Annotated in this window: 45 protein-coding genes, 1 tRNA gene and 1 riboswitch (2 of these 47 only partly in view); of the genes, 25 read left to right on the top strand and 21 right to left on the bottom strand. The window is 73.3% G+C overall.

The window, feature by feature from the left end; translation table 11 throughout:
- The 4 genes from ABD979_RS06100 to ABD979_RS06085 all read left to right on the top strand — a co-directional run.
- Nucleotides 1-3023, top strand: partial view of an ATP-binding protein gene (locus tag ABD979_RS06100; RefSeq protein ID WP_345506555.1) — the 3' portion only. 430 nt of this gene lie to the left of the window's left edge; 3023 of the gene's 3453 nt are visible here — the last part of the coding sequence; the start codon falls outside the window, past its left edge; its stop codon occupies nucleotides 3021-3023.
- Nucleotides 3024-3082: 59 nt separating this feature from the next.
- On the top strand, nucleotides 3083-4138 hold the full coding sequence (locus ABD979_RS06095; protein ID WP_345506554.1) for a class I SAM-dependent methyltransferase: 1056 nt from the start codon (nucleotides 3083-3085) through the stop codon (nucleotides 4136-4138).
- 19 nt (nucleotides 4139-4157) lie between these two features.
- Nucleotides 4158-6344 carry an alpha/beta hydrolase gene (locus ABD979_RS06090; protein ID WP_345506553.1) on the top strand — a complete coding sequence of 729 codons (2187 nt, stop codon included), beginning with the start codon at nucleotides 4158-4160 and terminating at the stop codon, nucleotides 6342-6344.
- A gap of 64 nt (nucleotides 6345-6408) precedes the next feature.
- Entirely contained in the window at nucleotides 6409-6873 is a 465-nt protein-coding gene (locus ABD979_RS06085; protein WP_345506552.1) for an SRPBCC family protein, read from the top strand.
- Between the two features lie 131 nt (nucleotides 6874-7004).
- Here ABD979_RS06085 and ABD979_RS06080 read toward each other — a convergent pair whose 3' ends face one another.
- The 3 genes from ABD979_RS06080 to ABD979_RS06070 form a co-directional block, all read right to left on the bottom strand.
- Nucleotides 7005-8963: a M13 family metallopeptidase gene (locus ABD979_RS06080; RefSeq protein WP_345506732.1), complete on the bottom strand. Its 1959-nt coding sequence runs from the start codon at nucleotides 8961-8963 to the stop codon at nucleotides 7005-7007.
- Nucleotides 8964-9106: 143 nt separating this feature from the next.
- A complete protein-coding gene (locus ABD979_RS06075) occupies nucleotides 9107-9772 on the bottom strand; it encodes a hypothetical protein (protein WP_345506551.1) in 666 nt (221 codons plus the stop codon).
- A complete protein-coding gene (locus ABD979_RS06070) occupies nucleotides 9769-11145 on the bottom strand; it encodes a PspC domain-containing protein (RefSeq protein WP_345506550.1) in 1377 nt (458 codons plus the stop codon). The genes ABD979_RS06075 and ABD979_RS06070 overlap by 4 nt, the downstream gene beginning before the upstream one ends.
- Nucleotides 11146-11270: 125 nt before the next feature.
- Between ABD979_RS06070 and ABD979_RS06065 the strand changes: the two genes are divergently transcribed.
- Together ABD979_RS06065 and ABD979_RS06060 are read left to right on the top strand one after the other, a co-directional pair.
- Entirely contained in the window at nucleotides 11271-12794 is a 1524-nt protein-coding gene (locus tag ABD979_RS06065) for an ATP-binding protein (protein ID WP_345506549.1), read from the top strand.
- The gene (locus ABD979_RS06060; RefSeq protein ID WP_345506548.1) at nucleotides 12791-13495 is read left to right on the top strand and encodes a LuxR C-terminal-related transcriptional regulator; all 705 of its coding nucleotides are present in this window, start codon (nucleotides 12791-12793) and stop codon (nucleotides 13493-13495) included. Before ABD979_RS06065 ends, ABD979_RS06060 begins: the two co-directional genes overlap by 4 nt.
- 37 nt (nucleotides 13496-13532) lie before the next feature.
- Here the strand turns inward: ABD979_RS06060 and ABD979_RS06055 are convergent, their stop codons facing one another.
- A complete protein-coding gene (locus ABD979_RS06055) occupies nucleotides 13533-14363 on the bottom strand; it encodes an alpha/beta fold hydrolase (protein WP_345506547.1) in 831 nt (276 codons plus the stop codon).
- 249 nt (nucleotides 14364-14612) lie between these two features.
- On the opposite strand from ABD979_RS06055, the gene ABD979_RS06050 reads away from it, so the two are divergent.
- From ABD979_RS06050 to nirD, 5 genes are read left to right on the top strand one after another with little or no spacing between them, the layout of a single operon-like run.
- Nucleotides 14613-16103 carry a nitrate/nitrite transporter gene (locus tag ABD979_RS06050; protein ID WP_345506546.1) on the top strand — a complete coding sequence of 497 codons (1491 nt, stop codon included), beginning with the start codon at nucleotides 14613-14615 and terminating at the stop codon, nucleotides 16101-16103.
- Nucleotides 16100-18247, top strand: a complete 2148-nt coding sequence (locus tag ABD979_RS06045; RefSeq protein WP_425583919.1) for a molybdopterin oxidoreductase family protein — start codon at nucleotides 16100-16102, stop codon at nucleotides 18245-18247. The genes ABD979_RS06050 and ABD979_RS06045 overlap by 4 nt, the downstream gene beginning before the upstream one ends.
- Nucleotides 18244-19815, top strand: a complete 1572-nt coding sequence (locus ABD979_RS06040; protein WP_345506545.1) for an FAD-dependent oxidoreductase — start codon at nucleotides 18244-18246, stop codon at nucleotides 19813-19815. Before ABD979_RS06045 ends, ABD979_RS06040 begins: the two co-directional genes overlap by 4 nt.
- Nucleotides 19815-22373, top strand: a complete 2559-nt coding sequence (gene nirB / locus ABD979_RS06035; RefSeq protein ID WP_345506544.1) for a nitrite reductase large subunit NirB — start codon at nucleotides 19815-19817, stop codon at nucleotides 22371-22373. The genes ABD979_RS06040 and nirB overlap by 1 nt, the downstream gene beginning before the upstream one ends.
- A gap of 17 nt (nucleotides 22374-22390) precedes the next feature.
- On the top strand, nucleotides 22391-22852 hold the full coding sequence (nirD, locus tag ABD979_RS06030; protein WP_345506543.1) for a nitrite reductase small subunit NirD: 462 nt from the start codon (nucleotides 22391-22393) through the stop codon (nucleotides 22850-22852).
- A 137-nt stretch (nucleotides 22853-22989) separates the two neighbouring features.
- On the opposite strand, the gene ABD979_RS06025 is transcribed toward nirD, so the two are convergent.
- Entirely contained in the window at nucleotides 22990-23871 is an 882-nt protein-coding gene (locus ABD979_RS06025) for an SDR family oxidoreductase (RefSeq protein WP_345506542.1), read from the bottom strand.
- Nucleotides 23872-23967: 96 nt separating this feature from the next.
- Between ABD979_RS06025 and ABD979_RS06020 the strand changes: the two genes are divergently transcribed.
- Nucleotides 23968-24357, top strand: coding sequence for a winged helix-turn-helix transcriptional regulator (locus ABD979_RS06020; protein ID WP_345506541.1), 390 nt, complete (start codon nucleotides 23968-23970; stop codon nucleotides 24355-24357).
- On the opposite strand, the gene ABD979_RS06015 is transcribed toward ABD979_RS06020, so the two are convergent.
- Entirely contained in the window at nucleotides 24347-25480 is a 1134-nt protein-coding gene (locus ABD979_RS06015; RefSeq protein WP_425583926.1) for a uroporphyrinogen-III synthase, read from the bottom strand. The genes ABD979_RS06020 and ABD979_RS06015 overlap by 11 nt on opposite strands.
- A gap of 77 nt (nucleotides 25481-25557) precedes the next feature.
- A complete protein-coding gene (gene cobA, locus ABD979_RS06010; protein WP_345506539.1) occupies nucleotides 25558-26583 on the bottom strand; it encodes a uroporphyrinogen-III C-methyltransferase in 1026 nt (341 codons plus the stop codon).
- Between the two features lie 149 nt (nucleotides 26584-26732).
- Between cobA and ABD979_RS06005 the strand changes: the two genes are divergently transcribed.
- Nucleotides 26733-27440, top strand: a complete 708-nt coding sequence (locus ABD979_RS06005; protein WP_345506538.1) for a sirohydrochlorin chelatase — start codon at nucleotides 26733-26735, stop codon at nucleotides 27438-27440.
- On the opposite strand, the gene ABD979_RS06000 is transcribed toward ABD979_RS06005, so the two are convergent.
- Both ABD979_RS06000 and ABD979_RS05995 read right to left on the bottom strand, forming a co-directional pair.
- On the bottom strand, nucleotides 27433-27798 hold the full coding sequence (locus ABD979_RS06000) for a CrcB family protein (protein ID WP_345506537.1): 366 nt from the start codon (nucleotides 27796-27798) through the stop codon (nucleotides 27433-27435). The two genes, ABD979_RS06005 and ABD979_RS06000, sit on opposite strands and share 8 nt — an antisense overlap.
- Nucleotides 27795-28160: a CrcB family protein gene (locus tag ABD979_RS05995; protein ID WP_345506536.1), complete on the bottom strand. Its 366-nt coding sequence runs from the start codon at nucleotides 28158-28160 to the stop codon at nucleotides 27795-27797. The genes ABD979_RS06000 and ABD979_RS05995 overlap by 4 nt, the downstream gene beginning before the upstream one ends.
- 81 nt (nucleotides 28161-28241) lie before the next feature.
- Here ABD979_RS05995 and ABD979_RS05990 point away from each other — a divergent pair, with 81 nt between their 5' ends.
- Together ABD979_RS05990 and ABD979_RS05985 are read left to right on the top strand one after the other, a co-directional pair.
- Nucleotides 28242-28895, top strand: coding sequence for an IMPACT family protein (locus ABD979_RS05990; protein ID WP_345506535.1), 654 nt, complete (start codon nucleotides 28242-28244; stop codon nucleotides 28893-28895).
- A 36-nt stretch (nucleotides 28896-28931) separates the two neighbouring features.
- Entirely contained in the window at nucleotides 28932-29504 is a 573-nt protein-coding gene (locus ABD979_RS05985; RefSeq protein ID WP_345506534.1) for an HhH-GPD-type base excision DNA repair protein, read from the top strand.
- A 92-nt stretch (nucleotides 29505-29596) separates the two neighbouring features.
- Here the strand turns inward: ABD979_RS05985 and ABD979_RS05980 are convergent, their stop codons facing one another.
- Entirely contained in the window at nucleotides 29597-30967 is a 1371-nt protein-coding gene (locus tag ABD979_RS05980; protein WP_345506533.1) for a cystathionine beta-synthase, read from the bottom strand.
- Between the two features lie 210 nt (nucleotides 30968-31177).
- Between ABD979_RS05980 and ABD979_RS05975 the strand changes: the two genes are divergently transcribed.
- On the top strand, nucleotides 31178-32290 hold the full coding sequence (locus tag ABD979_RS05975; protein ID WP_345506532.1) for an SGNH/GDSL hydrolase family protein: 1113 nt from the start codon (nucleotides 31178-31180) through the stop codon (nucleotides 32288-32290).
- A 64-nt stretch (nucleotides 32291-32354) separates the two neighbouring features.
- Here the strand turns inward: ABD979_RS05975 and ABD979_RS05970 are convergent, their stop codons facing one another.
- Nucleotides 32355-33122 (bottom strand): hypothetical protein, encoded by a 768-nt coding sequence (locus ABD979_RS05970; RefSeq protein WP_345506531.1) that lies wholly within the window; start codon nucleotides 33120-33122, stop codon nucleotides 32355-32357.
- Nucleotides 33123-33392: 270 nt separating this feature from the next.
- Here ABD979_RS05970 and ABD979_RS05965 point away from each other — a divergent pair, with 270 nt between their 5' ends.
- Together ABD979_RS05965 and ABD979_RS05960 are read left to right on the top strand one after the other, a co-directional pair.
- Nucleotides 33393-34616, top strand: coding sequence for an acetyl-CoA C-acetyltransferase (locus tag ABD979_RS05965; RefSeq protein ID WP_345506530.1), 1224 nt, complete (start codon nucleotides 33393-33395; stop codon nucleotides 34614-34616).
- Between the two features lie 439 nt (nucleotides 34617-35055).
- Nucleotides 35056-35553 (top strand): hypothetical protein, encoded by a 498-nt coding sequence (locus ABD979_RS05960; protein WP_345506529.1) that lies wholly within the window; start codon nucleotides 35056-35058, stop codon nucleotides 35551-35553.
- A gap of 96 nt (nucleotides 35554-35649) precedes the next feature.
- On the opposite strand, the gene ABD979_RS05955 is transcribed toward ABD979_RS05960, so the two are convergent.
- Entirely contained in the window at nucleotides 35650-35925 is a 276-nt protein-coding gene (locus ABD979_RS05955) for a hypothetical protein (protein ID WP_345506528.1), read from the bottom strand.
- Nucleotides 35926-35969: 44 nt separating this feature from the next.
- Nucleotides 35970-36845: a Bax inhibitor-1/YccA family protein gene (locus ABD979_RS05950; RefSeq protein WP_345506527.1), complete on the bottom strand. Its 876-nt coding sequence runs from the start codon at nucleotides 36843-36845 to the stop codon at nucleotides 35970-35972.
- A gap of 152 nt (nucleotides 36846-36997) precedes the next feature.
- On the opposite strand from ABD979_RS05950, the gene ABD979_RS05945 reads away from it, so the two are divergent.
- Both ABD979_RS05945 and mptB read left to right on the top strand, forming a co-directional pair.
- A tRNA-Leu gene (locus ABD979_RS05945) sits at nucleotides 36998-37072 on the top strand.
- A 190-nt stretch (nucleotides 37073-37262) separates the two neighbouring features.
- A complete protein-coding gene (gene mptB, locus ABD979_RS05940; RefSeq protein ID WP_345506526.1) occupies nucleotides 37263-38876 on the top strand; it encodes a polyprenol phosphomannose-dependent alpha 1,6 mannosyltransferase MptB in 1614 nt (537 codons plus the stop codon).
- A gap of 35 nt (nucleotides 38877-38911) precedes the next feature.
- Here the strand turns inward: mptB and ABD979_RS05935 are convergent, their stop codons facing one another.
- The 4 genes from ABD979_RS05935 to eno form a co-directional block, all read right to left on the bottom strand.
- On the bottom strand, nucleotides 38912-39883 hold the full coding sequence (locus tag ABD979_RS05935) for a Ppx/GppA phosphatase family protein (protein ID WP_345506525.1): 972 nt from the start codon (nucleotides 39881-39883) through the stop codon (nucleotides 38912-38914).
- Entirely contained in the window at nucleotides 39880-40452 is a 573-nt protein-coding gene (locus ABD979_RS05930; protein ID WP_345506524.1) for a DUF501 domain-containing protein, read from the bottom strand. Before ABD979_RS05930 ends, ABD979_RS05935 begins: the two co-directional genes overlap by 4 nt.
- A 105-nt stretch (nucleotides 40453-40557) precedes the next feature.
- Nucleotides 40558-41235 (bottom strand): FtsB family cell division protein, encoded by a 678-nt coding sequence (locus ABD979_RS05925; RefSeq protein ID WP_345506523.1) that lies wholly within the window; start codon nucleotides 41233-41235, stop codon nucleotides 40558-40560.
- Nucleotides 41236-41239: 4 nt separating this feature from the next.
- Complete coding sequence (gene eno / locus ABD979_RS05920; RefSeq protein ID WP_345506522.1) at nucleotides 41240-42541, bottom strand: phosphopyruvate hydratase; 1302 nt, start codon at nucleotides 42539-42541, stop codon at nucleotides 41240-41242.
- Nucleotides 42542-42938: 397 nt separating this feature from the next.
- Between eno and ABD979_RS05915 the strand changes: the two genes are divergently transcribed.
- Nucleotides 42939-44420: a sugar transferase gene (locus tag ABD979_RS05915; RefSeq protein WP_345506521.1), complete on the top strand. Its 1482-nt coding sequence runs from the start codon at nucleotides 42939-42941 to the stop codon at nucleotides 44418-44420.
- Nucleotides 44421-44525: 105 nt separating this feature from the next.
- Here ABD979_RS05915 and ABD979_RS05910 read toward each other — a convergent pair whose 3' ends face one another.
- The 3 genes from ABD979_RS05910 to mfd are packed head-to-tail and all read right to left on the bottom strand — an operon-like array spanning nucleotide 44526 to nucleotide 49726.
- Entirely contained in the window at nucleotides 44526-45485 is a 960-nt protein-coding gene (locus ABD979_RS05910) for a nucleoside triphosphate pyrophosphohydrolase (protein ID WP_345506520.1), read from the bottom strand.
- Between the two features lie 32 nt (nucleotides 45486-45517).
- Nucleotides 45518-46066 carry a SurA N-terminal domain-containing protein gene (locus tag ABD979_RS05905; protein ID WP_345506519.1) on the bottom strand — a complete coding sequence of 183 codons (549 nt, stop codon included), beginning with the start codon at nucleotides 46064-46066 and terminating at the stop codon, nucleotides 45518-45520.
- Between the two features lie 51 nt (nucleotides 46067-46117).
- Entirely contained in the window at nucleotides 46118-49726 is a 3609-nt protein-coding gene (gene mfd / locus ABD979_RS05900; protein ID WP_345506518.1) for a transcription-repair coupling factor, read from the bottom strand.
- An 815-nt stretch (nucleotides 49727-50541) separates the two neighbouring features.
- Here mfd and ABD979_RS05895 point away from each other — a divergent pair.
- The 4 genes from ABD979_RS05895 to ABD979_RS05880 all read left to right on the top strand — a co-directional run bounded on the left by ABD979_RS05895 (nucleotide 50542) and on the right by ABD979_RS05880 (nucleotide 55313).
- Nucleotides 50542-51507, top strand: a complete 966-nt coding sequence (locus ABD979_RS05895; RefSeq protein ID WP_345506517.1) for a hypothetical protein — start codon at nucleotides 50542-50544, stop codon at nucleotides 51505-51507.
- A gap of 147 nt (nucleotides 51508-51654) precedes the next feature.
- On the top strand, nucleotides 51655-52962 hold the full coding sequence (gene cysC, locus ABD979_RS05890; RefSeq protein ID WP_345506516.1) for an adenylyl-sulfate kinase: 1308 nt from the start codon (nucleotides 51655-51657) through the stop codon (nucleotides 52960-52962).
- Entirely contained in the window at nucleotides 52959-53999 is a 1041-nt protein-coding gene (locus ABD979_RS05885) for a sulfite exporter TauE/SafE family protein (protein ID WP_345506515.1), read from the top strand. The genes cysC and ABD979_RS05885 overlap by 4 nt, the downstream gene beginning before the upstream one ends.
- A 215-nt stretch (nucleotides 54000-54214) precedes the next feature.
- Nucleotides 54215-54365: riboswitch (cyclic di-AMP (ydaO/yuaA leader) on the top strand.
- 6 nt (nucleotides 54366-54371) lie between these two features.
- A complete protein-coding gene (locus ABD979_RS05880; RefSeq protein WP_345506514.1) occupies nucleotides 54372-55313 on the top strand; it encodes a glycosyl hydrolase in 942 nt (313 codons plus the stop codon).
- Nucleotides 55314-55376: 63 nt separating this feature from the next.
- Here the strand turns inward: ABD979_RS05880 and ABD979_RS05875 are convergent, their stop codons facing one another.
- On the bottom strand, nucleotides 55377-57671 hold the 3' portion of the coding sequence (locus ABD979_RS05875; protein ID WP_345506513.1) for a PKD domain-containing protein. The gene runs 1629 nt beyond the window's last position; the window shows 2295 of its 3924 coding nt (coding positions 1630-3924); its start codon lies off the right edge, out of view — the gene reads right to left on this strand; its stop codon occupies nucleotides 55377-55379.

The raw sequence follows: 57671 nt of genomic DNA, 5'->3' as shown, positions 1-57671 counted from the left end.
TCGACGAGGCGTCCGCACGCGCGTCCGAGGGCGAGCCGGCGCTCGCGCTCCTCTGCAGTCGTCGCGCGGAGTCCCTCCTGACGCCGTCGTCCCCGGACGACGGCCGCGACCCGACGGCTCGAGCGGAACAGGCTCGGCTGCTGCGCCGGGCACGCCTCGGGGCGGGACGGTCCGAGCTCGACCTCGGGCGGCCGGTGGGAGCGGTCGTGCCGGCGCGACGAGCGCTCGTCGACGACCCGCTCGACGAGGAGGCGGCGCGGCTGCTGATGCACGCCCTCGCGGACTCCGGTGCACCGGCTGCGGCCCTCCGGGTCTTCGCCGACCTGCGCCGCGCCCTGCGCGACGAGCTCGGCACGGACCCGAGCCGTGCGACCGCCGAGCTCCACGCCGCCGTGCTGGCCCCCGACGCCGGCGCCCCACCGGGAGCGCGACCGGGAGGGCGGGCGGAAGCGCGACCCCGCGCCCGATCGGACGCACGACCGGGCGCCCTCCGGCGCACCTGGCATCCGACGGCGGCCGCGCGTCGTCGGTGGCACGCGGGCGAGCTCGTCGGGCGGGACCGCGAGACGGAGCTGCTCCACGGCTTCTGGAGCCGCACCGCCGCGGGCCACGGTGGGATCGTGCTCGTGACGGGCGAGGCCGGTGTCGGCAAGACGAGCCTCGCCGGCTCGCTCGCCGACCTCGCCGCCTCGACGGGTGGGCTCGTGCTGGCCGCCCGGTGCTACGCGGCCGAGCGCTCGCTGCCGCTGCAACCCCTCGCCGAAGCACTCGAGTCGGCGGTCGTCTCGCTCCCTCCGGAGCTCGTCCGAGCTGCCGCCCACGGGGCCGGGCCCGGGCTGCACCGCCTGCTTCCCCTCCTCAGCACCTCGACCGCACCGTGGACACCGTCGACCGCGGCGAACGCCCGCCAGGAGCCGACGAGCCGGCAGGACGTCGAGGCGGGGACCGACGATGCGACCGGCGGGCGCACGCACGCCGGTGTGCCGGGGCGCCGCGCCCCGGACCTCGAGCGCCGCGAGCTGCTCTTCGCCGTGTCGGCGTTCCTGACCGCGTTGGCCCGCGACCGGCCCCTGCTCCTGCTCGTGGACGACCTGCACGAGGCGGGTGACCTCACGCTCGAGGCCCTGCACTACCTGCACCGCGCCGCCACGGGGCCCCTGCTCGTCGTCGCCACCGTGCGGCCCGCCGAGGGGGCCGATGCCGTGCGCCTGCTCGCCGACGTCTCCACCACGCTGCCGCTCGGCCCGCTCGACGGGACGGCCGTGCGCACCCTGGCCGAACGGGCCGGTTTCGGCGATCGGGCCGACGAGATCGTCGTGCGGACGGGCGGCCTCGCGCTCTACGTCGTCGAGGTGATCCGCGACCTCGCAGCAGGCGGACCGGGCCGTCCCCGCAGCCTGGCCGACTCGGTGCTGGGCCGCGTCGATCGGTGTGGCCCCGCGGTGCGCTCCGTCCTGCGGTCGGCCGCCGTGCTCGGCAGCGCCTTCGACCCGCTCGTGGTGGCGCGCCTCTGCGGCGAGTCGCCCGCAGCGACCCTCGCATCGTGCGAGCAGGCCCTGGCTGCAGGCCTGCTCAGCGACCGCGGAAGCCTCTACGAGTTCGCCAACGACCTCGTGCGCGATGCCGTCCACGACGCGATCCCACAGGCGTCACGGGTCGCGCAGCACCGGATCGCCGCCGACCTGCTCGTCGACCAGCCGGAGGCGTCCGCGGCCCACGCGGCCGCCGCAGGGCAGTGGCGGCGCGCGTGCCTGTCCTGGCTGCTCGCGGCCGAGGCCGCCCTGGAGCGGTTCGCGGCACGCGATGCCGAGGGACTCGCAGACCGTGCCCTGGAGGCCGCCTCCCGGATCGACGACGCCGAGCTGCGGGGGCGGGCCCTGCTCGTCCGCGGCCACGGCCGGGAGGCTCGCTCGGACTACGAACGCTCCCACGCCGACTTCGTCGCGGCCGGGGAGGCCGGGCGGTCGTCGGGCGACCTCCGGCTCGAGATGACCGCCCTGCGTGCCGCGAGCGGCGACGTGCTCGTGGCGGTGGCCGGCTCGGTCGACGAGATCCGCGACCCCCTCGACCGCATGCTCGAGATCGCCCGTCGTCTCGGCGACCGGGGCGCCGAGGCGGACGCCCTCGCCCGACTCACCGTGCTCTGCGGCGCCCGACTCGACTTCGTGGCAGCCGAGCGCCACGTGGAGCGGGCCGAGGCGGCGGCGGAGACCTCGCACGACCCCTTCGCCGTGGTCAACGCCCTCGATGCACGCAAGAACCTGCTCGCCTACCAGGGCGTCGTCTCGGCCCTGGGCGCCGTGACGCGTCGTCTCGAGCCGCTGCAGCGCCACAACGGCGACCTCTGGTCGCTGCAGTGGACGGTGTTCGAGTCGTCCTTCGTGCCGCTCGCGGCCGAGGACTACCCGGCGGCCCTCGCGCTCATGACCGAGGCGCTCGAGATCAACCGCCGGAGCGGTTTCGTCGCCATCGAGAGCTGGCACCTGGCGCACGTCGGCTGGCTCCACCGGCTCGCGGGCGACCTGCGGTCCGCGATCACGACCGGGACCCGTGCGGTCGAGCTCGCCGAGGCCCACGGCCGCCACCGCTGGTGGCTCAGTGCCGCCGCGGGCCTGCAGGCGGCGCACCTGCTCGCGGCCGGGCGCCCCGGACAGGCCCGGCGGCTCCTCGAGCCGCTCCGACCCTCCGGCTCCGCGGTCGGTGACGAGGCCTTCCGGCTGCGGCTCCTCGGCCCGCTGGCCCGCGCCACCGGCTCCCCTGCCGACCTCGCGGCCGCGTCCGCCCTCCTCGCCGGCCTGCGGACCGAGCCGGGACGCGCCTGGCTGCTCGGCGCCGACGCCTACCTGTGCCTGGCCCGGGCCCACGTCGAGGCGGGCGACCCGACTCGCGCGACCGACCTGCTCCAGCCCTTCGTCACGGCGGCCGAGCGCGAGGGGTGGCCGGCCCTGGTCCGGCTCGCCCACGAGGCCCTGGCCGGCGGGTGCGCTCCGCAACCGGCTGCAACAGATCTGCAACGCAGGTGAGGAGCGTGGCTCCCACGGGGCGCCACCGGGGCGCCGCACGATCTCGAGGGGGACCTCCCATGGCTCTGGACATGGACAAGCTGAACGCCTTCGTGGGCCGCTTCGCCGGCGACCTGGGCGCGACCGTCGCTGCCGGCGCCGTCGTCGTCGGACACGAGCTCGGCCTCTACACGGCGCTGGCCGAGGGGCCGGCCACGGCCGACGAGCTCGCCGAACGCACCGGCACGCACGCCCGCTACGTCACCGAGTGGGCGCGTGGCCAGGCGGCCGGCGGCTACGTCGAGTACGACGCCGACGCCGACCGCTACCGCCTGAACGAGGAGCAGGCGTTCGCCCTCACCGACCCGGACGGCCCGCTCTACGTGCCCGGAGCCTTCGTCCTCGCCCTGGGGTCGCTGCGATCGGTGCCGCGGATCACCGAGGCGTTCCGCACCGGCGGAGGGATGGGATGGCACGAGCACGACGAGGACGTGTTCATCGGGTGCGAGCTCTTCTTCAAGCCCGGATACGTCGGCAACCTCACGACGTCGTGGATCCCCGCTCTCGACGGCGTGGAGGAGAAGCTGGGCGCCGGGGCGCGCATCGCCGACATCGGCTGCGGCCTGGGCGCCTCCTCGGTGCTCATGGCGCAGGCCTACCCGCGCAGCCTGGTCAGTGCCTCCGACTACCACGAAGGCTCGATCGAGCTCGCGCGCAAGCGGGCCGCGGACGCGGGGGTCACCGACCGGGCGACGTTCGAGGTGGCCCGGGCGGACTCCTTCTCGGGCTCCGGCTACGACCTCGTCACGACCTTCGACTGCCTCCACGACATGGGCGACCCGCTGGCGGCAGCCCGACACATCAGGTCCGCGCTGGCGTCCGACGGCACGTGGCTCATCGTCGAACCCGCCGCCGGAGACACGGTGGCCGCCAACCTCAACCCGGTGGGCCGCGTGTACTACAGCTTCTCGACCTTCCTCTGCGTGCCCAACGCCGTCTCGCAGGCCGGGGGCTTCGCGCTGGGCGCGCAGGCCGGCGAGGCAGCGATCCGACGCGTCGTCACCGATGCAGGCTTCACGCGCTTCCGGCGGGCGGCCGCGACACCGTTCAACCACGTCTACGAGGCGCGGCCCTGACCGAGGAACGAGGAGCGCGATGAGAGCTCGATCCCCACGGCTCGAAGGCACCATCGACCGCGACGGCGTCGGGGTGGCGTACGAGGTGTTCGACGACACCCACGACCCCGGCTCGCCCACCGTCGTCTTCGCACCGATGTCGCCGGTGGTCCACAGCCGGGCGTGGAAGGCGCAGGTGCCCTACCTCTCGCGCTACGCCACCGTCGTCACCATCGACCCCCGCGGCAACGGGCGGTCCGACCGGCCGCGTGACCCGGCCGCCTACGCCGACCGTGCGTACGCGGCCGACACGCTCGCCGTGATGGACCACCTGGGCATACGTTCAGCCGCCCTCGTGGGGGTGTGCTCGAGCGCCTGGTGGAGCATCGTGGCCGCGGCCGAGCACCCCGACCGCGTCGACGCCCTCGTGGCCATCGCACCGCAGGTGCCGCACGTCACCGACCCCCACCCGGCGCGGGCGCTCCATGCCTTCGACGACGTACCACCGACGGACGAGGGCTGGGCCAAGGACACCGCGTGGTACTGGCGCCGCGACTACCGCGGCTACCTCGACTTCTTCGCCGGCCAGGTGCTTCCCGAGCCGCACTCGACCAAGCAGCGCGACGACTTCGTCGAGTGGGGGCTCGGGGCCGACGTCGAGGCCCAGATCGCATGGAAGGCAAGGCCGCCGGCGACCAACACCCTTGAGGAGACGCTCGAGCTCGTCGGACGCGTGCGCTGCCCGGTGCTCGTGATCCACGGCGACGACGACCGGTGCCAGCCCGCGGGCCGGGCCGTCCGCCTCGCCGAGCTGACCCACGGTCGGCGCGTCACGGTGCCCGGGAGCGGCCACCTGCCGATGGCGCGCGAGCCGGTGGTCGTCAACCTGCTGATGCGCGAGTTCCTCACCGACGCCGGCGTCCTCGGCCCCTCGAGGCCGATGGCAGCGCACGCCCCCGTGAGCGACGTGCCGGTGACGGCACCGGCCGTCCGTCGGGGCGGCCGACCACCCCGCGCCCTGTACCTCTCCTCCCCGATCGGCCTCGGGCACGCGCGCCGTGACCTCGCCGTCGTGAGAGCACTGCGCGAGCGCGTGCCCGGGCTCGAGGTGGACTGGCTGTCGCAGTCCCCCGTCACGACGTTCCTCGAGGCTCACGGTGAGCGGGTGCACCCCGCGTCACGCTGGCTGGCCAACGAGACGTCGCACCTCGAGTCGGTCGCGGGCGAGCACGACCTCGACGCGTTCGCGGCGATCCGCGACATGGACGAGATCCTCGTCCACAACTTCATGGTCTTCAGCGACCTCGTCGAGGGCGAGGCCTACGACCTCTGGACCGGTGACGAGGCCTGGGAGGTCGACCACTTCCTCCACGAGAACCCACGCCTCAAGCGGGCCCCCTACGCGTGGCTCACCGACTTCGTGGGCTGGGTGCCGATGCCACGCGAGGACGCGGCGACCTCGGCCCGCGAGGCCGAGCTGACAGCCGACTACAACGCCGAGATGATCGAGCACGTCGAGCGACTGCCCGGGGTGCGCGACCGCTCCCTCTTCGTGGGCAACCCCGACGACGTCGTCGACACGACCTTCGGGCCCGGGCTGCCGAGGGTGCGCAACTGGGTGCGCACCCACTACGAGTTCACCGGGTACATCACGGACGTCTGCCCTCCCTCTGCTGCCGAACGGGACTCGTGGCGGGCGGAGTTCGGTATCGCACCGGACGACACCGCGTGTGTCGTCGCCGTCGGCGGGTCGGGCGTCGGGACGGCGTTGCTGCGTCGTGCGGTGGAGGCGCACACGCTCGCCCGGCACCACGTCGACGGGCTCCGCACCATCCTCGTCACCGGGCCACGGATCCCGCCCGGCTCGCTGCCGCGGGTGCCTGGTCTGACGGTGCGGGGTTTCGTGCGCGACCTCCCACGGCTGCTGGCCGCCGCGGACGTCGCGCTCGTCCAGGGCGGACTGACGACGACGATGGAGCTGGCGGCGGCAGGGCGGCCGTTCGTCTACGTCCCGCTGCGCCATCACTTCGAGCAGAACGTCCACGTCCGCCACCGCCTCGACAACTACGGCGCCGGGCGCTGCCTGACGTGGGAGGAGGCCGATCCCGACCGGTTGGCCGGTGCCCTCGTCGAGGAGCTGGGGCGCGAGGTCCACCACCGGCCGGTCGAGCGCGACGGCGCCGTGAGGGCCGCGGAGGCGCTGGCCGAGCTGGTGCGCGCCGGCTGACGTCGAGCCCGGCCCCGGCGGCGTTTTGGGGCGAGGACGTCGGCCCCCGTGGGAGGATCGCGCCATGGCCGACAAGAGCTTCCACATCAGCCGGACGACGACCATCTCGGCGACACCGGAGCGCATCCACGCGCTGATCGACGACTTCCGCGAGTGGCAGGCGTGGTCGCCCTGGGAGGGCCTCGACCCGGCGATGGAGCGCACCTACACGGGCGCGCCGTCCGGGGTCGGTGCCGTCTACGCCTGGCGCGGCAACAGCAAGGCGGGTCAGGGCCGCATGGAGATCCTCGAGTCCGAGCCGCACCACGTCGCCGTCGACCTGCTCTTCGCGGCCCCGATGAAGGCCCACAACCGCGTCGACCTCACCCTGACGCCCGAGGGCGGGCAGACGCACGTCGAGTGGACGATGACCGGCCCTCAGAACGTCGTCATGCGCCTGATGAGCAAGGTCTGGTCGATGGAGAAGCTCGTCGGACCCGACTTCGAGAAGGGCCTCGCTCAGCTCAAGCGCACGGCCGAGCAGGCCTGAGCGAGTTGGCGATCCGTCGCGCCACGCGTGACCACGTGCCTGCGATCGTCGCGCTGCTCGCCGACGACCCGCTCGACGACTGACCCCGCGGGCGTCGCCCACGGGGTCGGTCGTCGGTGGCGTGCCGCGCGTCAGAAGATGCGGACCCGCTGGTCGGGGTCGAGCCACATGCGGTCACCGGGCTGCACGTCGAAGGCCTCGTGGAACTCGGAGAGGTTGCGCACGGCGTTGCCGCGCACGTCCTGCGGCGAGTGGGGGTCGACGGCGAGCAGGCGGATCGCCTCGGCCTCGCGCGCCTTGCCCCGCCACACCTGGGCCCACCCGATGAAGAAGCGCTGCGGGCCGGTGAAGCCGTCGAGCTCGGGCATGCCGCCCTCCTCGCAGGCGATGCGGTAGGCGGAGTAGCCGATCTGCAGGCCGCCGAGGTCGCCGATGTTCTCGCCGACGGTGAGCCCGCCGTTGACCTTGTGGTCCTCGGAGAGACCGGCGGGCGTGTAGGCGCTGAACTGCTCGATGAGCTGCTGGGCCAGCGCGTCGAAGCGCGACCGGTCCTCCTCCGTCCACCAGTCGCGCAGGGCACCGGTGCCGTCGTAGCGCGAGCCCTGGTCGTCGAAGCCGTGCCCCAGCTCGTGGCCGATGACGGCGCCGATGCCGCCGTAGTTCACCGCGTCGTCGGCCTCCAGGTCGAAGAACGGCGGCTGGAGGATCGCGGCCGGGAACACGATCTCGTTCATCGTCGGCATGTAGTACGCGTTGACCGTCTGGGGCAGCATGAACCACTCGGTGCGGTCGATCGGCCCGCCGATCTTGGCGAGGTTGCGGTCGACCTCGAAAGCCGCACTCCTGCAGACGTTCCCGACGAGGTCGTCTGCGTCGATCTCGATCGAGGAGTAGTCACGCCAGGCGTCGGGGTAGCCGATCTTCGGGGTGAAGGCCGCGAGCTTGTCGATGGCCTGGGCCCGGGTGTCCGGACCCATCCACTCGAGCGACGCGAACGAGCGTCGGAAGGCCTCGACGAGGTTGGCGACGAGCTCCTGCATGCGCTCCTTGGCCGCCGGCGGGAACCAGCGTTCGGCATACAGCTGTCCCACGGCCTCGCCCACGCACGACTCCACGACGGCGACCCCGCGCTTCCACCGCTCCTTGTTCTCCGGCTGCCCGGAGAGGGTGCGGCCGAAGAAGTCGAAGTCCTCGTCGACGAGGGCCTGCGGCAGCAATGCCGCGAACTCCGACAGCACGTGGAAGGTGAGCCAGGCGCGCCAGTCCTCGAGGTGCGCGCCCTCGAGCTCGGCGCCGAGGGCGCTGACGAAGCTCGGCTGGCGCACGACGACCTTCGCGAACGCACCGTCGGGTGCCTGCAGACCGGAGATCCATGCGTCCCAAGGGAACTGGGGCGCAAGCGCCTTCGCCTCCTCGAGGGAGTGCAGGTTGTACGTCTTGATCGCGTCGCGGTTCGTCACCGTGTCCCAGTGCGACGACGCGAGGCGCGTCTCGAGCGACATCGTGCGCGCGGCCTTGTCGGCCGCGTCGGGGATCGCCGCGAGGTCGAGCAGGCGCTCGATGTGCGCGACGTACGCCGTGCGGATCTCGGCGTACTTCTCCTCGCGGTAGTACGACTCGTCGGGCAGGCCCAGCCCGCCCTGCTCGAGGTAGACGACGTAGTCCTCCGGCGACCGCTCGTCGGGCGAGACGAAGTGCCTCAGCGGGCCGCCGACGCCGTCACGCTCGAGACGGCCGAACGTCGCCCCGAGCGACTCGACGTCGGTCACGGCGGCGACCTGCAAGAGCGCCGCCTGGAGCGGCGTCAGGCCGAGCTCCTCGATGCGCTCGGTCCGCATGAAGCTCGCGTAGAGGTCCCCGACCTGGCGCTGCGGACTCCCGCTCGCCCCGTCGTGCGCCGTGGCCGCCTCCTCGATGAGGTCGCGCACGCGCGACGTCGACTCCTCGCGGAGGATGTCGAAGGTGCCGAAGCGGGACCGGTCGCCCGGGATCTGCGTCGTGTCGAGCCACGTGCCGTTGACGAACCGGAACAGGTCGTCCTGCGGACGGGCCGACCGGTCGAAGGCCTCGAGGTTGATGCCGGACTGCATGACCACGCTCTCTCTCCCCACATCGGGCGCCGGACCGGACCGGCGATCGTGCGTTCGAGCCTAGTCACGAGCCCGGTCGCCCGCTCGGCCCCCCGCCGCCCGCCACGTGTCGACGGGCCCGGCCGAGGGCAGCCCCGGGTCGGTCAGCGGCGCAGCCTCCCCGCCACGACACCGGCGAGGCCGACGAGCAGCAGCACCCCGCCGAAGGCGCCGATCATCGAGGGGCCCACCTGGTCCAGGCTGAGGTCGGCGTCCGTCAGGTTGCCGACGACCAGGTAGGCCGCGACGAGCATCGTCAGCAGGCCGAACATGATCGCGCCGGGCCGCGGCCCCCTGCGCACGGTGACGAGCACCGGGCGCGGGGCCGGCGTCGGGGCCGCCGGGGCCGCCGGGGGTGCCCAGGCCGGGTCGGGGCGGGTCGCGCCGGGCGGCGGCAGGTGGGGCAGGTCGCTGCCCGGCACGACCGCGTCGTCGGGCACCGGGGCGTGCGACTCCACCCGGAACGGCGTCGTCGGGGCCGAAGCCCCCGCGGGCATCGTCCGCGTCGAGCCGGCCGGAATCGCGGTCGTGTCGCCCGCGCTCGTCGGCACGGATGGCGTCGGGCCGGTCGGATCGGTCGGATCGGTCGGGCCGGTCGCCGGGCTCGGCGCAGGCACGGGGTCGGCCGTCGGGTCGCTGAACGTGAGGTCCGGCGACTCGTCGGGGGTGTGCTGGTTCATCGCGGTCGCCTCCGGGGCGTTCGGGTGGTCGAGGTCGTGCGGGTCGGCGCCCTGCTGGTCGGTGCCCTGCGGGTCCGTCGTGGGGCTCATGAGCTCGCCTTGGTCGTCGTGACGTTGATCTGGCCGATGCCGACCTCGGCGTCGACGACGATCTGCTCCGGGCCGGTCTGCGGGCCGTAGGTGAGGGTGCGCTCCCACCCCATGCCGCTCTCGCGCATGCCGCCCATGCCGGTGCGACCACCGTCGCCCGAGGAGACGGCGATGTCACCGTCCGTCGTGCCCTTCGCGTCCAGGTCGCCGGCGCGCCCCTTGGCGTGCACCGTGACCCGCACGCCCTCCGGCACCACGAGGTCGAGCTGCCCGACGCCGACGGTGGCCGTCACGGTGTCGGTCTGCGGCGTCGCGGCGTAACCGGCGTTCGTGAGGTCGACCTTCATCTGGCCGAGGCCGAGCTCGAAGTCGGGCGCCGGGGTCAACGACGTCACCGTGAAGCTGCGCTCGCCGGCCTGCCAGGGCTGCGTCAGCCCCGCCGGGGCGGCCGTGGCGACGGCGGCCACGAAGAGGCCCGTCACCACGAAGAAGTGCAGGCCACCCGAGCGACGCCCGGCGATGCCCGCGACGAGGATCACGAGGCCCAGCACGCCGACGCCGGCTGCGACACCGACGGCGAGGGCGTTGCCCCGCCAGTCGGCGGCCTGCGCCACCGACATGAGGGCGACACCGGTGACGATGGCGAGACCCAGCGCGAGCAGTGAGCCGGCGAAGCCGAGCGACGGCGTGCGTTCGCGCACGACCGTCGGCGCGGGCGTCCGCGCGGTGCCGAGGGAGGCCCCGGCGTTGGCCGCCGCGTTCCCCGTCGAGCCGTAGGGCCCGCTGCCGTATGCGCCGGCTCCCCCGGGTGTCGCCGTCCCGTCTCCGGCCGGCGGGGTCCACCCACCGGAGGTCGTGGAGGTGGTGCCGGCCGCGCCCTCGGACGGGCTCGGGCTGCCGCTGCGGTCGCGCCAGGGCGCCTGTGCCATCAGCTCGCGACCTGTGCCGGTGCGGGTGAGGAACCACCAGGCCCCCACGACGAGGAGCGCGAAGCCGAAGAAGCGGAAGCCGCGCGAGTCGCCACCCCACCACGGGCCGCCGCCGCTCACCGCGATGGCCGTGACGACGAGCAGGAAGATCGAGCTGCCCTCGCCGTGCTTCAGCGCGCGCTCGATGTGGATCTCGCCCCCCTCGTCGGGCATGAGCAGCCACAGCACGAGGTAGAGGGCGAGGCCCATGCCGAAGAAGAGGGAGAAGAGGATGAAACCCGCACGCACCACCAGCGGGTCGACCCCGAGCCAGCGGGCCGTGCCCGCGGCGACACCGGCGAACCAGCGACCGTCGGAGCGGCGCATGATCCCCGGCTTGCGCAGGGCGGCGTAGAAACCGTCGAGGCCGTGCCCCTGCGGCGGGGCGCCAGTGCTTTTCGTCATGGCCCCAGCGTGGCCCCCGCACCGGCCGCCGGCCATGAGGGTCGACCCTGAGCGCACCCTGACGCGACCCCCAAAGGTGGCCTCGAGGGTCGCCGCCACGCACCCGCGTGGGCGAGGATGGGGTGGTGCAGACGGCATACGAGAGCGGCGCGGACCCCGTGGACCCCCAGGGGCCCGCCGGCCGCGCGACCCCTGCACCCGCCTCCCTGACGCCGCCCACGGCCCCACCGCCCCCGCCACCCGTCCTGAGCTGGCGCACGACGCCGCGCCCGCCGCTCGCCCGCCGACGCGACGGCAAGGTCGTCGCGGGGGTCGCCACCGGCCTGGCCCTGCACCTCGGTGTGCCGGTGCTCGCCGTGCGGATCGCCTTGGTGCTCACCACGATTCCCTTCGGCGCCGGCCTCGCGGTCTACGTGTTCCTCTGGGCCACGATGCGCCAGGTCGACGCCCTCCCGGGATCCACGGCGCCCACGTCGCCGGCGGCATCCGCAGCAGGGGCGACCCCGACCACGACTCCCGGGACCGGGTCCGCCGCGAAGGCGACTCCCGCCGTGGACCTCGCGAGCCTGCGCACCTGGCTGCGCAGCGGCAACCAGGCCGTCGTGCTGACGCTGCTCGGGGTGGCCGCGCTCGCCGTCGCGGGCGCGCTGTGGCTCGGCGGGGCGGGCCTCGACGTGCACGCCGAGCTCGTGCTGCCGCTCGTCGCGATCGTCATCGGCGCCATCTTCTTCTGGTCGCAGCTCGACGAGACCGACGCCATCGGCGCCCGGCGGCCGGTGCGGTGGGTGTGGCTCGTCGTCGGTCTCGGCCTGACGATCCTCGGTCTCGTCGGCCTGCTCGTGCGGGGCACCGACCTCACCGAGCTGTGGCAGGTGGCCGGTGCGGTGCTCGCCGCGCTCGTCGGTGTCGCCGTGCTCTCGGCGCCCTGGATCCTGCGCCTGTGGAGCAACCTGCGGCTCGAGCAGGCCGCCCGCATCCGGGCCACCGAGCGCGCCGACATCGCGGCGCACCTGCACGACTCGGTGCTCCAGACGCTCGCCCTCATCCAGCGCCAGTCGACCGACTCCGCGACCGTGGCCCGACTGGCCCGCGCCCAGGAGCGCCAGCTGCGCAGCTACCTCTACGACGAGGACGCGCGCGCCGGCACCCTGACGGCCGCGCTCACCGCCGCCATGGGCGAGGTCGAGGACCTCCACGGCGTGCCGGTCCAGCTCGTCGTCACGGGCGACCGGCCCATGGACGAGCACCTCGACGCCCTCGTCAAGGCGGTGCGCGAGGCGACGTGGAACGCCGTGCGCCACGCGGCTCCGCCCGTCAGCGCCTACGTCGAGGTCGGCCCGGACGCCGTCGAGGCGTTCGTGCGCGACCACGGCACCGGCTTCGACCTCGACACCGTGCCCGACGACCGCGCCGGCGTGCGCGAGTCGATCATCGGGCGCATGGAGCGCCACGGTGGCAGCGCCCGGATCCGCCGCCGCGCCGACGGCACCGAGGTCGAGCTGCGCCTGCCCGTCGGGCAGGTGCCCGGACCCGACCCGGCCACCCCCGGCGCCTCGAACACCCCCGGCGACCCGGCCACCCCGCCCACCCGGCCCACCCGGCCCACACCGTCCACACCGCCCACGCACGCGCAGGAGCAGCCTTCATGACCGACCCGCGGACCATCCGCATCGTCCTCGTCGACGACCACCACATGTTCCGCACCGGCGTGCGCGCCGAGCTGTCGTCGCTCGACGGCGGTGCGCGGCCGGCCGCCTTCCGGCTCGAGATCGTCGGCGAGGCCGGGGCCGTGGAGTCGGCGACGTCGGTGATCGCGGCGGAGCAGCCCGACGTCGTGCTGCTCGACGTCCACCTGCCGGGTGGCAACGGCCACGGCGGCGCCGACGTCATCCGGGCCTGCGCCGGCCTGCAGTCACGCGCCGGGGTCCCGGTGCGCTTCCTCGCGCTGTCGGTCTCCGACGCCGCCGAGGACGTCATCGCCGTCATCCGGGCCGGGGCGCGCGGCTACGTCACGAAGACGATCAACGCCGAGGAGCTGCTCACGGCCATCGGGCGGGTCGCCGACGGTGACGCCGTCTTCAGCCCCCGCCTCGCCGGCTTCGTCCTCGACGCGTTCGGGGCGGCCGCCGGCGAGGTGGCCGAGATCGACGAGGAGCTCGACCGGCTCTCGGCGCGCGAGCGCGAGGTGATGCGGCTCATCGCCCGCGGCTACCAGTACAAGGAGGTCGCGAAGGAGCTGTTCATCTCCGTCAAGACCGTCGAGACCCACGTCAGCTCGGTGCTGCGCAAGCTGCAGCTCAGCTCGCGCCACGAGCTGACGGCCTGGGCCATGGGCCGCCGCCTCCTCTGACCACCGGCCTCCCCCGTCCCGCAGGGGGCGTATGCGTTCAGTCGGGGGCCGTGACGAAGCGACGCAGGGCGGTCACGACGATCTCCGGCGCATCGGTGTGCACCCAGTGCCCGGCGCCCTTGATCGTGAAGAGGCGGGTGCGCGGGAAGTGCCGCCGCATGCGCTCGGCGTCGTCGCGCTGGATGTACGGCGAGTCGCCGCCGGCGACCCACAGCACCGGGCCGTCGTAGGCCGGCAGCGCGTCGAGGTCGTCGGGCCAGCCCGCGATGCGTGACCCGGCGCCACGGGCGGCGTCGCCCGCGACGAGGTCGAGGTTGACCTGCCAGCGCCACGACGACCCGTCGCGGCGGAGGTTCTGCAGGAGGAACGCCTTGACGCCGCGGTCGGGCTCGGCGAACCGGGCCTCGGCGTCGCCCCGGCTCGTCAGCTCGCCGAGCGGCAGGGCCTGCATCTCGCGGATGTAGCCCTCGAACCGCTCGAGCGAGCCGTAGCCCTTCGGCGCGATGTCGACGACGACGAGCCGGTCGACGAGCTCGGGGTGGCGCAGCGCGAGCACCATGGCCACCTTGCCGCCCAGCGAGTGGCCGACCACGGCCCAGGGCTCCCCCGCGCCGGCCTCGCGGAGCGTCGCGGCCACGGCATCGGCATACGCCTCGAGCGAGAACTGCTGCGACCACGGGGACCGGCCGTGGTCGGGGAGGTCGACGAGCAGGCAGCGGGCGTCCGTGCCCTCCGGACCGCTGACGGCCCGGGCGATCTGGTTCCAGTTGCGCCCCTGGCCGAAGAGGCCGTGCAGGAAGGCGATCCGCGGCCCGGCCGTGCCGACCGACAGCGTGTTGAGCGAGTCCTGGTCGCCGGCCGTCGTCATGGGCGCGAGCCTACGCCGCAGACCACCTCACGCCGCGCCCGGCCGGCCGTGAGGCCTTCGGCGGCGAGCCGGGTGCGTGACCTCACCGACCGTCGCAGGGCCCGTGAGACAGCTGTAACCACAGCGTCACGGCGCACCCGTCGACCGGCAACACGCGCTTCCTAGCGTGGGCGACACGCCCTCGCAGCGGCCAGACCGCACCTCGCCCGTCACCGTCCCGCTCGGCTCGAGCAGCCCAGGAGGAACCTCGTGAGCACGACCACCGGAAGCACCACCGACCGCACGACCGGCAGCGCCGCCGCGACCACCACCGCCCCACCCGCGCTCGCGCCGACCGCCGACCGTCCGAGTCGCCTCCGTGAGCTCACCACCCCGAGGAAGCGGGTCATCCGCGACTGGGACCCGGAGGACACCGCGGCGTGGGAGGGCGGCAACAGGCTCGTGGCCCGCCGCAACCTCGTATGGTCGGTGGCGACCGAGCACATCGGCTTCTCGATCTGGTCGATCTGGTCGGTCATGGTCCTGTTCATGCCGGAGGCCGTCTACGGCTTCACCTCGGCCGACAAGTTCTTCCTCGTCGCCGTGCCGACGCTCGTCGGCGCCGTGCTCCGGGTGCCCTACACGATGGCGACGGCCTTCTTCGGCGGCCGCAACTGGGCCATCGTCAGCGGGATCGCGCTCCTCGTGCCGACCACCCTGACCTGGTGGCTCATGGTCAACCCCGGGCACTCGCTCACGACCTTCCTGGTCGTCGCCGGCCTGGCCGGTCTCGGCGGCGGCAACTTCGCCTCGTCGATGACGAACATCAACGCCTTCTACCCACAGCGGATGAAGGGCTGGGCCCTGGGGCTCAACGCCGGCGGTGGCAACATCGGGGTGCCCGTCGTCCAGCTCGTCGGCCTGCTGGTCATCGCGACGCTCGGCAACCGCCGGCCGGAGGTCGTCTGCGCCGTCTACCTCGTCCTGCTGGCCGTCGCGAGCATCGGCGCCGCCGTCTTCATGGACAACCTCGACCACCAGAGCGCCAACCCCAGGGCGATGCTCGAGGTGCTGCGGCACGCCGACGCCTGGGTCATCTCGCTGCTCTACATCGGCACCTTCGGCTCGTTCATCGGGTTCGGCTTCGCGTTCGGGCAGGTGCTCAACCAGACCTTCCTCGCCGGCCTCACCGGGGGCAGCGTGCCTACACCGGCCCAGACGGCGGCGGCGAGCCTGCACGCCGCCCAGATCGCCTTCGTCGGCCCGCTCCTGGGCTCGGTCAGCCGCGTGTGGGGTGGCCGGCTCGCCGACCGTCGAGGCGGAGCCGTCGTGACCCTGTGGACCTTCGTCGGGATGGCCGTCGCGGGCGTGCTCGTGACGCTCGCGGCCCGCTCGGACGACGTCACCTCCGGCGCGGCGACCGGCGTGCAGCTGGCCGGGCTCATCGGGGGGTTCGTCCTGCTCTTCGTCCTCTCGGGCATCGGCAACGGCTCGGTCTACAAGATGATCCCCGCGCTCTTCGAGGCGAAGTCCGCCGGTGTGGCCGGCCCTGAGCCCGAGCGGGCGGCGTGGTCGCGCTCGATGGCGGGCTCCCTCATCGGCATCGCCGGCGCCATCGGCGCCCTCGGCGGTGTCCTCATCAACCTCGGGCTGCGCGCGTCCTACCAGGGCGCCGCGCACTCGGCCACCGCCGCTTTCGTCGTCTTCACGCTCTTCTACGTCGGCGCCGCGACCCTGACCAAGGTGCGCTACCACCGATGACCGCCACCTCGCCGAGGATGCCGACCCTCCTGGCCGGCGCGGAGGCCCCCACGGTGCGGGCCGGGGTCGCGACGCACTGCGCCTACTGCGGGCTCCAGTGCGCGATGACGCTGACCGGGTCGTCGGCGGCCGACCTCACGGTCAGCCCCCGTCGCTTCCCGACGAACCGGGGAGGCCTGTGCCAGAAGGGGTGGACGAGCGCCGAGCTGCTGCGCACCCCCGGCCGGCTCACGACGCCGCTGGTGCGGCGCGACGGCGAGCTCACCCCGGCGTCCTGGGAGGAAGCCCTCGACATCGTGGCCGACGCGATCGTCCGGACGCAGACGGCATACGGCCACGACGCGGTCGCGGTCTTCGGCGGCGGGGGTCTGACCAACGAGAAGGCCTACCAGCTGGGCAAGTTCGCACGTGTGGCCCTCCGCACGAGCCAGATCGACTACAACGGGCGCTGGTGCATGGGCTCGGCCGCGGCGGCGGGGATCCGCTGCTTCGGCCTCGACCGCGGGCTGCCCTTCCCCGTCACCGACATCGGCTCGGCGCACGCCGTGCTGCTCCTCGGCGCCAACCCGGCCGAGACGATGCCGCCCTTCCTGACCCACCTCGTGCGCGCAGCCGATGTCGGTGGCCTCATGGTCGCCGACCCGCGCCTCACCCCGACCGCGGCGAAGGCCCTCGACGGCGGCGGGCTGCACCTGCAGCTGCGCCCGGGCACCGACGCCGCACTGGCGCTCGGCATGCTGCACCTCGCCGTCACCGAGGGGTATGCCGACCGCGGGTTCATCGCGGAGCGCACCTCGGGCTTCGAGGACGTGTGGTCGGTCGCGGCCCAGTGGCTGCCGGAGCGCGTCGAGAGCGTCACCGGCGTCGCCGTCACGACGATGCGGGCGGCCGTCGCGACGCTGGCCCGCGCCCGGGACACCGAGCGCGGCGCCTACGTCCTCTCCGCCCGCGGCACCGAGCAGCACGCGAGCGGCACCGACACGGTGACGGCCTTCATCGCCCTCGCCCTCGCGCTCGGCCTGCCCGGCAACCCCGGGACCGGCTTCGGCACGATCACGGGCCAGGGGAACGGCCAGGGCGGGCGCGAGCACGGCCAGAAGGCCGACCAGCTCCCCGGCTACCGCAGGATCGACGACCCGGCCGCCCGTGCCCACGTCGCCGCGGTCTGGGGGGTCGACCCGGCCGACCTGCCGGGTCCCGGCCGGAGCGCCTTCGAGCTGCTGACGGCGCTCGGCACCGACGGTGGCCCGCGGGTGCTCCTCGTGCACGGGTCGAACCCCGTCGTGTCGGCGCCGGACGCGCGCACCGTGGCCCGACGGCTCGCCGCGCTCGACCTCCTCGTCGTGTCGGACTTCGTCCTGTCGGAGACAGCGGCAGTCGCCGATGTCGTGCTGCCCGTGCTGCAGTGGGCCGAGGAGGAGGGCACGCTGACCAACCTCGAAGGACGGGTGCTGCGACGGCGACGAGCCCTCACCGCCCCCGAGGGTTGCCGCAGCGAGCTCGACGTGTGGAGCGAGCTGGCGGCCCGGATCGGTTGCCGCACAGCCTTCCCCACCGACCCGCGCGTCGTCTTCGACGAGCTGCGGCGCGCCTCCGCCGGTGGCCCGGCCGACTACTCGGCCGTGACCTGGGAGCGGATCGACGCCGGTGAGAGCCTGCACTGGCCGTGCAGCACCGAGCGGCCGCAGGGCACGCCGCGGCTCTTCCTCGACCGCTTCGCGACGCCGGACGGGCTCGCGCGCTTCGTCGCCGTCGACCACGTCGGACCTGCGGAGGCCGATGACGCGGCCTACCCCCTCGTCGCCACGACGGGGCGCGTCCTCCAGCACTACCAGTCCGGCGCGCAGACGCGTCTCGTGGAGGAGCTGTCGGCGGCGGCCGGCGGGATGTTCGTGCAGATGCACCCGGACACGGCGCGCACTGCCGGCCTCGAGGACGCCGACCCCGTCGACGTCGTGAGCCGTCGCGGTCGCACCCGGGCCGCCGTGCGCCTCGACGACGACATGCGCACCGACGTGGTCTTCCTCCCCTTCCACTGGGCTGGCGACGCGCGCGCCAACTCGCTGACCCATGCCGCCCTCGACCCGACCAGCCGCATGCCCGAGTTCAAGGCGTGCGCCGTCCGCTTGGAGGCGATCTCGTGAACCGCCCGACCCGCCACGTCCTCGTCGTCGGCAACGGCATGGCCGGGGCGCGCCTCGCCGAGGAGATCCGGCACCGCGATCCCGACGCGACGCGCTTCGCGCTGACCGTGGTCGGCGAGGAGCCGCACGCCGCCTACAACCGCGTGCTGCTCTCCACCGTCGTCGCCGGTGCGATCACCCCCCGAGACACCCGTCTCAAGCCCGACGGCTGGTGGGCCTCCCGCCACATCGACGTCGTCACGGGGGTGCGGGTCGACCGCGTCGACACCGCGGAACGCACGGCCACCCTCGTGGCGGCCGATGGCAGCGAGCGCGTCGTCGCCTGGGGCGAGCTGGTGCTCGCGACGGGGAGCACCTCCTTCGTCCCGCCCACCGAGGGGTTGCAGGCCGGCACGCCGGGCACAGCGGCACCGCTGGCTCGCGGCGTGGTGGCGTTCCGCACCGTCGACGACTGCGACCGCATCACCCGCGCAGCCGAGTCCGCCTCCACCGCTGTCGTCCTCGGCGGCGGGCTGCTCGGACTCGAAGCCGCACGGGGCCTTCTCGCGCACGGCATCGACGTCACGATCGTGCACCCGCAGGACTACCCGATGGATCGGCAGCTCGACGCGGACGGTGGCGCGGTCCTGAGCCGGGTCGTCCAGGGCATCGGCGCGCGGCTCGTGCTCGGCCAGTTCGTCACCGCCCGCCACGCCGCGACGGCGAGCGAGCCGGCCCACGTGGTCCTGAGCGACGGGTCCGCCCTGCCCGCGGACCTCCTCGTCGTCGCGGCGGGGGTACGACCGCGCACCGACCTCGCCATCGCCATGGGGCTCGTCGTCGCCCGGGCCGTCGTCGTCGACGACCGCCTCGCCACCTCGGTGCCCCACGTCCACGCCATCGGCGAGTGCGCCGAGCACCGCGGCGAGGTGCCCGGGCTCGTCCAGCCGGGCTGGGACCAGGCGCGTGTCCTCGCCGACGTGCTGACGGGCGCCGACCCCGAGGCGACCTACGAGGGCACGAGCGTGCTGACCCGGCTCAAGGCCCACGACATCGACCTCGCGAGCATGGGCACCGTCGACGTCGACGTGCACGACCCGGGCCACGAGGTGCTCGCCTTCACCGACCCGAGCCGGGGCCGCTACGCCAAGCTCGTGCTCCGCCAGGACCGCCTGGTCGGCGCCATCCTCCTCGGGGTCGGCGACGCGGCAGGCGCCCTGACCCAGCTCTACGACACCGGTTCCGTCGTCCCGCGGGACCGCCTGTCGCTCATGCTCGGTCGCGCCATCACCCGGCCGGGAGCCGCCGAGGCCGTCAACCTCGCCGAGATGCCCGGCACGGCCGTCATCTGCCGGTGCAACACCGTGACGAAGTCCGCGATCGTCAGCGCCTTCCGATCCGGCGCCGGGACCGTCGGCGCCGTCGCCGAGGCCACCCGCGCCACGACCGGCTGCGGCTCGTGCAAGGGCGCCGTCGACGGTCTCTGCTCGTGGCTGCGCTCGTCCGAGCCCGCCTCCTCCCCCGCGCCCACCTCCTCGACCCCCGAACCGGTGCCGGCAGCCGCCGCCCTGACCGAAGGAGCCGCCTGATGTCCACCACCACCGAGAACCCGACGCGCACCACCACCGGCTCCGTCGTCGTCGTCGGCCACGGCATGGTCGGCCACCGCTTCGTCGAGGCCCTCCGGTCGCGCGACACCGCGAGCACGTGGAGGGTCACCGTCCTCTCGGAGGAGGCGGAGGCGGCATACGACCGCGTCGGTCTCTCCTCCTACGTCGGCGCGTGGGACCGCGCGTCGCTCGCCCTCGCCGGCAACACGTATGCCGGTGACGACCTCGTCGACCTGAGGCTGGGCACCCGCGCCGAGCACGTCGACCGCGCGGCGCGCACCGTCACGACGAGCACCGGCGACGTCATCGCCTACGACGAGCTCGTCATCGCGACCGGCTCGCACCCCTTCGTCCCGCCGGTGCCCGGCCACGACTCCGCCGGCTGCTTCGTCTACCGCACGCTCGACGACCTCGACGGCATCCGGGCGGCTGCCGAGGCGGCGATCGAACGGGCCCACGCCGACGGACGCGAGGCCAACGGCCTCGTCGTCGGAGGCGGACTGCTCGGACTCGAGGCGGCCAACGCCCTGCGCCTGCTGGGCCTGACGCCGCACGTCGTCGAGTTCGCCCCGCGCCTCATGCCGCTCCAGGTCGACGTCGGCGGTGGCGCAGTGCTCGAAGGGCTCGTCAGCCAGCTCGGCGTGCAGGTGCACACCGGCGCCGGCACGAGCTCGATCGCCGCGCAGGGCGACGGGCGTCTCGCGGTCGAGCTCTCCGACGGCACGGCCCTGCTCACCGACCTCGTCGTCTTCTCCGCCGGGGTGCGGCCGTCCGACGGCGTCGCGAGAGCGGCCGGCCTCGACATCGGCGAGCGAGGCGGCGTGCTGACCGACACGTCCTGCCGCACCAGCGACGAGAACGTCTGGGCCGTCGGCGAGGTGGCAGCCGTCGAGGGCCGTTGCTACGGCCTCGTCGCCCCGGGCTACACGATGGCCGAGGTCGTGGCCGACCGGCTGCTCGGCGGTGAGGCGACGTTCCCGAGTGCCGACCTGTCCACCAAGCTCAAGCTGCTCGGCGTCGACGTCGCGTCGTTCGGCGACGCGATGGCCACGACGCCGGGCGCACTCGAGATCGTGCACACCGACGCGACGAAGGGCACCTACGCCAAGGTCGTGGTCAGCGACGACGCCCGCACCCTGCTCGGCGGCGTCCTCGTCGGCGACGCGTCGGCGTACACGACGCTCAAGGCCTACGTCGGGCGCGAGGTGCCCGGGGACCCGGGTGCGCTCGTCTCCCCGGCGGCTGCCGAGCTCGGCGCCGACGCGCTACCCGACGACGCCGTCATCTGCTCGTGCAACAACGTCACGAAGGGCTCGATCTGCGGCGCCATCGCCGAGGGCGCCTGCGACCTGGCGGCCATCAAGGGCTGCACGACCGCCGGAACCACCTGCGGTGGTTGCCTGCCCACCGTCAAGAGGCTGCTCGTTGACTCAGGCGTCGAGCTGTCCAAGGCGCTCTGCGAGCACTTCGAGCAGAGCCGGGCCGAGCTCTTCGAGATCGTGGCCTCCACCGGCATCCGCACCTTCTCGGGGCTGCTCGCGCGCTCCGGCACCGGGACGGGCTGCGAGATCTGCAAGCCCACCGTCGCCTCGATCCTCGCCTCGACGAGCAGCGACCACGTGCTCGACGGCGAACAGGCGGCGCTGCAGGACAGCAACGACCACTTCCTCGCCAACATCCAGAAGAACGGCACCTACTCCGTCGTGCCGCGGATGCCCGGGGGCGAGGTCACGGCCGAGCAGCTCATCACGATCGGCCAGGTCGCCCTGGACTTCGGTCTCTACGTCAAGGTCACCGGCGGCCAGCGGATCGACCTCTTCGGTGCCCGCGTCGAGCAGCTGCCCGCGATCTGGCAGCGACTCGTCGACGTCGGGATGGAGTCGGGGCAGGCCTACGGCAAGTCGCTGCGCACCGTGAAGTCGTGCGTCGGGTCGTCGTGGTGCCGCTACGGCGTGCAGGACTCGGTCGGCATGGCCGTCGACCTCGAGCACCGCTACCGCGGCCTGCGCTCCCCGCACAAGATCAAGTTCGGGGTGTCGGGGTGCGCTCGCGAGTGCGCCGAGGCGCGGGGCAAGGACGTCGGCGTCATCGCGACGGACAAGGGCTGGAACCTCTACGTCTGCGGCAACGGCGGGCAGACGCCGGCCCACGCCAGGCTGCTGGCGAGCGACCTCGACGACGAGACGCTCGTGCGCTGCATCGACCGCTTCCTCATGTTCTACGTCCGCACGGCCGACCGGCTGCAGCGCACGGCGCCGTGGCTCGACGCGCTCGAGGGCGGGCTCGAGCACCTCAGAGCCGTGGTGTGCGACGACTCTCTCGGGATCGCCGCGGACCTCGAGGCCGCGATGGACCGCCACGTCGAGGGCTACCGGGACGAGTGGAAGGCGGTGCTCGACGACCCCGAGAAGCTCTCGCGCTTCGTGTCGTTCGTCAACGCCCCCGAGGAGGCCGACCCGACGGTCGCCTTCGACGAGTCAGGGCCACGCAAGGTGCCCGTGCTGCTCGGCCTGCCCACCGTCCGCGAGAACGCCTGAGCCCAGAGGAGTCCACCATGAGCACACTCGTCAGCACCCCAGCCTCGCGCCGCGTCAGTCTCGGCAGCCGCGGCGGCCTCGGCGCCCTCGGGCCGGAGGTGACCCGGAACTCGATCCGTCCCGGCATCCTGCCGACCCCCGGAGCGCGGCAGTGGGTGCCGGCCTGCTCCGTCGCGACCCTCGTGCCCGGTCGTGGCGTCGCCGTGCTCCTGCCCGGCGGCGCCCAGGCCGCCCTGTTCCTGCTGCCCAACGGGATGATCTACGCCGTCGACAACATCGACCCGTACGCCCGGGCCGCGGTGCTCTCGCGCGGGCTCACCGGTGATCGCAGTGGTGAGCCGACCGTGGCCTCACCACTGCTCAAGCAGGTCTTCTCGCTGCGAACCGGTGCCGCCCTCGACGACCCGGAGGTCGCCCTGCCGACGTATGCCGTCCGCGTCCAGCACGGCGAGGTCCGGATCGGCCTCCCCCTCCCCTGAACCGTCGAAAGGCCACACTCTGCGGGTCCCCCACCGTCGAAGGGCCAGACTTTGCGCGCGGATCACGCCGCGAACTTTGGCCCCTCGACGGTTGGGAGGCCGCGAACTTTGGCCTCTCGACGGTTGGGGGGCCGGGGTCAGGGGGTGGGGGTCAGCGCCAGGGCGGCGCGGAGGGCGTCCTCGAGGCTGGTCGTCGGGCGACCGATGAGCCGCGCCAGGTCGCCGCTGTCGGTGGACAGGGCCCCCTCGGCGATCCCGCGGTCGCTGTCGGCCAGCACACCGGCGTACGCCTCGGGGAGGCCGGCCACGACGAGGGCCGCCGTGTAGTCGGGGACGGACAGGTCACGGTAGGCGAGCTCCCGACCGGTGGCGCGCCCCACCGCGGCAGCCAGCTCCCCGAGGGTGAACGCGTCATCCCCACCGAGCTCGTAGACCGCGCCGTCGTGCCCCCGTCCGTCGTCGGCCGCGAGCACGACGGCCGCGGCGTCGGCGTAGTCGGCACGTGCGGCGGCGCTGACGCGGCCGTCGCCGGCAGCACCGAGGACGGCGCCGTGCTCGAGGTAGGTCGGCAGCTGGGCGGTGTAGTTCTCGAGGTACCAGGAGTTGCGCAGCAGCGCGTGCGGCAGGCCGGACTCCGCCAGCAGCTCCTCGGTGGCGCGGTGCTCGGCCGCGAGCAGCAGGTCGGAGGTGTCGGCCCGGGTGATGCTGGTGTAGGCGACGAAGCCCACTCCCGCCCGCTTGGCGGCCTCGATCACGTTGGCGTGCTGGGCGATCCGCTGGCCGACCTCGCTCCCTGAGACGAGGAGCAGACGGTCCACACCAGCAAACGCGGCATCGAGGGATGCCGGGTCGCCGTAGTCTGCGCGGCGCACGACGACACCGCGCGTGGCCAGGTCGGCGACGGACTCGGGGTCGCGGACGACGGCCACGACGTCGGAGGCCGGCGTGCCGCGCTCGAGGAGGGACTGGACGACGAGACGGCCGAGGTGACCACTGGCACCGGTGACGAGAAGGGTCATGATGTTCCTTTCGGGTGGGACTGACACCCTCCGGAACGACCGGGTCAACATCATACTTCCCAGAAGTTAGTACCCACTTTGAAGTAAGGTACTGACATGACGGTAAGTAACACCCTGCGCCGACACTTCCCGGACGGGATCTTCGCCTCCGACTGCCCGAGCCGAGTCGTGCTCGACCACGTGACGAGCAAGTGGGGCACGCTCGTCATCCTCGCCCTCGCCGAGGGCAAGCCCCTGCGGTGGAGCGAGCTGCGTCGTCGGGCGGAAGGGGTCAGCGAGAAGATGCTCGCGCAGACCCTGCGGATGCTCGAGGCTGACGGGCTCGTCGACCGGGTGGCCCGGCCGGTCGTGCCACCGCACGTCGAGTACTCCCTCACCGCGCGCGGCGCCCGCCTCGCCGAGCGGATGGTGCCCCTCATGGACTGGATCGCCGAGCACGCGCCGGCGATCGTCGGCGACGCCGGGGAGGCCGCCGCTAGACGTTGAGGCGGTAGCCCCGGCGCAGGACCGTCTGCACGAGGTGCCGGTCGGGCAACGCCGAGCGGAGCCTGCTGACGGCCATGTCGAGCGCGTGCTCGTTCTCCGCCTCGGGCAGCTCGTCGAGGAGACGCTCACGACTCAGCACGGCGCCCGGCTCGGACATCAGGGCCGCGAGCATCGCGCGCGGCCCACGCGCCAGGCTCACGGTCTCACCACCGAAGGTGACGACCCGGCCGTGCACGACGAGCGGCCCGAGCGCCGTCTGCACCTCCGCGACGCCGTTGAGCGTCAGGTGCTCGACGACGGAGCGGATCAGCGCACCCATCCGGAACCGGTCGGGCACGATCGGCGTCACGCCGAGGTCGAGCAGCGGCGCGGCCGTCACCGGCCCCACGGCTGCCGCCGCGACACCGCACCGCATGGCGTCGACGAGGACGCCGTCCATGCCGAGCTGCGCTGCGGCAGAGACGAGTCCGTCCACTGCCGGCGCCGACGTGAAGGTGACGACGTCCACCTCGCGGGAGGCCACGGCTGCGATTAGACGGCCCAGACGACTCTCGTCGGTCGGCCGCGCCCAGCGGTAGGGCGCGACGGTCAGCACCGTCGCCCCGGCCGAGCGAAGACGTTCGAGCTGCTCGACGTCCTCGTGGCCGTGCAGCTGCACGGCCACGCGCCTACCCATGACTCCGGCCTCGAGCGCGAGCCCGATCGTCGACGCCGTGCGCTCGTCGTCGGCGATGCCGGCATCGTCGTGCCCGGCCGCCCGCACGGCACCTCGCGCCTTGGGGCCGCGGACGATGATGCGCGCCTCGTCGAGGACGGCGGCGAGGTCCTCACCGAGGCCGGCCGCGTCGGCCGCCTCGATCCAGCGCCTGAAGCCGTAGGCCGTCGTCACGACGACGACGTCCGGGCGAGCGTCGATGACGGCCCGCGTGTCGCCGATGAGGATCTCGTCCTCGTCGACCGGAGCGATCCGGACGGCGGGTGCGTGGAGCACCTCGGCGCCGCGTCTCACGAAGGCGTCGATGAGGTCACCCGACCGACGGTCCGAGGTCACGGCGATCCGGAAGCCGTCGAGCACCGGCCCGGCGGCGTCCGGCCGGGCAGCGTCGGGGTCCGGCCCGTCCAGGGCGGCCGACCACGCCGTGGGCGGATGGCTGCGTCGACCGACGGCGCCGGCTCCCGACGATCTCTCCCCGGCCTCGCTCACGCCACGCCGTCCATGGCGATCCCGTCGGCATCGGCTCCCACTCGGCGCGCCCACACGGCGGAGCGGCGCACGACCTCGCCGACGACGATGACCGACGGCGAGGACGCCCCGCCCCGCACGGCGAGGTCGGGCAGCGTGGTGAGCGTCCCCACGATGCTGCGCTGGTCGGGCGTGAAACCGCGCTCCACCACCGCGGCCGGGGTGTCCGCCGCGAGCCCGGCCCGCGCCAGCGCCGTCGTCAGCGGGACGAGGTTGTGCATCCCCATGAGGACGACCACGGTGCCGCCCAGCGCGACGAGCGCCTGCGCCTGCTCCTCCTCGAGCGGGACGTGGCCCGACACGACGGTGACGACGTGGCTGACACCGCGGTGGGTCACCGGGATGCCGGCGCTCCCCGGGACGCCGACGGCCGAGGAGATGCCGGGCACAACGGTGACGGGCAGGCCGGCCTCGACCGCCGCCTCGACCTCCTCGCCCCCGCGCCCGAAGACGTAGGGGTCGCCGCCCTTGAGCCGCACCACCGTGAGGCCGGCGCGGGCCCGCTCGACCATGATCCGCTCGATCTCACCCTGGGGCACCGCGTGGTGTCCCGGTCGCTTGCCGACGTCGACGACCTCGGCTCCCGGGGCGAGGCGCGCGACGTCGCCCACCTCGGCCAGCCGGTCGGTGAGCACGACGTCGGCCTCTGCGAGGGCGCGGACCCCGGCGAGCGTCAGCAGGTCGAGACCGCCGGGGCCCGCCCCGACGAGGACGACCCGGCCACGCGGCGCAGCCGGGACGGGCGCGTCGACGACGGGACACCGTCCGGCGAGCGCGTCACGGACGGAGGCCCAGCCGGCCGCCGGCCCGACGAGCACCGCGAGCCGGACGCGATTGCACACCTCCTGCGTCACGTCCCCGGGACCGGAGGCGAGCGTGACGACGGCACCGGCCCGCTCGTGACGGCGCACGACCGAGGTGGTGAGCCCCGGCGGCCCCACGACGAGCACGGGCAGCCCCGTCAGGTCGGTGTCGATCAGCACTGCGGCCTCCCGTCGCGGTCGTGATCCAGGTCGGCTCCCACGGTAGGAAGTGAGTGTTTCGTCCGCGTTTCCGTCGGGCGATCGCGCGGTAACGGCCGACTCACTCGGACGCCTGCGTGCCGTGCGGTCGCACCTGACAGAGTGGGCCCATGACCAGCCCCGTGCCACCAGCCACGGTGGCCCCCGTGCTCGTGGCTGCCGCGCACGGCACGTCGTCCCCCCGCGGCCGCGCGGCCATCGGGCGCCTCGTGGCCGCGGTGGCGGCGCGCCGTCCCGACCTCGAGGTGCGGGCGGCCTTCGTCGACGTGCAACCGCCGGACCCGGCCAGCGTGCTCGGGTCGATCCCCGCGGGGCGCGGGGCGCGGGTCGTGCCGCTGCTGCTCTCGGCCGGCTACCACGTCTTCGTCGACCTCACCGAGGCCGTGGCGTCCGTGCCCGCAGCCACGCTGGCCCCGGCCCTCGGACCCGACGACCGCCTGGCCCGCCTGCTGCGTCGCCGCCTCGACGCGGCCGGGCTGCGCGACGACGACGTCGTCGTGCTCGCCGCCGCCGGTTCCTCGCAGCCCTCCGCCGTCGCCGACTGCGTCCGCGTCGCCGACACCCTCGGCGGCCTGCTCGAGCGTGCCGTCACGGCGGCGTTCCTCTCGGCGGCGGAGCCACGGCTGGAGGAGGCCGTCGCGGCCGTGCGGATGCCCGGCCGGCGCGTCGTCGTCGCCACCTACCTGCTCGCGCCCGGCTTCTTCGCCGACCGCGCCACGCGGTGCGGGGCGGACGTCGTGACGCCGCCGCTGCTGCTGCCGAACGGGCCGGCGCCGGACGAGCTCGTCGACATCGTCGTCGAGCGCTACCTCAGCTGAGCACCCACCACCCGAGCCAGGCGCCGGCGAGGCCGAGCACGAGGTTGACGAGCGGGTTGCCGAGCGCGCCGCCGCGCCGCTCCTCGCGCCACAGCTCGACGGTGTCGGCCGCGAGGGTCGACAGGGTCGAGAGGCCGCCGCACGTGCCGCCGACGAGCACGAGCGTCCACGTCGGCCCGAGGTCGGCCCGCGTCGCCACGACGGCGCCGCCGACCACCGAGGCCGCGACGTTGGCGGTGAGCACCCCGATCGGGAGCGGACGGCGCGGGAGCACGGCGACGAGCCAGGTGCGCAGCAGGGCACCGGCGCTGCCGGCCCCGACCGCGAGCACCCACCCCCACCACGGCGTGCCGTTCACGCGCCCGCCTCCTCGTCCGGAACGACGAGCCCGCCGAGCCAGTAGCCCAGGGCGGCCGCCAGCACGCCGAGCCCGAGGCTCACCCCGAGCCCGAGGGCGACGGCGGTCGCCGCCGAGCCGTCCACGAGCGTGATGCTGAGCGCCGAGAACGAGGTGAAGGCGCCGAGGAAGCCCGGGCCGAGGAGGGAGCGCAGCTGCGGCCGCACCGGCAGCCGGGCGAGCATCCCGAGCAGGAAGGCACCGGCGACGTTGACGACGCTGATCCGCGGGTCCCACTCCGCGCCACCGGAGCTCCCGCTCGTCAGGAGGAGGCGCAGCAGGGTGCCGAGCGCGCCACCGAGGGCCACCGCGACGACGTGCATGGCAGCAGTCTCGCAGCCGTCCCGGCGCCGCGCGCACCGGCCGGGGCATACTCGAGGGGTCCGCGCCGCGCCCGAGGAGAGATGGCCCCGGTGAACCAGCCCCTGCGCTACCTCACCCTCGCTGCCCCGGCTGTCGCGGAGCTCGAGGTCAAGCGGTCGCGCTTCCGGTGCGAGCTCGCCCCCGTGAGCTCGGAGGAGGAGGCACGGGCGTTCGTCGCCGACGTGCGCGCCGCCCACCGCGACGCACGACACCACTGCACGGCCTTCGTCATCGGCGCGGACGGCGCGACCCAGCGCTCCAACGACGACGGCGAACCTTCCGGCACCGCAGGCGCGCCCATGCTCGAGGTCCTGCGCGGGCGCGACCTCACCGACGTCGCCGCCGTCGTGTGCCGGTGGTTCGGCGGCACCCTCCTCGGCACCGGCGGGCTCATCCGCGCGTACGGCGACGCCGTGTCCCTCGCCCTCGACGACGCCCGCGTGCTGGCCCGCGAGCGGCGCCAGGGGGTCGTCGTCGACGTCGACCACGCGACCGGGCCGCGGCTCGAGCACGCCCTGCGCGGCCTGCCCACCACCGGGGTGACGGCCGTCGAGTACGGCACCGAGGGCATCCGTCTGCACGTCGCGACGGCGCCGGACAGCGCCGACGCGGTGACGGCCACTGTGGCCGCCGTGACGTCGGGGCGCGGTCGCCTGGGGCCGGGGCCGTCGACGTGGGTCGACGCCGACGCGTGAGGGCCGGCCGCGCGACGCGCGTGAGAGCATGCCTGCATGGGCTTCCAGATCGCAGGTGACCCCGCCGCCGACCGGGTCCTCGACGAGCACCCCTTCGCCGTCGTCGTCGGCATGATGCTCGACCAGCAGTACGGCATGGAGCACGCCTTCCGCGGCGGTCACAAGGTGCTGAGCCGCTTCGGCACCCTCGACCCCGCCGCCATCGCCGGCGCCGACCCCGACGAGTTCAAGGCGATGGCGAGCACGCCGCCGGCGATCCACCGCTTCCCCGGCTCCATGGCCGCGCGGCTGCAGGAGCTCGCCGCACTCGTCGAGAGCCGCTACGACGGCGACGTCACGCGGCTCTGGACCGAGGCCACGACCGGCAAGGAGCTGCTGAAGCGCGTGCAGGAGCTGCCGGGCTTCGGCAAGCAGAAGGCGCAGATCTTCGTCGCGCTCCTCGCCAAGCAGCTCGACGTCCGGCCCGACGGCTGGGAGGCGGCAGCCGGCGACTACGCCCAGGACGGCTACCGCTCGGTCGCCGACGTGGTCGACGGCGACTCGCTGCTCAAGGTGCGAGAGTTCAAGCAGGCCAAGAAGGCCCAGGCCAAGGCCGGTCAACAGGGCTGAGAAACCAGAACCGTCGCCCGTATGCCGCTGGGCTCGCTTCTCCTCGAAGCGAGCCCAGCGGCATCGGGGTGTCGGGCGTGGCCCGAGGACGGTCAGTCGGCGAGGAAGCCGAGCAGGTCGGCGCGCGTCAGGACGCCGATGGGCTTGCCGTCCTCGACGACGAGGATCGCGTCGGAGTCCTCGAGCTCCTTGCGGGCCGCGGAGACCGGCGAGCCCGCACCGACGAGCGGCAGGCCCGTCTCCATGTGCTTGTCGACGGGGTCGGCCAGGTGGGCCTGACCGGTGAACAGGGCGGCCAGCAGGGCCCGCTCGCTCACGGCGCCGGCGACCTCACCGGACATGACGGGCGGCTCGGCCTTGACGACGGGCATCTGCGAGACGCCGTACTCGCGCAGGATCTGGACCGCGTCGCGGATCGTCTCGTTGGGGTGCGTGTGCACGAGCGCCGGCATGTCGCCGGTCTTGCTCCGCAGCACCTCGCCGACCGTCGTCTCCGTGTGGTCGTTGAGGAAGCCGTAGGAGTGCATCCACTCGTCGTTGAAGATCTTGCTCATGTAGCCGCGGCCGGAGTCGGGCAGGAGCACGACGAGGACGGCGTCCTCCGGCAGGTCCTTGGCCGCGCGCAGGGCCGCCACGACGGCCATGCCGCACGACCCGCCGACGAGCAGGCCCTCCTCGCGGGCGAGCCGGCGCGTCATCTCGAAGGAGTCCGCGTCGCTGACGGCGATGACGTCGTCGACGACCGAGGGGTCGTAGGCGCCGGGCCAGAAGTCCTCACCCACACCCTCGACGAGGTAGGGCCGACCCGTGCCACCCGAGTAGACGGAGCCCTCGGGGTCGGCCGCGATGATGCGCACGGCGCCGTCGCTGACCTCCTTGAGGTAGCGGCCGGTGCCGCTGATCGTGCCGCCCGTGCCCGCGCCGGTGACGAAGTGCGTGACGCGACCGTCGGTGTCGCGCCAGATCTCCGGACCCGTCGTCAGGTAGTGGCTGTTGGGCCCCTCGGGGTTGTAGTACTGGTTCGGCTTCCACGCCCCGTCGATCTCGCGCACGAGGCGGTCCGAGACGGAGTAGTAGGAGTCGGGGTGCTCGGGCTCGACGGCGGTCGGGCAGACGACGACCTCGGCGCCGTACGCCTTGAGCACGTCGCGCTTGTCCTGGCTCACCTTGTCGGGGCACACGAACACGCAGTGGTAACCCCGGCGCTGGGCCACGAGGGCGAGGCCGACGCCGGTGTTGCCGCTCGTCGGCTCGACGATGGTGCCTCCCGGCTTGAGGAGGCCGTCGCGCTCGGCGGCCTCCACCATGCGCAGGGCGATGCGGTCCTTGACGGAGCCGCCCGGGTTGAAGTACTCGACCTTCGCCAGCACGGTGCACTTCACCCCCGCGTCCGCGACGACGGAGCCGAGCTTGACCAGGGGCGTGTTGCCGACGAGGTCGGCGACGTTCTCTGCATACTTCACCCGCCCATCCTAGGAGGGCCGTCCCACCGTGCGAGACACGCGGTGGGGCGAGCACCCCGTCCGGCGCGTGCAGGCGCTGGGGTCGGAGGGTCCGCGGGAGCCGTCCGGGCGCACGCGCCCCTCCCGGACCGTCACGAACCGGGCACGGACCGAGCGGCCGGGGCGTTACCGTGGTGGACCCGGTTTCATCTCGGCGGAAGGGGAGCCCGCATGGGGCGTGCACGACGCGCGCGCAGGATCGCCCAGGCCGCGGCCTACGGCGGCGGAGTCGGCGTGGCCGGGCTCGGCGTGCTGGGCGCCCTGGGCTACGGACTCCTCCGGGTCGAGGCGGTGATGACCCGCCGCATCGTCGGGCAGCACTTCGAGGGGGCACCCGACGACGCCGGCCGCTACGGCACGGGGCACGGCCAGCCCGTGCGCCTCGTCGTGCTCGGCGACTCGACCGGCGCCGGCATGGGCGCCGACCACCCGCACGAGACGATCGGCGCGACGGTGGCGAGCGGCGTCGCGGCCTTCAGCGGGCGGCCCGTGGAGCTGACGAACGTCGCGGTCATCGGCGCCGAGTCGACGGCCCTCGGCGAGCAGGTCGACCGCGCCCTCGACGCCGTCACCGAGCCCGACGTCGCCCTCGTGCTCATCGGCGCCAACGACGTCACCCACCGCATCGACACCTCGGTGGCCGTGCGCCACCTCGCGGAGGCGGTCCGCCGGCTGCGCGGTGCCGGCGCCGAGGTCGTCGTCGGCACGTGCCCCGACCTCGGCGCCCTCGAGCCGGTGCCGCAACCGCTGCGGCTGCTCGCGCGGCGCTGGTCGCGCGACCTCGCGGCCGCGCAGACGGTCGCGGTCGTCGAGGCCGGCGGCCGCGCCGTGTCGATCGGCGACCTGCTGAGCGAGGCCTTCGCCGCCGAGCCGCACGTGATGTTCAGCAAGGACCGCTTCCACCCCAGCCCGGTGGGCTACGCCCGGGTGGCGGCCGCCCTGCTGCCGAGCGTGTGCGCCGCCCTGCACCTCTTCGGCGAGCTCGACAGCCCGGCGCCCGACCGGCGCCGCGGCGAGGGGGTCGGCCCGGTCGCCGTCGCGGCCACCATGGCGGTGACCCGCCCGGGCAGCGAGGTGGCGCCCGCCGAGGTCGGCGGCCAGGCCCGCGGCGCGCAGGGCCGCTGGGCCGTGCTGCTGCACCGGATCCGCCCCGCCCTCCCCGCCCTCCCGGCCCTGCCTGGCTCCGGGGCCTCCGGGGGCTCCGGCCCGCGTCCGTCGCCGGCCACCGACGAGGCCGAGGATGACGTCACGACTCCCGCAGGCACACCGGGGGCGTACGCCTGACGTGCCCGCCGCATGCGGAAGGGGCCGTCCGCGACGCGGACGGCCCCTTCCGGTACAGGTGGTCTCAGCCGACCGACATGATCTCGCCCTTGGCGGGAGCCGTGATGCCGAGGTCCTCGTTCCACTTGGAGAAGTCGAGCTGGCCGGGGCTCTTCGTCGAGCCGGTGAAGCGCACGACCTGCGACGCGTCCTTGGAGACGTAGAGGGCGCCCTCCTCCTTGCCCTTGGTGTCGGTGAGCACCCAGCAGTCGACGCCGTTGACGCTCTCGCTCGCGACGTCGGTGCTCAGCTGGCTCGGGGTCACCGCGCCGAAGGCCTTCTCGAGGAAGCTCTTGAGGCTGAGGCTCTGGGTCATCGACGACGCCGACACCGGGGCCTTGATGAACTTGCCGCCGGCCTTCTGGACCGCCGCCGGGGCGCCCTGCTTCTTCCAGAAGGTCGCGTCGCCCTGGATGTAGACACCCTCGGGCAGCGAGATGACGCGGGCCTTGCCGTCGCCCTCCATGTCGATGGCGATGTCGGCGGTCTTGCCGTCGCTCGTGCCCTTGAAGTCGATCTTGATCGTCTTGCCGCCCTGGTCGACCTGGCCGACGAAGGCGCCGGACGTCGCATCGAGCGCGTTCGCCTTGGCCTTGCTGAGGATGTCGGCGGCCTCGGGGGCGTCGCTCGCCGGCGCCGACGTGCTGCTGCTCGACCCGGCCGGGGTGCTGGCGGTGCTCGACGCGCTGGGCGCGCTGGCGGCAGGTGTCTCGGACTTCGAGCACGCGGCCGCGCCGAGGCTGATCGCGAGCGCCCCGGTCAGCGCGACGACGCGGGTCGGAAAGGTCTTCATGGTGGAGATGGCCCCCTGATCGTTGGGTCGCCCGGCTTGAGCACGCGGGCGGTGGTCGGAGCTGGTGCGCCGACGGCCCGACCAGCGTATCCGGGCGTGACGACGACCCGGCTGCGTGGTCATACCCGCCCGCCGCGCTCGGCGAGACGCACGTCATGGCCCGCGCCCTGTCCAACCGGTGTGAGGACGTCCTACCATCGTGGGACTGAGCAAGCGCTTAGTCGCCCGCCGCAGCGCGACCGGGCCGAACGCCGCACCAGGAGATCACCCGTGACCGAAGCCGTCATCGTCTCGACCGCCCGCTCGCCGTTCGGCCGGGCCTTCAAGGGCTCGCTCAAGGAGGTGCGTCCCGACGACCTCGCGGCCACGGTCATCCAGGCCGCGCTCGACAAGGTGCCCGAGCTCGACCGGCGCCTCGTCGAGGACCTCTACCTCGGCTGCGCGGAGCCGTCCGGCCGGCACGGCTCCAACATGGCCAAGGTGGTCGCCACCCTGCTCGACATGGACGCCACGCCTGCCGCGACCATCAACCGCTTCTGCGCCTCCTCGGCCCAGACGACCCGGATGGCCTTCCACGCCATCAAGGCGGGCGAGGGCGACGTCTTCGTCTCGGCCGGCGTCGAGTGCGTGTCGCAGTACACCGACTGGGCCGGCGCCGGCGGCGCCAAGGAGGACCAGCAGAACGGCCGCTTCGCCGAGGCCCAGGCCCGCACGAAGCGCATCGCCGAGACGAACGCGACGTGGACCGACCCGCGCGAGGAGGGCCTGCTGCCCGACATCTACATCGCGATGGGCCAGACCGCCGAGAACGTCGCCACGGCATACGGCATCTCGCGCGAGCGCCAGGACGAGTGGGGCGTGACGAGCCAGAACCGCGCCGAGGCCGCCATCGGTCGTGGCTTCTTCGACTGGGAGATCACCCCCGTCACGGCGCCCGACGGCACCGTCGTGACCAAGGACGACGGCCCCCGCGCCGGCGTGACCCTCGAGGCCGTGCAGGGCCTGAACCCGGTCTTCCGCCAGGAGGGCACCGTCACGGCCGGCAACTGCTGCCCGCTCAACGACGGCGCGGCGGCGCTCGTCATCATGAGCGACACCAAGGCCCGGGAGCTCGGCCTGACGCCGCTCGCCCGCGTGGTCTCCACGGCCGCGACCGGCCTCTCCCCCGAGATCATGGGCCTCGGCCCCGTCGAGGCGACCAACCTCGCGCTCAAGCGCGCCGGCCTCTCGATCGGCGACATCGACCTCTACGAGATCAACGAGGCCTTCGCCGCCCAGGTCATCGGCTCGGCCGACCAGATCGGCATGGACTACGACAAGCTCAACGTCAACGGCGGCGCCATCGCCATCGGCCACCCGTTCGGCGCGACCGGTGCGCGCATCACCGGCACCCTCATCAACGCGCTGCGTGACCGCGACGGCCAGTTCGGGCTCGAGACGATGTGCGTCGGCGGCGGCCAGGGCATGGCCGTCGTCTTCGAGCGCCTCAGCTGAGCCGGGGGTGGGTCCGCCGCCTCGGGCCCACCCTTTCGTATGCCGTCGGCGCACCTCCCCGGTCACCGTTCGGCGCACTCGGGCGGGGTCGCGCCAGCAGACGGCCCGCGTCGTCCACCACTCGGCGGCCTCCGGCCGGGACCGGTCCTGTGGACGACGCCCCGGGCAGACCCTCCCGTCCTGCGAAGGTCGAGGCCGTGCCCCCTATCGACCCGGGTCGACCCTTCACCGTCGCCGACGCACGCGCCGCCGGTATCTCGCGCTGGCGGCTCGAGGGACCGAGCTTCCAGCGACTCTTCACCGGCATCTACGTCAGGTCCGACGTAGCGGTGACGACGCCGGTGCTCGCCGCAGCGGCCCTGCTGGCCTCGCCACCGGGCACGGTGCTGTGCCATCACACCGCCGCCGCACTCTGGGGTGCGGCCTGGTCGACCTGGTCGTGCTCGGCGACTCGCTCGTGCACGGCGGGGTCACGTCACCGGACGCTCTTCGCGCGGCCGCGGCCGACCATCGCGGGCGCGGAGCCCTGCTGGCCCGACGTGCCGCCAGCCTCGTGCGGACCGGAGCCGAGTCGGCGATGGAGTCACGGCTGCGGATGCTCGTCGTGCTCTCGGGACTTCCCGAGCCCGTCCTCCAGCATCCGGTGCGGACTCGCCACGGCTACTGGCGGCTCGACCTCGCGTGGCCGGCCGTCCTCGTCGCCCTCGAGTACGACGGCCGACACCACATCGAGCGCGAGCGGCAGTGGGCGCGCGATCTCGGCCGGCGCGAGGCGCTCGAGTCCGACGGGTGGCGTTTCGTCGTAGCGATCGCCGGTGACGTCCTCGCCACCCCCGGGCTCACCCTGCAACGCCTCGAGGAGGCCCTTCGGCGCGCGGGCCTACCGGTGCGCGTCCGCTCGACCCAGTGGCGACGGCACTTCCCGGGACACCCGTAGTCCTGCGGCGGCCAGCACGAGCCACCGCTCGGAGGGATTCCGAGACGTGGCAGGGCGGAGACGGCCTCCTGAGCCACCACTCGGCAGGCTGAGGTCTCAGAGCCCCCTGCGGATGCCGGCGAGCGCGTCCACGAGCACCGCGGGGTCGACGTCCGGATCGGCGGCGAGGACGTCGTGCACCATGACGGCCAGCTGGTCCATGACGACGGCCGGGCCGAGGTCCGGCACCGCGGTGGTCGGCACGCCGCGCGCCGTGGCCACGCGGTCGGCGAGTGCCTGGACGAGGGCCCGCACGGCCGGGACATGCGAGAGCGCGTGGTCGAGCGGCAGCTGGTGCCACCGCCCGACCACGCGCCGGAGCTCGTCGGACACCTCGTGCGGGGTCGGCGAACCCGCGCTCGGAGGTGTCACGGGCGTCAGTCGCGCAGGCGCGCGAAGAGCCGGACGAACTCGATGTAGAGCCAGACGACCGACACGATGAGGCCGTGGGCGAGCAGCCACGAGAACTTCTCGGGCGCGCCGACCTTGACCGCGTTGTCGATCGAGTCGAAGTCGATGGCCAGGGAGTAGGCCGCGAGGCCGACGCCGAGGATCGACAGGCCGATGCCGAGCATGCCGCTGCCACCGAAGCCCCAGCCGCTGAGGACGCCGGTCCACTGCAGGACGAGCTGCAGCAGGCTGAAGATCATGTAGCCGACGATCGCCATGAAGAACATCCGGCGCGACTTCGACGTGACCTTGATGAAGCCCGTGGCGTAGCCCGCGTACATCGCGGCGAACGTGCAGACCGTCGCGAGGACGGCCATGAGCACGACGCCCTCGTATCCCTGGATGCGGTTGATCGTGTAGCTGAAGGCGCCGAGGAAGGCGCCCTCGACGGCCGAGTAGAGCACGATGAGCGGCACCGAGACCGTCTTCATGAACGCGATCGCGAGGCCCAGCACGAGGCCGATGACCATGCCACCGAGCCAGATCGGGGCGGCGAGACCCGGCGACCCGCTGACCACGACCCACGTCACCGCACCCGCGGCGACGAGGAGGGCGAAGAGCCCGAGGCTCTTCATGATGACGCTGTCGATCGTCAGCCGGCCGGTGTCGACCGGGCCGGCGCTCGAGCGCGCGTACATGTCGTTGAGGTGCTGCGCCGTCATGGCGTCCTGGGCCGCGTGGCCCGCCGTCGCCGACTGGGTGCCCGGCTGCTGCGGGCTGCCCTGGGGCGCGCCGAAGCCGGCGTAGCGCTCCTTCTCGATCTGCTTGTTGAGCCGGTCGAAGACCGGGTTTCCACCTGCCATGTGAGTGTGCTCCTTGGGGCACTGGTGCCACCGGGCGTGGCGACTGTCACCAGACTAAGCGTTCGGGGGGTCCCCGCTGGTTCCCGAAACGCGCGCGAGGCCCCTCCCCGGGCCCGCGCGCGAACCCGGCGGACGGCATACTGGCTGCCTCCGCCCCCGTGGCCCAACCGGCAGAGGCAGGCGACTTAAAATCGCCATCGGTGAGGGTTCGAGTCCCTCCGGGGGTACGTCCTGCGCGGGTCGGTCGATCCCTGCCGTTCACTCCCGCGGCCCACCCCTCGGGCGTGCCGCGGGCCCCGGACGCCGACAGCCCGTAGGATGACGTGCGAGATCGAGGTCCAGGGGGACCAGGGCTGGGCCACTCCTCTCGGGCCTGCTGCACCACGGCGCAGTCCCCGAACGAGAAGGAGCACCCAGGTGCTGGAGCCCCGCGTCGCACCCGCGACGACGACCGCTCCCTCCCGCGCGCCCTGGGCCCGGATGGCCGAGCCGCACGTGGCCGGCGCCGCCGACCTCGGCCGTCGCGTCGGCGACTCGCTGCGCCGCAGCTGGGCCGACCGCCACGTGCGCCGGGGGATGGTCGGCACGGTCCTCGTCGCGGCGGGCTCGGTCAGCCCCGCGTTCCTTCCCACCGACACCTTCGAGGACCCGCCCTCGCCCCTCGTCGAGCGCCTCGGCGTCGAGTGGCTCGGCACGGCCACCGGCCGCGTGATCACGACGATCCTGCTCGCCGTCGGCATCGCCCTGCTCGTCGACGCCTGGCTGCGGATGCGCCCCACCCACGGCCCGAAGCCGCCCTCGCTCGCGTGGCTGCTGTGGAGCCTGCCGATCATGCTCGCTCCCCCACTCTTCAGCCGCGACGCCTACAGCTACGCCGCGCAGGGCCAGATCGTCCTGCGCCACATGGACCCGTATGCCGTCGGCCCCTTCTGGGTCGCCGGTCCGTTCGCCGACCAGGTCGACCCGATGTGGGTGCAGACCCCGGCGCCCTACGGCCCGCTCGCCCTGCAGGTGCAGCACCTCGTCGTGGCCGTGTTCCCCGAGAACGCCTACCTCGCGGCCATCGCCATGCGAGTGCCGGCACTGCTCGCCGTCGGCCTGCTCGCCTACGCCCTCCCGCGGCTCGCCGAGCGCTACGGCGTGAGCGGCCGGCACGCACTCTGGCTCGGCGTGCTCAACCCGCTCGTGCTCATGCACTTCATCGGCGGCGCGCACGGCGACGCCGTCATGGTCGCCCTCGTCACCTTCGCCCTGCTCCTCGCGAGCCGCGGCCAGCTGCTCACGGCTGCGGTGACGATCGCCGCTGCGGCGGCCTACAAGCAGACCGCGGTGCTCGCCCTCATCGGGGTCGTCGGGATGGCGTTGCAGGCCCGCACCGACCTCCCTCCCGGCGCCGCCGCCCGGCTGCGGGCGATGCTGCGCCACGGGCTGGTGCTCGGGGGCGTCACGGGCCTGGCCTTCACCGCGATCACGGCGGCGTCGGGCCTCGGCTGGGGCTGGATCCCCAACCTGTCGGTGCCGGTGACGCTGCGCTCGATGCTGTCGCCGCCGACCTTCGTCGGCAGCGTCGTCGAGTGGCTCATGCGCCTCTTCGGCATGCCGGAGAGCTGGGCGGCCGCCCCCGTGCCGGTCGCGCAGTCGATCGGCCTCGTCGCCGGGCTCGCGGGCATCGCGTGGATCACCTGGCGGGTCGCGCCGCGCAACCCGGTGCTGGCCGTCGCCGCCGCCTTCCTCGTGCTGTGCGCGTCCGGGCCCGTCATCCACCCGTGGTACCTGCTCTGGGGTGGCCTCCTCCTCGCGGCCGTGCGGCTTTCGGCCCGACACGTGCGGGCGGTCGTCTTCGTCACCCTCTTCTTCGTCACCTACGGCGTGGTCGACGCCACGGTGTCCAACGGCACCTGGGCCCTCGGGGTCTCGGCCGCGCTCTGGATGGCGGCGCGGCTGCGCGCCCACCGGAGCCGGGCCCACGAGCGGGCCGACCAGCCCGTGCTGACCGCCTCCGTCAGGCAGGCCTCACCCCAGCAGGTCTGAGCCGGCGGCCTGAGCTGGGCGGTCTGAGCCGGCGGTCAGGCCCGGCGGGCCACGCCGAGCGCGATGCCGTCGAGGATGTCGTGCTCCGAGGTGACCACCTCGCGCAGCCCGGCGCGGTCCGCGACGCGATCGACGACGCGGCGCCACACGAGGGCACCCGCGCCGATGACGTCGACGCGGCCGGGGTGCACGTAGGGCAGCGCCGCACGGTCCGCGCGCGTCATCGCGAGCAGGTCGTTGCACGCGGCACGGACGTCGTCGAGCGACGAGCGGTGCAGGTGGATGCGCGTCGCGTCGTAGGCCGGCAGCCGCAGCAGGTGGGCGGTGATCGTCGTGACGCTCCCGGCCAGGCCGACGAGCGTCGCCACCCCGGCGATGGGCACGACCGACTCCGCGACGTCGAGCGCGGCGTCGACGTCGCGGGTGGCGGCAGCGATCTCCTCGGGCGTCGGCGGGTCGCTGACGAGGTGGCGCTCGGTCATCCGCACGCAGCCGACGTCGACCGACCGTGCCGCCTCGACGTGGTCGGTGCCGCGGACGAGCTCGGTGGACCCGCCACCGAGGTCGACGACGAGGTAGGGGCCCGGCACGCCGCGGGCGGCGAGCCCCCCGGTGGCGCCGGCGAACGACAGGGCGGCCTCCTCGTCACCGGAGACGACCTCGGGCGACACCTCGACGCCGAGGTGCTCGGCGAAGGCCGCCCGCACGCCCTCGATGAAGTCAGCGGCGTTGCGCGCGTCGCGGGAGGCCGAGGTGGCCACGAAGCGCTCGCGCTCGGTGCCGAGCTCACGGCACGACGCGGCATACTCCCTCGTGACCGCGAGGGTGCGCTCCATGGACTCGGGAGCGATGACGCCCGTGCGGTCGACGCCGTGGCCGAGCCGGACGATCTCCATCCTGCGCAGCACGTCGGTGAGCTCGCCCGTGGCCGGGTCGACGTCCGCGACGAGCAGGCGGATCGAGTTGGTGCCGCAGTCGATCGCGCCGACCCGGACCGTGGCGCTCACGCCCCGCTCCCGTCGCTCGACCCGTCGGCCGGGTCGGCCGGGTCGGCAGCGTCCTCGGCCGCGTGCAGGGCGGCGCACGACGTCGGCGACCACCAGTCGCCCAGCATCGCGAGCGCCTCGTCGCCGAGCGGGTTGACCCCCGGGCCGGCGGCGAGCGCATGGCCGACGAGGACGTGCAGGCACTTGACGCGGGTGGGCATGCCACCGGCCGAGATGCCGTCGATCTCGGGCACGTCGCCGAGCTCGGCCCGGCGGGCCAGGTAGTGCTCGTGCGCACGCCCGTAGGCCGCGGCCAGCTCCTCGTCACGCGCGAGCCGCTCCGTCATCTCCTTCATGACCCCGGCGGTCTCCAGCGTGCTCACCGCTCCGGTGAGGCGCGGGCACGTCGCGTAGTACGTCGTCGGGAAGGGGGTCCCGTCGGGCAGACGCGGTTCCGTGCGCAGCACGTCGGGCTCGCCGCACGGGCACCGGTGCGCGACCTCGGCGACGCCGCGCGGCGGACGGCCGAGCTGGCGCTCGACGGCAGCGAGGTCGGCGGGCTGCGGGGACGGACGGTCGGGGGCGCTCACGCGGGGGTCACTCCAGTGTGGATGTCGGCGGTGTCGGGAGGTCGGGCGGTGTCGGACCCGTCGGGCTCGCTCCCTCGGCCCGGGAGCGACCGGCGGGTGCGACGTTCACCGGCCGCGCGCGACGCCGGCGGTGGGTCGGTCGGCGATCTGGATCGACTGCCAGATCTTGCCGTACCACGGCGAGGTGTCGTTGGCCATGGGCGCCGCCACGACGGGGCGCGGCGCCGTCGGCGCGTTCGGGGTGTCGGCGCCCGGGTCGATGACGGTGTACGCCCGGTCACCGACGCGCACGAACTTGAGCCGCTCGCGGGCCTGCACCTCGATGAAGGCGGGGTCCTTCCACAGGGCCGCCTCGCGCTCGAGCGCGGCCACTGTGCGGCGCTGCTCGTCGACCTTGTCCTGCATGGCCGCGACGTCGCCGCGCTGCTGCACGAGCGAGCGCAGGGTCGGCACGAGCGTCACGGCGAGCATGACGACGATGCCGAGCAGGATGGCGCCTCGCACCCAGGCGGTCGAGGCCGAGGGCGGGGAGGGCGCGGGCGTGCGCGGTCGGGCCGCGAGGGCCGGTCGCTCCTTGCCCGCACCGGGCCGGGCGGCGCGGGAGGCGCCGGGCCGGGACTGGCCCGGGCGCGACTGACCGGGTCGGGTGCCCGACGCGCGGGCCGCCCCCGAACGCGACGTCGACCGGCCGGAGCCCGCCGGGGCCCCGGTCGGGCGCGCGCCGCCCGCCGGGCGGACCGTCGGTGACGGGCGGCCCGGGCGGGACGGCGTGCGATCGGCCACGAGGTCAGCCCTCGGCGCCGAAGCGGCTCGCGTCGAAGCGGGGGAAGGCGCCGGCTCCGGCGTAGACCGCGGCGTCGTCGAGCTCCTCCTCGATGCGCAGCAGCTGGTTGTACTTGGCGACGCGCTCGGACCGCGCCGGGGCGCCGGTCTTGATCTGGCCGCAGTTCGTCGCGACGGCGAGGTCGGCGATCGTGACGTCCTCGGTCTCGCCCGAGCGGTGGCTCATCATGCAGCGGTAGCCGTTGGTCTGCGCCAGGGTGACCGCGTCGAGCGTCTCGGTGAGCGTGCCGATCTGGTTGACCTTGACGAGCAGCGCGTTGGCGGTGCTCGTGGCGATCCCGCGGCCGAGGCGCTCCGGGTTGGTGACGAAGAGGTCGTCGCCGACGATCTGGACCTTGGCCCCGAGCAGGTCGGTCATCGACTTCCAGCCCTCCCAGTCCTCCTCGTTGAGGGGGTCCTCGATGGAGACGAGCGGGTAGGCGTCGACGAGCTCGGCGTAGTAGGCGACCATCTCGTCGGCCGACCTGCTCGCACCCTCGAAGGTGTAGGAGCCGTCGGTGAAGAACTCGGACGCCGCGACGTCGAGGGCGAGGGCGATGTCGCGGCCCGGCTCGTAGCCCGCGGCGCGGATGGCCTCGAGGATGAGGTCGAGCGCGGCACGGTTGGACTCGAGGTTGGGCGCGAAGCCGCCCTCGTCGCCGAGGCCGGTGGCGAGGCCGCGCTCGCTCAGCACCTTCTTGAGGGCGTGGTAGACCTCGGCGCCCCAACGCAGCGCCTCGCTGAAGGTCGGTGCCCCGATCGGGGCGATCATGAACTCCTGGATGTCGACGTTGGAGTCGGCGTGCGACCCACCGTTGAGGATGTTCATCATCGGCACCGGGAGCACGTGGGCGTTCGGGCCGCCGACGTAGCGGAAGAGCGGCAGGCCGGCGGACTCGGCCGCGGCGTGCGCGACGGCGAGGGAGACCCCGAGGATCGCGTTGGCGCCGAGGTTCTCCTTGTTCGACGAGCCGTCCAGGGCGAGCATCTCGGCGTCGACGAGGCGCTGCTCGCTCGCGTCGAAACCGACGAGCCGCGGGTTGATCTCCTCGATGACGGCGTCGACCGCCTGGCTCACGCCCTTGCCGAGGTAGCGGCCCTTGTCGCCGTCGCGGCGCTCGGACGCCTCGAAGGCGCCGGTGGAGGCACCGGACGGGACGGCGGCGCGGGCGAACGTGCCGTCGTCGAGACGGATCTCGACCTCGACGGTCGGGTTGCCGCGCGAGTCCAGGATCTCGCGGGCGCCAATCTCCTCAATGCTGGCCACTGACAACTCCTGTGCAGGTCGCGCCGGGGCACCCGCTGCAGGTCGCGCAGGTGCGCACCGGGGCGTGCGCCACGGCGCCACGCTGCGTCCGCGCGGTGCGCAGTCGGCGCCCCGGTACGTCCGAAGCCTAGTGGCTGACCCGCCGAACGCCTCGGAGCGACCCGGCCCAGTGTCGGATGGCGGACACCTGGCCGCGATCGGGCCCGTCGGCCGAAAAAAAGTTGTCAGACATTACCCGCCAAAGGGCGCCGAACCGGACGCAAACCGACAAATTTTTTACTCGTTCTTGACCTTCGGCTGGGTGGAACCGACATACTCCGAAGGGTCACCGGGGGGTGGCTGTTTCATTGGGGAGTTACGACACCAGCGGGGGGTTGGTGCTGTCATGGGTCAGGCTGTGCGACAACCGGGAGCGATTCTCCTGGATCTCAACGCGCGAGTCGATGAACGCCGGGCGACCGACCGGTCACGAAGCCAACGGCTGCTGCAGCTGGGCATCGCGGCCGGCGACGTCATCGTCATCCTCGCCGCGACCGTGCTGGCGGGTCTTCGCCACATCGACGTCCCGGTGCTGCCGGTCACGAACGACGTCAACACGCTCGCCCTCTCGGTCGGGCCGTGGGTCATCCTCGCGTGGATGCTCGCCAACGTGGTCCGGGGCACCTACACCAAGGCCCACCTGGGGGTCGGCACCGTCGAGTACGCCCGGGTCCTCGGCGCCGCGGGACTCACGGCCGGCGCCATCGGCATCGCGAGCTACCTGACGAAGTTCGAGCTGTCGCGCGGCTTCTTCGTGCTGCTCTTCCTCGTCGGCGTGCCGGGGCTGCTCGTCTGGCGCTGGTCGGCGCGCCGCCTCGTGCACGGCCTGCACCACCGCGGCCACCTGCTGACCAAGGTCATCATCTCCGGCTCCGAGAGCCGCATCGACGAGGTGGCGAGCGTGCTGCGCCGGGAGAAGTGGCTCGGGTTCACCATCATCGGCGCGCTCGTGCCGGCGTCACGCCCGGTCAAGGCGACCCCCGGCGGCGTGCCGGTGCTCGGCTTCACGAACGAGACCGCCTCGAACGCCCTGGCCTCGGAGGCCGACCTCGTCCTGTTCACCGAGGGCTCCTTCCCGTCGGCCGTCGACTTCCGCCGCATCGCGTGGGACCTCGAGGGCCACGACGTGCAGATGGCCGTCGTGCCGAGCCTCAGCGACATCTCCTCCGGCCGGATGGCCATGCACCCCGTGGGCGGGCTGCCGCTCGTGCACGTCGAGCCGCCGCAGAGCCTCGCCGCCTCGCGGGGCCTCAAGCGGATGTTCGACGTCGTCGGCGCCGGCGTGGCCCTCGTGCTGGCCTCGCCCGTCATGATCGTCTTCGCCCTGCTCACCAAGCTGCAGGACCGCGGCCCGATCCTCTTCCGCCAGACCCGGGTCGGGCGCGACGGGGAGCTCTTCGAGTGCCTCAAGTTCCGCAGCATGGTCGTCGACGCCGAGGCCCGCCTCTCCGGCATCAGCCACCTCAACAAGAACGCCGAAGGCGTCCTCTTCAAGGCCGAGCACGACCCGCGGATCACGCGCGTCGGCGCCATCATGCGTCGCTTCTCGATCGACGAGCTGCCGCAGCTCATCAACGTCATCAACGGCGACATGAGCCTCGTCGGCCCGCGCCCGGCCCTGCCCGCCGAGGTCCGGCGCTACGAGACCGACGTCCAGCGCCGCCTGCACGTGCGCCCCGGCCTCACCGGCCTGTGGCAGGTGTCCGGCCGCAGCGACCTGTCGTGGGAGGACACCGTCCGGCTCGACCTCTACTACGTCGACAACTGGTCGATCGTGCAGGACCTCACGATCCTGGCGCGCACCGTGCACGCGGTCTTCGCCTCCAACGGGGCGTACTGACCGACGGGCCACACGGACGGCGTGGGCGCGGACCTTCGGGGCCGCGCCCGCGCCGCGGGTCCGGCGCCCCGACCTCCCCCCGACGGAGGGGCGCCGGGCCCGCCCTCAGGACGAGGCGCGCTCGTGCAGCTCGCGGAGGGTGGCGCGCAGCTCTCCCTCGGCGTCCAGCCCGTCGGCGCGCGCGGCCAGCACGATCGCGAGCAGCCGGGAACCGATCCCATCGCCCGCGGCGACCTCGTCGACCACCGCGGCGAGCCCGGCCTTGCTCAGGCGGCCCACGGTCTTGTCGGCCCTGGCCAGGGCCGGCAGGGCGGTCGGGATGCCGTCGAGCGGGTGGGTGCGGTGCTGCTTCTCCCCCGCCTTGATCGCGTCCCAGTTGGCGGCGACCTGCTCGGCCGAGTCGGCCTCCACCTCGGCGAAGACGTGCGGATGGCGACGGACGAGCTTGTCGACGAGGCCGCCGGCCACGTCGTCGATGCCGAACGGCGCGCTCGGGTGCTCCTCGGCGACCCTCGCGTGGAAGGCGACCTGGAGCAGCAGGTCACCCAGCTCCTCCTGGACGTGGTCGGGGTCGCCGCTCTCGATCGCCTCGACGGCCTCGTGCGCCTCCTCGAGCAGGTAGGGCACCAGGCTCTCGTGCGTCTGCTCCGCGTCCCACGGGCACCCACCGGGTGAGCGCAGGCGGTCCATGACGGCCACGACGTCGAGCAGGCGCGCGCCCGGCACGTCGAAGGAGGCGATGAGCAGCTCGACCTCGGGCGGCTCGGGCAGCCGCGTGACCTCGACGGCGACGGCGTCGCTGAGTCCCGGGTCGCCGTCGGACGAGCCCACCCACACGACGTCACCGTCGGCCGTCGCCGCCACGAGGGCGCGGGCCAGCGCGGCCGGGTCGTCGTGCGGCGCCGTCCCGACGTCGATGCCGGCCTCCGCCACGGCGAGCGCCTGCGGCTCGTCGGGACGAGACCACACGGCATACGCCCCCTCGAGGGAGCTCCACGCCTCGCGGGTCAGCAGACCGGGCGCGACGCGGGGGGTCGAGACGAGCAGGACGACGCGGCCGGGCACGATCGCTCCGGGGCGCGCGACGCCGCTGCCGGCTACTGGGCCGCCGGGGCGCTGTTGGCCTCCGGCTTGACCCAGTTGGGCGTCGTCTGGCCGAGGGTGAAGTAGACGGGGCCCTCGTTCGAGGTGATGACCTTGCCGTACTTGGGGTTCACCGAGATGTCGGCTCGTCCGAGGTCGGCCCGGTAGGCGGCGATGTCGGCGGGCGTCATGCGCTGGGACTGGATGAGCGCGACGGCCTCGACGAACTCCTTCGTCGTCGGGGTCGCCCCCGGGATGGAGGAGATGACCGAGGCATAGGTCTCGTCGGGCTTCCAGGAGCCGGACTTCTCGACCGAGGCCTTGAGCAGCGGCGCTGCGACGAGGGCTGTCACGACGATGTTCTCGGCGAAGTCGAGCTTGGCCGCCTTGAGCTGGTCGAACGTCTCGCGGACGTCGGACTCGTGGATGACCTCGCCGTTGACGACGGCGGCGGCCTGCTGCCGCGTGTCGAAACCGCACCCGCCGAGCAGCGAGACGGCACCGAGCGCGACGACGCCGACGGCGGCCGCGCGCTTCGCGGGGTGAGCAGACCAAGCCTTCACGAATTTCCTCCTCTGGCGGATGCGTCTGACATCCTACGGTGCTCCCGCGGGTTACCGGGCCGCGCCCGAGGACGCGGCCGCGATGTCGTCGAGCAGGACCGCCGAGATGAGCCCGCGCGCCCACGCCAGCACCTCGACGTCACGCAGCGGCTTCCCACCGACGCGGGCCGTCATCGGGGCCGGCACGAGGATCGTGCCGAGCGCCTCCTTGACGATCGTGCCCGGGTAGAGGCGCATGAGGCGCAGCTGCTGGCTCTCCCGGAGGTCCTTGACCGGGCCGAAGCGCACGACCTTGCCCTGCAGGCCGATGTCGCCGATGCGGGCCTCGCGGGCGACGACGCGCAGCCGGGCCACCTCGAGCAGGTTCTCCACCGGCTTGGGCGGCGCGCCGTAGCGGTCGCGCAGCTCGGCGGCGATCTCGTCGACGGCCTCGAACGTCTCGACCGTGGCCAGCTTGCGGTAGGCCTCGAGCCGCAGCCGCTCCCCCGGCACGTAGTCGTGCGGCAGGTGCGCGTCGACGGGGAGCTCGATCTTGATCTCGGCCGGCACGTCCACGGTGTCGCCGCGGAAGTCGGCGACGGCCTCGCCGATGAGCCGCACGTAGAGGTCGAAGCCGACCCCCTGGATGTGGCCGGACTGCTCGCCGCCGAGCAGGTTGCCCGCCCCGCGGATCTCGAGGTCCTTCATCGCCACGGCCATGCCCGAGCCGAGGTCGGTGTTGCTCGCGATGGTGCGCAGCCGGTCGTGCGCCGTCTCGGTCATCGGCTTCTCGGGCGGGTAGAGGAAGTACGCGTAGGCGCGCTCGCGGCCGCGGCCGACGCGACCCCGCAGCTGGTGGAGCTGGCTGAGGCCGAGCACGTCGGCGCGCTCGACGATGAGGGTGTTGGCGTTGGAGATGTCGAGTCCGGTCTCGACGATCGTCGTGCAGACGAGGACGTCGAAGCGCTTCTCCCAGAAGTCCTCGACCACCTGCTCGAGGCGGTGCTCCCCCATCTGGCCGTGCGCCGTCGCGATGCGTGCCTCCGGCACCAGCTCGCGCAGCCGCGCCGCGGCCTTCTCGATGCTGCTCACCTTGTTGTGCACGAAGAAGACCTGCCCCTCGCGCAGCAGCTCGCGGCGGACCGCTGCCGTGATCTGCTTCTCGTCGTAGGCACCGACGAAGGTGAGCACCGGGTGGCGCTCCTCGGGCGGCGTTGCGAGAGTTGACATCTCACGGATGCCGGTGACGGCCATCTCCAGCGTGCGCGGGATCGGCGTGGCCGACATCGAGAGCACGTCGACCGCCGTGCGCATCGTCTTGAGCAGCTCCTTGTGCTCGACGCCGAAGCGCTGCTCCTCGTCGATGATGACGAGGCCGAGGTCCTTGAACTGCGCGTCCTTCGCGAGCAGGCGGTGGGTGCCGATGACGAGGTCGATGGAGCCGTCCGCCATGCCGGCCATGACCTCCGCGGCCTCCTTGTCGCTCTGGAAGCGCGACAGCGAGGCGACCCGGACGGGGAACTGCGCGTAGCGCTCGGAGAAGGTCTGCTGGTGCTGGCTCACGAGCAGGGTCGTCGGCACGAGGACGGCGACCTGCTTGCCGTCCTGGATCGCCTTGAAGGCCGCGCGCACCGCGATCTCGGTCTTGCCGTAGCCGACGTCGCCGCAGATGAGCCGGTCCATGGGGACCTGCTTCTCCATGTCGGCCTTGACCTCGTCGATGCTCGAGAGCTGGTCGGGGGTCTCGACGTAGGCGAAAGCCTCCTCGAGCTCGCGCTGCCACGGGGTGTCGGGTGCGAAGGCGTGCCCGCGCGTGGCCTGGCGCGCGCTGTAGAGACGGATGAGGTCGGCCGCGATCTGCTTGACGTAGCGCTTGGCCCGCGACTTCGTCTTCGTCCAGTCGGAGCCGCCCATCTTGTTGAGCGTGGGCTCCTCGCCACCGACGTACTTCGTCACCTGGTCGAGCTGGTCGGTGGGGACGTAGAGGCGGTCGCCGGGCTGGCCCCGCTTGCTCGCGGCGTACTCGATGACGAGGTACTCGCGCGTGGCCCCGCCCACGGTGCGCTGCATCATCTCCACGAAGCGGCCGACGCCGTGCTGCTCGTGCACCACGTGGTCGCCGGGACGGAGCTGGAGCGGGTCGACCTGGTTGCGGCGGCGCGAGGGCATGCGGCGCATGTCCTTCGTCGACGTCGAGCCGCCGACCGAGCCCGTGAGATCGGTTTCGGTGAGGACCTCGAGTCGAGCAGCCTCGTCGACGAATCCCCTTCCGAGACAAGCGGTCGTGATGACGGCCCGCCCCGTCGGAACGCCGTCGGCCATGCGCTCGACCGGCACCTCGTGGTCGCGGAGCACCTCCTCGACGCGCTTGGCCAGGCCGGGCCCCTCGGTGACGATGGCGACCCGCCAGCCGTCGGCGATCCGCTGCCGCACGTGACCGACCGCGCGCTCGGTGTCGCCGCGGAAGGCCTCGGACTCGACCGTGCCGAGCGCGAGCCGGACGTCGACGTCGTCGTCCTCGATGACGAGCTCCGCGTCCGAGGTGAAGGGCGTCATGGTCCACCACGGCCGCCCGGCACCGACGGCGTGGGCACGCACCTGCGCGAGGGTCCAGTAGGAGGCCGAGCCGAGGAGCGACTCGAGGTCGACGGGCACGACGTTCCCGGCCGCGGCGTTCGCCCAGCTCGCCTGGAGGAACTCGTCGCTCGTCAGGACGAGGTCGTGGGCCCTCGTGCGGATGCGCTCGGCGTCGGCGAGCAGGACGGTCGACGAGCGGGGCAGCACGTCGAGCACCGACTCCATGCCGTCGACGAGGGCCGGCGCCAGCGACTCCATGCCCTCGACGGCGATGCCCTCGGCGACCTTCGCCAGCATGTCGGCGACGCCGGGCAGCTGCGTCGCGAGCTCGGCGGCCCGGGCGCGCACCTCGGGCGTGAGCAGCACCTCACGGCACGGCGGGGCCCACAGGCCGTGCTCGGCCACCTCGAGGCTGCGCTGGTCGGCCACCTTGAACCACCGCACCTCCTCGACCGTGTCGCCCCAGAACTCGATGCGGACCGGGTGCTCCTCGGTGGGCGGGAAGACGTCGAGGATGCCACCGCGCACGGCGAACTCGCCGCGCCGCTCGACGAGGTCGGTGCGCGTGTAGGCGGCTGCCGCCAAGGCCTCGACGACCTCGGTGAGGGGCTGCTCGTCGCCGGGGCGCAGGGCGACCGGCGCAAGGTCGCCCAGGCCGCGCGTGATGGGCTGCAGCACGGCGCGCACGGGCGCGACGACCACCGACAGCGGGCCGTATGCCGCGTCGTCGGGGTCCGGGTGCGCGACCCGCCGCAGCACCGCGAGCCGGCGACCGACGGTATCGCTCCGCGGCGACAGACGTTCGTGCGGGAGCGTCTCCCAGCTCGGGAACACGGCGACGGCGTCGCGGGGCAGGAAGGCCTCGAGCGCCACGGCGAGGTCGTCGGCCTCACGCGTGGTGGCCGTGACGACGAGGAGCGGCCCGGACCCCACGCCGGCCCGCGCGAGGGCGGCGACGAGGAACGGTCGCGTGCCGTCGCTGCCCGAGACGTCGAGCAGCTGCGCGTGGCCCAGCTGCTCGAGCACCCGCCGCGGGGCGGGCTCCGCCTGCCACGCGTCGAGGAGGCCTGAGAGGTGGGCCGGCGAGCCGGTGGTGGTGGCCATGAGCGGAGGTCCCAACGTGTCGAAGGCGGTCAGGTGCCACCGGCCGCGGTGGGCGGCACCGTTCCCGGACAGCACGGACGCGCCGTCACGGGGACGGCACGCATCTGCCCCACTCTAATCGCGCCCACCGACCGTCCACCGACCGCCCGGACGGGCAGCCCGGACGCGCCCGGACCTGCCCGCAGCCGCCCACGTCGGCCCGGACGGGGCCGACCGGCGCCCGCACGACACGTCCGACGGCTCGTCACCGGCTCACGGCGTGTCGGACCGGGGCGCGACCGTCGGGGCGGCCCGCGGCTCGGGACGACGGCAGCGGCCCAGCGCGCGCATGACGGTCGCGGATCACGCTGCAGCAAAAGGACGTTCGGCGGGGTGACCGTGCTCCTCCAGGAGTCGGCCGCGGTGCGGGCGTGGCCCGGCTGACGCCCTTCGCGGCGGTCTCGTCGAGGCGGACAGGTCGTGGATGCCCGTTTTGCACCGCCCGGACACCCGCTCGTACAGTGAGTCCCCGTCGTGCTCGTCCGGCCCTCGCCGACGAGCACTCACAGCCCGCCCCGACGGCCTCCCTCATCGGCCGCAGGGTCCCGCTGCACGGCGCCGGCTCAGGCCGGGGCCGCCGCGACGCGTCGCCCCCGACGCGACGCCGCTGGACGCCTGACCTGCGTCCCGCACCGGCCTCGACCGACCCTCCGGGCGAGAGCCACGCGCCGCACCCGTCGGCCGGTCGCCCCCACGGCCGGGCCGAGGCTCGGCCGCGCCCTGCGGCCCGCGTGCGACGCCCTCCGAAACAGATCCCCTCAAGGTGGTACCCCCTCATGTTCGAGTCCACTCGTCGCAAGACCCTGGCCGCTGCAGGCCTCTGCGCGGCCGTCGTGCTCCCGATCGCCGCCCACGCCACGACCGCGGACGCCGCGACCGGTCACGTCCGCTACGGCGTCAACCCCGGTGGCTGGCGCTCCCTCGGGCAGACTGCGCCCGAGGCCTACCGCGCCGCGGTCAGCGCCTACGGTCCACTAGGTTTCATGCGGCTCTGGCCCAACAACTTCACGACGACCTGGCGAGGCGGGCTCATCCCGACGTACGTGTACGACGCGAAGACGGCCGTCTACATCAACCTCGGCTCCGATGTGGCGGGCGTCAACAAGGGCGCGCACGACGCAGCCTTCACGCGCATTCTCCAGACCGCTCCCAAGGACCGCCCGATCTGGTTCTCCTTCGCCCACGAGCCCGAGGGCGACGGCTTCACCGTCGCCGCCTGGCAGCAGGCGCAGATGCGACTGGCCAAGCTCAAGGCTCGCTACGCCCCGGCGAACGTCAAGTTCGCACCGCTGCTGATGGGTTCAACCTTCCACCCGAGCCGCTACAAGGTCTCCGCGTCCGGCAACGTCCCCTGGTCCACGTGGTTCAACTTCGACCTCACCAACGTCGACGCCCTCGGTGCGGACCTCTACCAGTGGGGCAAGAGCGACGCGACTGCGGATGCCGCTGCCACGGTCGTCAACCCGGCCGTCTCGGCCGCAAGGTCGAAGGGCAAGGACCTCCTCGTGGGTGAGCTCGGAGCGCGCAACAACCTCTCCGACGGTGCTCGCGCGAAGTTTCTCCGGGATGCCGTGACGATCTTCGACGCCTCCCCCGCGGTCAAGGCGGCGGCGTACTTCGAGAGTGACAACGGGGCGAAGGGCCCGTGGAACCTGCTGCCGAAGCCCGGAAGCAACTCACCGCACATGCCGCAGAGCATCGCCACCTGGAAGTCCGCGGTCGCCTCGTCGCCGACCTCCTGACCCGATTGGGAACCGGTGTGACCGCCGGGGTCCGAGGCCACTGCGCCTCGGACCCCGGCATCACGCATTCCACCTCCGGCGACTCCCCCCGCATGGCAGGCTGGTCACGCGGGTGGGCGCAAAGGGGGAGGAAAGACGTTGACATCGTTGACTGCTGCCGTTCGGACGACGGCGCCACGGATCGTCGTGGAGGGGGCTGCCGCGGCGGACCTGGAACTGGTGCGCGACGGCGTGCGGCTCCCCTGGCGCCTGCTCGGCGGCCGCGTCGAGCCCGGCACCGACGTGGCCGGCGGCCGCACGGCCGACCCGTCGGCCACGGCTGGGGCCCGCCGGCTCACGGTCGAGGTGGCGGACGGCGACGTCGCACTGGCACCGCTCGTCGACAGCGGACGCCTCGTGCTCACCGACGCGACGTGCCTGCCGCTGGCCGAGCTGCAGCGGACCGAGCTGGAGCGCGGCGAGGGCGTCGACGGCCGTGAGCGGCTGACGGTGAGCGGTGAGCTCGTCACCGACCCGAGGGCGCCGATCGCCGACTGGCTGCACCCCGGCGCGACGCTCGTGCTGGCCCAGCGACCACTGCTCGCCGACGAGGTGACCGGTCCACTCGTCGTGCTCGCACCGAGCTCCCCGACGCCACAAGGCATCCCGGCCGGCGTGTTGCGTGCGGCCCTCCTCGCGACGGCCGCGACCCACCCCGACGTCACGGTCGTCGACGCCCCGGTCTGGTGGCGCGACGCCGACAGCGACGCCGCCCTCGTCGCGGCCGTCGCGCACTCCGCCGGCTCACCGGTCCGCGTGCTCGCCCACAGCGACCCGGCGTGGCTCGCGGCAGGGGCCGCGCTCGACCGGGGGCTCGAGCCCGCGGGCCTGCACCCGGCCGTCCGCACCGTGCTGCTCCGGTGGCGCCCGCCGCGCACCCGCCGCGGCGTCGTCGTCCTCCTCACGGGCCTCTCCGGGTCGGGAAAGTCCACGCTCGCCTCCGCCCTCGTCGAGCGCATCGAGAGCGAGGGGGCGCGCAGCGTCAGCCTCCTCGACGGTGACCTCGTGCGCCGGCTGCTGTCGTCGGGGCTCGGCTTCGACCGCGCCGGGCGTGACGCCAACGTGCTGCGCATCGGCTTCGTGGCCGCCGAGGTGGCCCGGCACGGAGGAATGGCCGTCTGCGCCCCCATCGCCCCCTTCGCGCAGACCCGGGCCGAGGTCCGCCGGATGGTCTCCGAGGTCGGCGACTTCGTCCTCGTGCACGTCGCCACCCCGCTGGAGGTGTGCGAGCAGCGCGACCGCAAGGGCCTCTACGCCCAGGCGCGGGCCGGGTCCCTGCCGGAGTTCACCGGCATCTCGTCGCCCTACGAGGCGCCGGTCGACGCCGACGTCGTCGTGGACACGACGGGACGCAGCCTCGAGGAGTCCCTCGAGCAGATCGTCGAGCACCTGCGCGACGGAGGGTGGATCGGATGAGCTTCGACCCGCTGCTCACGATCGCCTCGCTCGGCATCGGCATCATCGTCGGGCTCACCGGCATGGGCGGTGGCGCCCTCATGACGCCGATGCTCGTGCTCTTCTTCGGCGTGCCGCCGCTCACGGCCGTCTCGAGCGACCTCGTCGCGGCCGCGGTGATGAAGCCCGTCGGGTCGATGGTGCACCTCCGCCGGGGCACGGTGAACCTCGCGCTCGTCAAGTGGCTCTGCATCGGGTCGATCCCGAGCGCCTTCGTCGGCGTGCTCATCCTCAACCGCCTCGGCTCCGGCGCGGCCGCCCAGCACTGGCTGCAGGTCGCCCTCGGGGTGGCCCTGCTGCTGGCCTCGGCCGGACTCATCGTGCGGGCCTACCTGCGCCTGCTCGAGCGGGCGCGCCGACTCGACGGCAGCGCCGCGCCCCTGCCGCCCGGCCCGCCCACCGTGCGGGTCCGCATCTGGCAGACCGTGCTCGTGGGCGCGGTCGGCGGCATCGTCGTCGGCATGACCTCCGTGGGGTCGGGCTCGCTCATCATCATCGCGCTCATGGCGATCTACCCCAGCCTCAAGGCGAGTGAGCTCGTCGGCACCGACCTGCTCCAGGCCGTGCCGCTCGTGGCCTCCGCCGCCATCGGGCACATGCTGCTCGGCGACTTCCACCTCGACCTGACGCTCTCGCTCCTGCTCGGCTCGATCCCCGGCGTCTGGATCGGCGCCCAGCTCTCGGCGCGTGCCCCGGGCGGCCTCGTGCGCCGGGCGCTCGCCTTCGTGCTGCTCGCCTCGGCCCTCAAGCTGCTCGGCGTGCCCAACACGGCCACCGGGATCGTCCTGCTCCTGGCCCTGCTCGTCGGGCCGCCGGTGTGGTTCGCCGCCCGGCGCCGCCACGGCCTGCCCGCCTTCTCCGGCCGGCTCGCGCACCGCTCGACCGCCGTGCCCCACGCCGCACCCGGGTCCACCTCCGAGTCCATCTCTGAGTCCATCTCCGAGTCCGGTTCCGAGGCTCGGGCACGCGTCACCGAAGCGGGCGACGCAGCCCACTGACACGACCATGACGGGAAAACGGTGTGATCCGCGTCACACCTGGCACGGGTCCGCTCTCACAGCGTTCCTGAGCACGCGCGCGTGCTCAGGAACGGGGGTGCGGACGGTCCGTGGGTCCTGACCGGATCGTCCGGATTGGTGTCATCTGCCCGTTCCCATCGGACCTGTCGTGACCTGTCCCCGTGTGCAGGGGTCCGCTAGGGTTCCGTTCGCCTTCACACACATCGCCTAATCCCGGAGCCCTCGAGGCCTCCCGGGAGCCGGGGACCCACCGTTCCCTCGGGGTGAATCAGGAGCCTCCTCCTGTAGGGCGCCATCCGGCCCGAACCCGTCAGCTAACCCGGTCGGCAGCCTAGGAGACCTGGAGCAGACATGCGCACCACCCCTCGCTTCGCCCTGCCCGCGCGCAGATCCCCCCACCGCTTCACCCTCGCCGCCCTCGGCCTCGCCGCGGCCGGCTCGCTCGTGGCCACCCTCGCCGTGCCGGCGCAGGCCGCCACGGCGACCGCACTGCCCGGCGGCAAGATCTACGCGGGAGCCGCCGGCGACACCGCGACGATGCAGTCCAAGACCGGCACGGCGGTCGGCATTCACAAGTACGGCACCTTCGAGGGCTCGGTCCCCACCGGCCGGATGGTGACGGCCAACACGTCGGCGAACTGGAGGACCGTCGCCAACGCCAAGTCCGGCTCGGCGCTGTACGCCAATATCGTCCGTTGGGCGACGACGATCAAGGCCCGGAGCGGCCTCACGCTCCTGGCGTTCGGCCACGAGCCGGAGGTCCTGGCGAAGTCCTCGCTCGGCACCCCGGCCGAGTACCGCGCAGCGTTTGCCCGGGTCGTCACGATCTTCCGGCAGCAGGGCGTCACCAACGTCAAGTTCACCCTCCAGCTGACGGCTTGGTCCTACCGCACCAAGCCGTCAGACCGCGCGTACGCCGCGAACTGGTACCCGGGCGACGCGTACGTCGACGTCGTCGGGGCGGACGCATACAACTGGAGCTCGTGCGGAGAGGGCAAGGGCGCCTGGGTCGAGCTCAAGACGCTCGTCGATCCCGTCCTCGCCTTCGCGAAGCCACGCGGCAAGCTGGTCGCCCTGCCGGAGTTCGGCGTCACCAAGGACGCCCGTCGCGCCACCTGGCTGACGAACGCGAAGAACTACATCATCGCCAACGAGAGCTGGTTCGCGGCGGTCTACTACTTCAACCGCCCGCCGACGAACAAGAACAACCTCAACTGCTCGTGGGCCCTCACGACGTCGTCGGAGTTCGCCGCCTACGGCTCACTGCTGAAGAACGTCAACTTCGCCGTCTGACCGCCGGCGGACGTGCTGGTGCCGGGAGCACCCGCAGCCGCGGGCACTCCCGGCACCACGTGGTCACGACTGCCCGAAGGCGATCGACCACATGACCTCACGGTCGGACTTGTTGACCGTCGTGGCGGTCACCCCGGCGTGCGTGCCGTCAGAGGTGACGACCGCGCCGGGGTCGGCCGTGAGCGACTCGTAGCGGTACGAACCGCTCGGGTCCTCGAGGTGGTCGCGCAGGACCATGCCCGAGGGCAGGGTCCACGGCGACACCGCCGAGGTCAGCCCGGCCCAGTGCGACACGACCCAGTCACCAGCAGAGACTGCGATCTCGGGCGTCGTGTGCGAGTTCCGGCCTGCATCGACGGCACTCACCGCACGGACGCTGGTGGCGTTCGCGCCGCGGTAGACGGCGAGCTCGAGCGTGCCTAGCCGGTAGGCGCTCGGGTCGTCGAACCGCACCGTCTTGCCCACGTCCGCCGCGTCGGCGCTCTTGCGCCACACGGTCGAGGTGACCGAGCCGTTGGTAACCGTCGCCACCTGGGTCCAGCCGGTCACGCCGGTCGGCCCCGAGAAGGTGGCCACCGTCGGACGCGAGAACATCAGGAGCATCAGATCACCGGCCTGGGTCCCCATCGGCACCGCCGCGGCCTTGAACTTGGCCGCGCCGGGAGCCGAGTGGTTCGCCCCGACGAACGTCGTGCTGCTCGAGGGCAGCGTCACGACGACGTCCTTCGTCAGCGTGCCGGTGAGGCCCTTGTCGTCGGTCACCGTCAGCGTGACGGAGTAGGTCCCCGATGCGGCATACGGGTGCGAGGGCGTCTTGCCCGTGCCCGTGCTGCTGTCACCGAAGTCCCACGCGTAGGACGCGATGGTCCCGTCCGAGTCGATCGACGCCGAGGCGTCGAAGCCGCACGTCGCGCCGGAGCACGACGACCCGAACGCCGCCGTCGGCGCCTGGTTGACCGGGACCGTCACGACGACGTCCTTCGTCAGCGTGCCGGTGGCGCCCTTGTCGTCGGTCACCGTCAGCTTCACCGGGTAGGTCCCCGACGCGGCATACGGGTGCGAGGGCGTCTTGCCCGTGCCCGTGCTGCCGTCACCGAAGTCCCACGCGTAGGACGCGATGGTCCCGTCCGAGTCAATCGACGCCGAGGCGTCGAAGCCGCACGTCGCGCCGGAGCACGACGACCCGAACGCCGCCGTCGGCGCCTGGTTGACCGGGACCGTCACGACGACGTCCTTCGTCAGCGTGCCGGTGGCGCCCTTGTCGTCGGTCACCGTCAGCTTCACCGGGTAGGTCCCCGAGGCGGCATACGGGTGCGAGGGCGTCTTGCCCGTGCCCGTGCTGCCGTCACCGAAGTCCCACGCGTAGGACGCGATGGTCCCGTCCGAGTCGCTCGACGCCGAGGCGTCGAAGCCGCACGTCGCGCCGGAGCACGACGACCCGAAGGCGGCCTTGGGTGCCTGGTTGAGGGGCGGGCCGGCGAAGAGGAACATCGAGCGGCTCGACCACGACGTGCCGTCGACGGCGGGGCCGCTGATCGCGACCGGGCTCCCCGTGACGGACGCCCCGTCCCAGCCCGCCTTGTAGAGCGTGCTGTCGGTGCGCGAGGCGAAGTACACGCTGTCGCCGGCGACGAAGATGCCGCGGACGTTGCGCAGGTCGACGGAGCTGGGCACCGTGTTCGTGCGCTCGTCGACGATCCCGCTGTCGGGCGAGAACCAGCGCCAGAAGAGCCGGCTGTCACCGTAGAGCGTGTAGTAGAGCCGACCCGCGTTGTAGAACATGCCGGTCAGGTTCGGGATCTGCCCGTAGAGCGTCGGCAGGTTGCCGTCGAACGTACCGCCGAGGTTGTTGTCGACGGTCGCCCAGGCTGGGTCGTGGTACGGGTTGATCTGCATCGCAGGTCCCCACGTCGTGCCCGTGAAGGTGCGCGAGTAGAGGTAGCCGTCGGTCTGCGCGTAGAACACCTTGTTGCCGACCATGAAGGCGCCCCGGGTGTTCGACCACGCGATGCCACCGTCGGCGGCGGGCTCCGGTGCGGACGAGGCAGCCGTCGCGGTGAGACCGACGCGGCTGAGCGTGTCAGACGCCGCGGGCGGCGGCGTCGGGACACCGGCCCGGACGATCTCGATGCCGTTGACGAGCGGGTTCTCCACGACGTGCGTGAAGTCGAGCGTCACCTGGCCGCTGGCCGGCACCGTGAGGTCGATGGACTTCATCGTCCCCTTCTGGTCACCGACGTCGCCCACGATGTCGTAGTTCGTCAGCCAGGGGCTGCCGTTCGCGCTGACGCTGAAGACGCGCGAGCCGGCGGTGCTCGTGCACGAGCAGCGATTGGCGAGGTAGAGCCGAACCTGCAC

The sequence above is a fragment of the Terrabacter aeriphilus genome (assembly GCF_039542985.1).
Classification (GTDB): domain Bacteria; phylum Actinomycetota; class Actinomycetes; order Actinomycetales; family Dermatophilaceae; genus Terrabacter; species Terrabacter aeriphilus.
The sequence above is the reverse complement of the archived record's forward strand: the minus strand, read 5'-3'. Positions and strand labels throughout refer to the sequence as shown.

Bases quoted from the DNA above. Each gene is read 5' to 3' on its own strand.
- mfd (WP_345506518.1), bottom strand. From the start codon at position 49,726: ATGGCCACCACCACCGGCTCGCCGGCCCACCTCTCAGGCCTCCTCGAC.
- ABD979_RS06055 (WP_345506547.1), bottom strand. From the start codon at position 14,363: ATGACGACGGCCGGCGACCAGGACTCGCTCAACACGCTGTCGGTCGGC.
- ABD979_RS05975 (WP_345506532.1), top strand. From the start codon at position 31,178: ATGGGGCGTGCACGACGCGCGCGCAGGATCGCCCAGGCCGCGGCCTAC.
- ABD979_RS06085 (WP_345506552.1), top strand. From the start codon at position 6,409: ATGGCCGACAAGAGCTTCCACATCAGCCGGACGACGACCATCTCGGCG.
- nirB (WP_345506544.1), top strand. From the start codon at position 19,815: ATGTCCACCACCACCGAGAACCCGACGCGCACCACCACCGGCTCCGTC.
- ABD979_RS06025 (WP_345506542.1), bottom strand. From the start codon at position 23,871: ATGACCCTTCTCGTCACCGGTGCCAGTGGTCACCTCGGCCGTCTCGTC.
- ABD979_RS05880 (WP_345506514.1), top strand. From the start codon at position 54,372: ATGCGCACCACCCCTCGCTTCGCCCTGCCCGCGCGCAGATCCCCCCAC.
- ABD979_RS05950 (WP_345506527.1), bottom strand. From the start codon at position 36,845: ATGGCAGGTGGAAACCCGGTCTTCGACCGGCTCAACAAGCAGATCGAG.
- ABD979_RS06075 (WP_345506551.1), bottom strand. From the start codon at position 9,772: ATGAGCCCCACGACGGACCCGCAGGGCACCGACCAGCAGGGCGCCGAC.
- ABD979_RS06005 (WP_345506538.1), top strand. From the start codon at position 26,733: ATGACCAGCCCCGTGCCACCAGCCACGGTGGCCCCCGTGCTCGTGGCT.
- ABD979_RS05990 (WP_345506535.1), top strand. From the start codon at position 28,242: ATGGCCCCGGTGAACCAGCCCCTGCGCTACCTCACCCTCGCTGCCCCG.
- nirD (WP_345506543.1), top strand. From the start codon at position 22,391: ATGAGCACACTCGTCAGCACCCCAGCCTCGCGCCGCGTCAGTCTCGGC.
- ABD979_RS06060 (WP_345506548.1), top strand. From the start codon at position 12,791: ATGACCGACCCGCGGACCATCCGCATCGTCCTCGTCGACGACCACCAC.
- ABD979_RS06090 (WP_345506553.1), top strand. From the start codon at position 4,158: ATGAGAGCTCGATCCCCACGGCTCGAAGGCACCATCGACCGCGACGGC.
- ABD979_RS05885 (WP_345506515.1), top strand. From the start codon at position 52,959: ATGAGCTTCGACCCGCTGCTCACGATCGCCTCGCTCGGCATCGGCATC.
- ABD979_RS06080 (WP_345506732.1), bottom strand. From the start codon at position 8,963: ATGCAGTCCGGCATCAACCTCGAGGCCTTCGACCGGTCGGCCCGTCCG.
- ABD979_RS06020 (WP_345506541.1), top strand. From the start codon at position 23,968: ATGACGGTAAGTAACACCCTGCGCCGACACTTCCCGGACGGGATCTTC.
- ABD979_RS05970 (WP_345506531.1), bottom strand. From the start codon at position 33,122: ATGAAGACCTTTCCGACCCGCGTCGTCGCGCTGACCGGGGCGCTCGCG.
- ABD979_RS05895 (WP_345506517.1), top strand. From the start codon at position 50,542: ATGTTCGAGTCCACTCGTCGCAAGACCCTGGCCGCTGCAGGCCTCTGC.
- ABD979_RS05995 (WP_345506536.1), bottom strand. From the start codon at position 28,160: ATGCACGTCGTCGCGGTGGCCCTCGGTGGCGCGCTCGGCACCCTGCTG.
- ABD979_RS06095 (WP_345506554.1), top strand. From the start codon at position 3,083: ATGGCTCTGGACATGGACAAGCTGAACGCCTTCGTGGGCCGCTTCGCC.
- ABD979_RS06045 (WP_425583919.1), top strand. From the start codon at position 16,100: ATGACCGCCACCTCGCCGAGGATGCCGACCCTCCTGGCCGGCGCGGAG.
- ABD979_RS06070 (WP_345506550.1), bottom strand. From the start codon at position 11,145: ATGACGAAAAGCACTGGCGCCCCGCCGCAGGGGCACGGCCTCGACGGT.
- ABD979_RS05985 (WP_345506534.1), top strand. From the start codon at position 28,932: ATGGGCTTCCAGATCGCAGGTGACCCCGCCGCCGACCGGGTCCTCGAC.